We start from the raw sequence: 57,671 nt of genomic DNA, 5'->3' as shown, positions 1-57,671 counted from the left end.
CCGGGAAGACTGCTCCCAGCAGGGACTGCCCTACAACCAGGGGCTCGCACAGGCGATCCGGCTGTGGCTGGACGCCCACCCCTTGCCGCAGCGAGCCCGGATGGCCACCGGACCCCGACGGATCGCCTTCGGCAACCAGAAGGGCGGTGTCGGCAAGACCGCGATGTCGGCCGGCGTCGCACAGGCGCTCGCGGAGATGGGGTACCGGGTCTGCATCGTCGACTTCGACGCCCAAGGCCACCTCACCAAGCAGCTCGGGCACGACCATCTACCGATCAAGAGCGACAGCCTGGTCAAGAACATGGTCGGTGACCGCGCCTCCGACCTGCGGGACCTTCTGATCGAGGTCGACGGGGACAGCTTCGGCAGCCGCCTCCACCTGCTGCCCGCATGCACCGACGGATTCCTCCTCGACGCCAAGCTCGCCACCAGCCGCGAGGTCCGCGTCAAGGAGACCGCCCTGGAAAAGGCCCTTGCCGAACTCGAGCAGGACTTCGACTTCGTCATCATCGACTGCCCGCCCAGCCTCGGCTACGCCATGGACAACGCCCTCTACTACGCGCGCAAGCGCGACGGCGAACCGGACGGCAGCTCCGGCATCATCATCCCGGTGCAGGCCGAGGACTCCTCCGCCGACGCCTACACCCTCCTGCGGGAGCAGATCGACTCCCTCTGCGGAGACCTCGGCATCGTCATCGATGACCTCGGATTCATCGTCAACCTCTTCGACATCCGGAAGGGATACGTCGTCACCTCCTCCCTCGAGGGATGGAAGTCCCTGGGGCACCCCGCAGTGATCGCGGTCGTCAACGAGCTGAAGGACCAGCGGGAGGCGGTCCGCAGCAAGACCCCCCTCCTCATCTACGCACCGGACGGCGAGCAGTCCGAGATCATGCGGAACATCGCACAGAGGATCGCAGCATGAGCAGGGTCGCAGACCGCGTCGGCGCCGGAGCATTCGCCAGCCTCGCCCGGCAGCCCCTCAGCGAACGCGGCCGGGCCAAAGCCCAGGCCGCCGGGCTCATCCCCGACTACGAGGTCCAACGGCTCGACCTCGCCAAGGTCGCCACCTGCCCGATGAACCCCCGCCGCAACTACGGCACGGACGAGGACCGCGCCAGGCTCGGGGAGAGCCTCGCCCGCAAACAGACCACCGCGTGTGTGGCGGTCACCCGGGCCGCCTACCTCAAGCTGTGGCCGAACCACGAAAAACTGATCGAGCCCACAGCCGAGCACGTCCTCCTCAACGGCGAACGCCGCTACCGCTCAGCCCAGCATGTCGGACTCGAAGCCCTCGACTTCGTCGTCCGGGACGACCTGGCCACCAGCCAGGCCGACTTCATGGACTACCTCCTGCTCGAGAACGAAGACCGGGAGAACTTCGACATCATCGAGCGTGCCCGCGGCCTCAAGCAGCTGCTGGACGCCTGCGACGGCAACGCGGCCGAGGTCGCCCGCCGCCGAGGAAAAGACAGGTCCTGGGTCGGCAACCAGATCGCCCTGCTCACCTTGCCCACACTGATCCAAGAGCAACTGGTCAGTGGACAGCTCGCCGAACGGTACGGTCGCCGCCTCGCCCGCGCGTACAAGGACGACCGCTCCCTCACCTCCGCCGATCTGCTCGCCCTCGCCGAGAACATCAAGGAAGAGGAGCGCGCCAAGCGGGAACGCGACAAGCAGCTGAGGGCAGCCGCGAAGACGGACGTGTTGTCCGCGGACAACACGACTGTGCCGACGCCGATGGTGCCGAGCCAGCAGGAGCCCGCCCAGGATCACCCCGAGGCGGTGTTGTCCGCGGACAACACCGTCGCCAACCCAGAAGTCCCGGCCGCTCTGGTGCAGCAGCAGGGCACGGTGCCGGCCGTGACCGTGTTGTCCGCGGACAACATGCACTCCTCCATGCAGGCTCTCGATGACTCCGTGCCGGCTGCAGCTCTCGCAGATCAGAGCCCTGCGACCGTTGGGGTGGTGTTGTCCGCGGACAACACCATGCGCAGTGAGGCTGCGGCCGCTGCGGCTTCGTCCGTGTTTCGGCCGTCCGGTCCGTCGGCGGTCGAGCTGGTCCGGGCTCTCGGAGCGAGCGCGGCGGAGCGAGCCGCGACCCTTCGAGAAGGCCTCGACAAGGCCGAGCTCAGGGCGCTCCTCGAGGAGCTGTACGCCGATCTCTGAAACCGAGAGGACCAGGAGGGGGGGTGTTGTCCGCGGACAACACCCCCCTCTCGTTCGTCCCGCAGGTTGCTACAGCTCCATCAAGATGTTGTCCGCGGACAACGTGACTCTGTAGCTCCTTTGGTGCCCAGCCAGCAGGAGTCCGCCCAGAGGTGGTGTTGTCCGCGGACAACACCATGCGCAGTGAGGCTGCGGCCGCTGCGGCTTCGTCCGTGTTTCGGCCGTCCGGTCCGTCGGCGGTCGAGCTGGTCCGGGCTCTCGGAGCGAGCGTGGCGGAGCGAGCCGTGACCCTTGGAGAAGGCCTCGACAAGGCCGGGCTCAGGGCGCTCCTCGAGGAGCTGTACGCCGATCTCTGAAACCGAGAGGACCAGGAGGAGTGGATGTTGTCCGCGGACAACACCGTCGCCAACCCAGAAGTCCCGGCCGCCCTGGTGCAGCAGCAGGGCACGGTGCCGGCCGTGACCGTGTTGTCCGCGGACAACATGCACTCCTCCATGCAGGCTCTCGATGACTCCGTGCCGGCTGCAGCTCTCGCAGATCAGAGCCCTGCGACCGTTGGGGTGGTGTTGTCCGCGGACAACACCATGCGCAATGAAGCTGCGGCCCCTGCAGCTTTGTCTGCGTTTCAGCTGTCCAGTCCGTTGGCGGCCGACCTGGACCGCACTCTCGGAACGAACGCGGCAGAGCAAGGGATGCGGTCCCACTTCCCCGCCGCGCCAGCGGCGGCCCTTTCCGACTCCTTGGCCTGGTCGGCGTCGTAGATGGTGCCCAGGTAGAACTGCTGGCGTTCGTTCAGCGCCGTCCAGACCGCCGTGAGGTCGTTTCCCACTGGCTCCCTCCTTCCTGGTCCGAGCCCGGTTACTGCCCGTTGGCGAGCCGGTACACGGCGCGGTCCGAGTCGGCCTTGACGATGAGTCCGGTCTCGGCGAGGTGGCGCAGGATGACGTCCGCACCCTTCCAGTCGGTTTCGAGGTCCTGGTTGGTAAGGATCTTGACGGCCAAGGACGCATCCCACCGCGTGTCCGTGCCGTGCCTGGTGATCGCCTTGCTGAGCGCGGCGCGGCGTGCGGTGGGAAGGGCGAGGACGGTGTCGCGGAACAGGTCGTAGATGGCGTGCGGAATCCTGTAGCCGACGACCTTGCCGAATCCGGGACCCTGGGCCTGGACGGGCGCTTCGATGGCGGCGGGCAACCAGCCTTCGCGGACGCCGCGGTCGAGGGCGCGCTTGAGGCCGGCGCTATGGCCCTTGAGGCTGCTGGAGCCGTCCTCGCCGCGCAAGGCATCGGCGGAGACGTAGCCGCCACGGCCAACGGCCTCTTCGAGGATCCGCTGAGCGCGGGGTGGCAGGGAGAGGTAGTAGCGGTCGATCCGGTCGCGGGTCCAGGTGCCGTCCGTTTCGACTGTGACGGCGTCGACGTAGGGGGCGAGGAAGGCGAGGAGCTTCTCGCCGAACTCGGGGGTGGCGTTCTTCACGGACAGGATGAGGTCCAAGGCGAGGCTCCGGTGCAACAGACGTGGATAGAGGTCCGATGAACGAGGTAGAGAGTAGCGCCCTGTTGTCACGTCAGCCCAGCGTCAATCCCCGTCCATATGGACGAGATGGAGTTGAGTGGTGCAGCGAGTAGCCGCCGCTCGATCGGGCGGCGGCTGTGTAGGACATCGCTTTGGCCAGGGGAACGTCGGCCCGGCGGTTGTGGCATGCCGACGCCGCCAGGGCATGCCACGGTTGATGTGTGACTAGCATCGCCGAAGCCATCGCCAAGCTGCCCGGCCCGCTGTTCGTGCCCGCGCGCTACCCGTACGAGTACGCCCTCGACCTCGCCCTTGATCACGACATCGTGCCAGCCGAATACGTCGAAGAAGCCCACCAACAGGCGCGCAGCGAGCTGCGATCGGGCATCAAGCGGGGCCCGGACCGGCGCGCTGTGCTGCGCCGGGCCGTTGTCCGTTGGTGTCGCGCGAACGGCGAACAGCTCGAGGATGTCTATGTGCTGATGGCCAACCGATACCTGGAGCTGCACTCCATCGACCGGCCGATCCCCACACTGCCAGCTGTGTGATGCTCGGCCTGTTCAGCGGGATTGGGAACCTGCTCGCCACAAGCCGGCGCTGGGCGGGGTCAGGACATCAGGTGGGCGCAGCACTGGGGAAGCATCAGGCCGAAGGCCTCCGTCGTGTCCATCACTGCTCCTTTTGGTCGGGTCGGTTCGTCGGGTCGGCCAGGCACTCCGCGCCGCGCTGATGGCCGCCGTCCGGCGGCCATCAGCGCGGCGCGGAGCGCGTCCAGGAGCGCGGTCCGCTCGCTGTGCAGGAAGAAGTGGTCCCCGGGCAGAACGTGGTGGGCGAAGCCGCCGGTCGTCTGCTCGTGCCAGAAGGCCACTTGGCCGGGCGGCACCTCCCGGTCCTCCGTTCCGGCGAAGGTCACGACGGGGCAGTCGAGCGGCGGTTCGGGCTGGTACGCGTACGTCTCGACGACCGAGAAGTCCGCGCGGATCGTCGGCATGAGCAGTTCGAGCAGCTCCGGCTCCGCGAACACGTCGTCCGGGACGGCCCCCAGGTCACGCAGCCGGGCCACCACGGTGTCGTCCGGCTGGTCGTGCACCTGTGGCTTCCGGCGCGGGAGCTGCGGGGCGGGGCCGGCGGAGAGGAAGAGGACGCGCGGCAGGTCGGCGCCGCGCCTGCGCAGCTCCCGGGCCAGTTCGAACGCCAGAAGGGCACCCATGCTGTGTCCGAAGAGCGCGTAGGGGACGTCGAGTTCGTCCGCCAGCGCGGTGGCGAGCGTCTCGACGAGCGGCCGCGCCCGTTCGAAGGCGTTCTCACCCCAGCGGGTCTGCCGGCCGGGCAGTTCGACGGGGCAGACTTCGACGTCGTCCGGGAAGAGCGCGGGCCACGCGGCGTAGGTCGAGGCCCCGCCTCCCGCGTACGGAAGGCAGAAGAGACGGACGGCCGGTGCGGCCGGGCGCCGCGCGCCCACGATCCAGCCGTGGGCGCGCGTCGCGCGGGGTGTTGCGGTTCGGTTCACCTTGAGGTCTCCGTGACAGATCGGCTCAGTCGGCGAGCAACGCCTGGGCTTCTTCCTCGGACAGTTCCTCGATCTCGGCGAGGAGGTGGTCCTCGATGACGAGCGCGGTGTCCGCCAGCGTCTGGCTGTCGAACAGGACACGGATCGGCAGCTCGGTGTCGAGCGCCTTGCGCAGGTGCACCACCGCGCGCATGGCCATGAGCGAATCTCCACCGAGGGCGAAGAAGTTGTCGTGGACACCGACGCGCTCGATCTTGAGCATGTGCGCCCAGACCTCGGCGACGGCCTCCTCTATCGGGGTACGCGGAGCCTCGTAGAGCGGCGTGGCCTCCTCGACCACCTGCTCGGGCACCACGAGCGCCCGTCGGTCGACCTTGCCGTTCGCGGTGAGCGGCAGTTCGTCGATCTCCACGTAGACGTCCGGCACCATGTACCGGGGCAGCTTCGTACCGAGGAAGTCGCGGAGGTCCTGCGGAACGTCGTGCGCGGTCTGCGGGACGACGAAGGCGACCAGACGCTTCGCGCCGCGCGGCTCCCCCTGGACCACGGCCACCGCCGCCCGGACGTCCGGGTGCTGCATGATCGCGGCCTCGATCTCGCCGAGCTCGATGCGGTAGCCCTGCACCTTGACCTGGAAGTCCTCGCGGCCGAGGAACTCGATGTCGCCGCTCGGCAGGAAGCGTCCGAGGTCTCCGGTGCGGTAGAGGCGCCGGCCGGTCTCGGGGTGGACGATGAAGCTGCCCTTGGTCTTGGCCTCGTCGTGCAGGTAGCCCTGGGCCAGACCCACGCCGCCGATGTAGAGCTGGCCGGGCACCCCGGTCGGGCGCGGCCGGAGCGCGTCGTCAAGGACATGGAACGTCTGGTTCCGCATGGGCCTGCCGTACGGGATGCTCGGCCAGTCGGCCGGCACCTCGCCGATCGGGTAGAGGATGGACCAGATCGACGCCTCCGTCGCACCGCCGAGGCTGACGACCTCCGGGGCGCCGAGCACCCGCCGGATGCGGTCCGGCAGCGTGACCGGCAGCCAGTCGCCGCTCAGCATCACCAGCCGCAGCGCCGTGCTGGTCGCCTCCTTCACGCTCATGTGCTCGACGAGCAGCTCCATCAGCGCCGGCACGGAGTTCCAGAGGGTGACCCGGGCCGTCTCCAGCAGGTCGAGCCAGGCCGCCGGGTCGCGGTGCGCGCCGGCGTCGGGCATGACGACCGCACCGCCGACCGCCAGCGGGCCGAAGACGTCGTAGACCGACAGGTCGAAGCTCAGCGACGACAGGGCCAGGACGCGGTCGTCGGCCCCCACGCCGAAGCGGTCGTTGATGTCCACGATCGTATTGAGGGCGCCGCGGTGGTCGATCATCACGCCCTTCGGGAGACCGGTTGAACCCGACGTGAAGATGACGTACGCGAGGTCGTCCGGCGTGGCGGGACCCTCCAGTCGCAGACCGTCGGCCGCGCGCTCCTCCAGGGGGAGTTCGTCGACCCGGAACACGGCCGGGACACCGGCGAAGCGGTCCTCGCCGCCCTGTGCGACGCGGCCCTGGGTGAGGACCGCGCGGGCCTGGCCGTGTGAGAGCAGGAGCCGGATGCGCTCGTCGGGCAGTTCGGGGTCGATGGGCAGGTAGGCGGCGCCCGCGGCGAGGATGCCCAGGACGGCGGCGCACTGCTCCCAGCCCTTTTCCATCACCACCGCGACCAGGTCGCCTGGCCGCACGTCGAGGCCGGTCAGGCGCCGGGCGATGCCGCCGGCCCGCGCCGCCAGTTCCCCGTAGCTGAGGGTGCGGCCCGGGGTGACGACGGCGGTGCGCTCGGGCGTCCGGGCCGCCGTGGCGAAGAACGGTGTGTGCAGCAGCCCCGACGGGAGCGGGCCTTCGGTGCGGTTGTACGCCTCCCGCTCGGCCAGTTCGGCGCCCGGGACGAGCAGGGGCGTGCGCCGGCTCCAGTTGTCCTCGTCCCGCGCGAGCCACTCCAGCAGTTCCAGCGTGGCCGCGTGGATCGCTGCGACGAGACCCTCCGGGAAGAGCTGCTCGACCGCGTCGATGTCGAACGCGAGCGCGCCGTCGACCTCGTAGACCTGTGCGTCGATCCAGACCTGCGGGGTCTGCGAGATGCTGTACGCCACCTCGCCGATCGGGGTGTCCTGGCCGTGGTCGAGGAAGAGGCTGGTGAACACGACCGGCATGGCCGCCGCCGCGTCACCGCGTGCCTTCTTCATCTCCCGTATGACGCGCACACCGCTGAACACACGGTGGTCGATGTCGGTGATGAGCCGGTCCCGTACGGCGCGGGCACGCGCCTCGAACGTGGCCTCGCTCGCCGCGTCGACCTCGAGCAGGGTCACCGAGGTGAAGTCGCCGACGATGGCGTCCACCTCCGGGTGCAGCGGAAGCCGGTTCGCCATAGGGAGGTTGAGCGTGAAGCGGCGGTTCTTCGACCAGGTGGCCAGCGCCTCGCTGTAGGCCGTCAGAAGCAGCGCCGTGGGTGTGATGCCGCGCTGAGACGCCCGGCCCTTGACGCGTTCCCAGGTGTCCCGGGGCAGCAGGCCCTCCACGCGCTTGAAGCGCGGGGAGTCGACGGTGCGGGGGTCGCGGGCCAGCGGGAGTTCCGGGGCGAGAGCCAGGGCCGGGATCCGCTCCCGCCAGTAGGCCTCCGCACGGCGGTACAGCTCGGAGGACTCCAGGCTGTGCTCCGCCAGCACGTAGTCACGGAAGGACAGTTCGAGCGCGGGCAGCTCGACGTCCGGCCGCTCGTAGAGGTGGGCGAGTTCGCGCAGCAGGACGTTCGAGGCCCGGGCGTCGGTGACGAGACCGTCGATGCTGTAGTGCAGTCGGGTGTGGCCGCCGTCGAGGACCGAGGCGCGCAGTTCGAACAGCGGCCATCGGTCGGCCTCGAAGTTCTGGTGGGACATGGCCGCGCGGATGCTCTCGAGAGCCGCGTCCGCCTCGTTCCCGGGCCGTCCGCGCAGGTCCTCCGTCTCGATGACGTAGTCGGGGACGTCCGTCAGGATCTGTTGCTCGCCGTGCGGGAGCACGACGGCGCGGAGCATGCCGTGCCGCTGGATGAGCCGGCGGAAGGCCCGTTCCATCCGGGGCAGGTCCAGGTCCTGGACGTCGAACTCCTCGTACCCGTGCATGCCGACGTTGCCGATCTCGAAGACGCCGGTGCGGCCGATCCAGTACGCCTGCTGGACGTCCGTCAGCGGGAAGGGCACCCCCTCGTTGGCGGGGTCCGGCACCACGGTCGGCAGCGCCTCCAGCAGGGTGTCCCCGGCCTCGGCGCGGGCGGCGCGCACGGCGGCGGCCAGACCGCGGATCGTCGGCTCGCCGACGAAGGTGCGCAGCGGGACCTCGACACCGCAGACCGTACGGACCTGCGCGACGAACTGGGCCGCGAGCAGGGAGTGTCCGCCGAGCTCGAAGAAGTTGGTGTCCGGGGCGATGTCGGGGACGCCGAGGAGGTCCGAGAAGATCGCGGCGACCTGGCGCTCGGTGTCGTCGGTGTGGTCCGCGCGGGCCCCGCAGGTCGCGCCCTGCGGGGCCGGGGCGGTGCCCGGTGCGAGCTCGGCTGACGGTTCCACGACCGCCTGGCAGCTGCCGGGGGCCGCGCCGACCACGCGGGCCGCCCACCGCTCGACGGCGGCGTGGTCCGCGCGCGACCAGACGAAGCCGGTCCACGGGATCTCGGACTCGCGGCCCACCAGGGCGACACGGGTCTCGACGACGGCGGCGACCGGCGAGCGGGACGGCTCGAAGCCGGCGTCACCCACGAGGTGGACCTCGCAGGCGAGCACGGTGCCCGCGGGCGCCTGGGCGACCGCCGTGGTGGCGTGCTCGAGTGCGTCCAGCACGTCGGCCCGCAGGGCGTTCGCGTCGAGCAGCACCAGGAGGGTGGACGGTACGACCGGGGCGGCGGGCAGCGGGGTCACCGTGCCGCCCGCACGGATCAGGGCCCGGGTGAACACGGTCGCGACCGGGTCGTCGCCCGTCGACGTGTAGTGCGCACCGGCGTGTCGGCCGGCGTCGGTGCCGGTCGCCGCGCCCAGAGGGGCCAGCTCGGGCACGAAGCGGTGGCCACCGCGGAGGGCGACGACGGGTTCCACGAGCGTGCCGTCGAGTTCCGCGAGCAGCGCGGTGGTCAGGCGGCGGGCGGCCGCGGCCGTTCCGGGTACGGGCACGTCGAGGAGCGTCCGGGAGCCCGGCCGTCCGGCGTGGGCCCAGGCGGTCAGCGCGCTCTTCCCGGGCACGAGCGGTTCCTCGCCGGTGACGTCGAGCGCGCCGGACACCATGGTGACGAGCCGTGCGCCGTCGTCCCCGCGTGCCGTGACGGCGCGCTCCAGCGCCTCCAGCTCCTCCAGCGCGTGGAAGGCGTCGGGCTCGGCACCGGTGCCGAGCAGCGCCGCGTGGACCACGCCCGCGATCCGCTCGTCCGCGGTGAGCGTGGTCTCCAGGAGCCGGGCGCAGTCGTCCTGGGTGCCGACGGCGCCGGCCGGGACCTCGATCACCCGGGAGCGGGTGTCGTGCAGGCGCTCGGCGAGGCCCTGGAGGGCGCCCACCTGGTCCGTGACGACCAGCCACGCGGCCGGTGCCGTGGCGTCGTGCGCGGCCGCGGGGCTCGCCGGGCCCACCCGGCGGAAGCCGCGCACCGCGAGTCCGTCCGGGTTCGCGCGCGCCGTGCGGGTGCCGCGCGGCGGGTCGACCCAGTACCGCTCGCGTTCGAAGGGGTACGTCGGGAGCACAGTGCGGCGCGGCGTCTCCCCGTCGTGCAGCGCCTCCCAGGCGAGGGGTGCGCCGAGGCGCCACAGTTCGCCGGCGGCGGTAAGCATCTCCTGCTCGGCGTCGGCGTCCGGGCCGGCCGACGGCAGCGAGGCGACCGCCCCGTGCGCGTCCTTCCCGGCGCGGGCGAGGCCCGTCAGGACGTGGCCCGGGCCGACCTCGAGCAGCGTCGCGCCGGGGCGGCTCACCGTGCGCAGGCCGTCACCGAACCGCACGGTGGAGCGCAGATGGCGGGCCCAGTACGCCGGGCTGGTGGCCTCCTCGTCGGTGACCCACGTGCCGGTCACGTTGGACACGAAGGGGATCCGGGGCGCGGCCAGGGCGACGCGTGCGACCTCCGCCTCGAACGCGTCGGCGGCGCCGTCCATCATGCGCGAGTGGAAGGCGTGCGAGGTGCGCAGCCGCTTCGTGGTGACCCCGCGTTCGGCGAGGCGCGACTCGACGGCCTCGACCGCCTCGAAGGGGCCGGAGACCACGCACTCGCGCGGCCCGTTCACGGCGGCCAGGACGGCCTCCGCGCCGAGGAGTGGCGTGACCTCGCTCTCCGGCAGCGGCACCGCCGCCATCGCACCGGCGGGCGCGCCCTGCATCAGCCGCCCGCGTACGGCGACCAGGCGCAGCGCGTCCTCGTACGCCATGACGCCGGCCAGGCATGCGGCGACGAACTCGCCGAGGCTGTGTCCGAGCATGGCCGCCGGGCGGATGCCCCAGGAGGCCCACAGCCGGGCGAGGGCGTACTCGACGACGAAGAGGGCGGGCTGTGCGTACTCGGTCCGCCGGATCTTCTCCTGGGCGGTCTCCCGCTCCGCGTCGGCGGGGTACAGCAGGTGGCGGATGTCCTCCCCGAGCACCGGCAGGAGGATCTCGGCGGCGCGGTCGACCTCCGCGCGGAAGACCGGCTCACGCTCGTACAGGGCGAGACCGGTGCCGATGCGCTGGGCGCCCTGTCCGGGGAAGGTGAGGACGACCTCGCGGTCCCGGTCCGTCTCGGGCCCGGCGGAGTGCGTCGGGGCGGGCCCGCTCAGGGCCTCGGCCGCCTCCTGGATGCTGCCGGCCACGACGAAACGGCGGTACGGCAGGGTCCAGCGGCCGTGCTGCAGGGTGTGCGCCACGTCGTCCAGGCGCTCCTGCGGGTGGGCGCGCAGATGGGCGGCGAGCTCCGCGGCGGCGGTGTCGAGCGCGGTGGGCGTGGCGGCCGAGAGGGGCAGCACGTGCCGGCCGCGGCCCGGCCCGGCGGCGGCGGGGGGCCGCGGCGCCTCCTCCAGGATCAGGTGGGCGTTGGTGCCGCCGATCCCGAAGGAGCTGACACCGGCGCGCAGCACGTCGCCCTGCCACGGGGCGAGTGCGGCGTTGACGTAGAACGGGCCTTCCTCCAGGCCGAGTCGCGGGTTCGGCTGCGTGTAGTGGAGGGACGGCGGGAGTTCCCGCGCCTTCAGCGCCAGCACGGTCTTGATCAGGCCGACCACACCGGCGGCGGTGTCGAGGTGGCCGATGTTGGTCTTCACGGAGCCGAGGGCACAGCGGTGCGCCGCGCCCGCGCCGGCGAAGGCGTTCTTGAGGGCCGCCACCTCGATGGGGTCGCCGAGCTGGGTTCCGGTGCCGTGGGCCTCCACGTACGAGACGGTGGCCGGATCGACCCCGGCGACGTCGAGCGCCTCCGTGATGACGTCGGCCTGTCCCTCGACACTCGGGGCGGTGAAGCCGACCTTGCGGTCGCCGTCGTTGTTGATGGCGGAGCCGCGGATCACGGCGTGGATCACGTCGCCGTCGGCGAGGGCGTCCGCGAGCCGCTTGAGGACCACGACACCGGCACCGCTGCCCGGGACGGTGCCGGAGGCACTCGCGTCGAAGGCCCGGCATCGGCCGTCGGCGGACAGGACGCCGCCCTCCTCGTACCGGTAGCCGCGCCGGTGCGGGACGACGGTCGCGCCGCCCGCGAGCGCGATGTCGCACTCGCCGCCGATCAGGGCCTGCGCGGCGGTGTGCACGGCGACCAGCGAGGTGGAACAGCCGGTCTGCACGCTGACGCTCGGGCCGCGCAGGTTCAGCTTGTACGAGACCCGGGTCGGCACGAAGTCCTTGTCGTTGCCGATGGAGGTCTGGAAGGCGCCGATGCGCTCGACGAGGCCTTCGTGGGCCAGCAGGTTGTGCCGCAGGTAGGCGCTCTCCCCGACGCCGGCGTAGACGCCGGTGACGGCGTCGGTGGCGTCCGAGGGCAGGCCCGCGTGCTCCAGGGCCTCCCAGGCGCACTCCAGGAAGATCCGGGCCTGCGGGTCGAGCATCTGGGCCTCGCGCGGGGAGAACCCGAAGAACCGCGCGTCGAACCGCTCCATGTCGTCGAGGACGCCGAGCGCGGGGCGGTGGTCCGGGTGCGCGAGCTCTTCGGGGGCCGCGCCGTCGGCGAGCAGTTCCTCGTGCGTGAGAGTCGTGACGCTGTCCACGCCCTCGCGCAGGTTGTGCCAGAAGGCGTCCGGCGTTCGGGCACCGGGAACCCGCAGTGCCATGCCGACGACGGCAACAGCGCCGGCGGGCAGGTCGTTTTCGTCGCTCATCGCTTCTGTCTCCAAATGGTCCGTCATCGGTGGCTTCACATCCGTCCGCGGCGTCTGCGCTGTCATCTCGTGTGCCTCCTGGTCCGCGCCGTTCGCGCGCCCTGCAGCTGCCGGCGGGCGGCGGCGCGGCGGCGCCCCTCGGCTCCCGTGGCCGCCGTGGGCCCGTCGCCCGCGGCGAGGTGCCGGGCGAGGGCGCGCACGGTCGGGTACTGGAACAGGTCGACCACCGGCACCGCTCTGCCGAGCGTCTCGGTCAGCCGCGACTGCACCCGCACGACGAGGAGGGAGTGGCCGCCCAGTTCGAAGAAGTTGTCGTCCACGCCGACGCGTTCGGTGGCGAGGACCTCGCGCCAGACGTCCGCGACGACGCGCTCGATGTCGCCCGTGGGTGCGTCCGGTGACGTGGGCGTCCGCTCCGAGCGCAGGGGGAGCGGCAGCGCACGGCGGTCGGTCTTGCCACGCTCATTGCGCGGGAGCCGGTCGAGCGTGACGACCACGGCGGGCACCATGTAGCCCGGCAGACGCTGCTCCAGGTGCGTGCGCAGCTCCGCCTCCGACGTGGCGCCGGCCAGGGCCACGTACCCCACGAGCAGCGGCCGGCCGGGCGTGTCCTCGCGCAGCACCGCCGCCGCGTCCCGTACCCGCGGGTGCGCGGCGAGGGCGGCCTCGATCTCGCCGAGTTCGATGCGGAAGCCGCGCAGCTTGATCTGGTCGTCCGTGCGGCCGAGGAACTCCAGTTCGCCGCCGGGGCCGCGGCGCGCGCGATCCCGGGTCGCGTACATGCGCTCGCCGGGCCGCCCCCAGGGGTCGGGCAGGAAGGACCCGGCGGTCCGCCCGGGGTCGCCGAGGTAGCCGTGCGAGACGCCGGGACCCGCGAGGTACAGGTCGCCCGGGACGCCCTGCGGTACGGGCCGCAGCGCATCGTCGAGCACGTAGGCGCGGACGCCGGGCAGCGGCCTGCCGATGGGGACGGTGCCGCCCGCCGCCCGGCCCGGCGGTGGGGCGACGGGCGGCTCGTGGACGGTCGCCGTGATGGTCGTCTCGGTCGGACCGTAGGCGTTGAGGAGGCGGATGTGCGCAGGCACGGCGGCCTGCCACTCGGCGAGCTTGCCGCCGTCGACGCGTTCGCTGCCGACGACGACGAGGCGCAGCGTCCGGCATGCCGTCGGCGGGTGCCGGTCCAGGGCGGACACCCACTCGTGCCAGTACGACCCGGGCAGGTTCAGCACCGACAGGCGTTCGTGCCGGGCCAGGGACATCAGTTCGTCGATGCCCGGCACGGGCCCCGCCGGCAGCAGGACGACGGTCGCGCCGCGGACGAGGCTCGCGAAGAGCTCCTCCGCCGCCACATCGAAGGTGAGCGACGCGAACTGCAGGACCCGGTCCTCCGCGCCCAGCCCGTACCGCTCGGCGACCGCCTCCAGCGTGTGCACGAGGTTCGCGTGGCTGACGCACACGCCCTTCGGGCGGCCGGTCGTACCGGACGTGTACAGGACGTACGCGGTCGCCGCGGGGCACGCGGCGTGCTCACCGGCGGGCAGGCCGGCCCCGTGCTCAAAGGCGTCCTCGACGGCGACGAAGGGCACCTCCGGGTAGGACGGCGCGCCGTCCGCACGTGATCCGAGGACCAGGGCGGCCCGCGCGTCGCGCAGCACGTGGCCGAGGCGCTCCGGCGGGGTGCCCAGGTCGACCGGGACGTACGCGGCGCCCGCCTTGAGCACACCGAGAAGCGCGACGGGCCACTCCAGGCAGCGGTCCATCCGTACGACGACGGTGTCGCCCGCGCCCACCCCCCGCGCGCGCAGGCGCGCGCACACGGCGTCCGAGCGTTCCCGCAGCTCCGCGTAGTCCATCGACCGGTTGCCGTGGACCAGCGCCGGGTGCTCCGGCGCGCGGGTGGCCGCGGCGTCGACGAGCCCGTGCAGCGTGACGGCCCGACGCGCCGGAGCCTCGGCCACCGGCCCGACCAGGGCGGTGAGTTCCTCGGCGTCGATCATCTCCAGGTCGGTCAGGCGGGCGTCGGGCGTGGCGAGCGCGGAGTCGAGGAGGGTGAGGTAGTGCCGCATCATCCGCTCGACCGTCGCCCGGTCGAAGAGATCGACGTCGTACTCCACCGAGCCGCACAGCTCGCCGGAGTCCAGCGACGCCTCCTCCCACACCACGGTCAGGTCGAACTTGGCGACCCGGCCCGCGCCTTCGCGCAGGGACACCGTCAGGCCGGGCAGCGCGCTGGTGCCCGCCGGCGCGTTCTGCATCGCCAGCATCACCTGGAACAGCGGCGTCCGGCTCGGGTCGCGCGGCGGCCGTGCCGCCTCGACGACCTGCTCGAACGGCAGGTCCTGGTGCTCGTAGGCGCCCAGCGTGGTCTCCCGCACCCGGGCGAGGAACTCCGCGAACGTGAGGCCGTCCTCCCAGCAGGTGCGCAACACCAGCGTGTTCACGAAGAAGCCGACGAGCTCCTCGAACTCCGGCCGGGTACGCCCCGACACCGGTGTGCCGACGCTGACGTCCCGTGCCCCCGCGTACCGGCCCAGGACCAGCTGGAACACGGCGAGGAGCGTCATGAAGCGGGTCACCCCGTGCGCCCGGCTCACCTCGCCCAGGCGCTCGGTGAGCCCGGGAGCGAGCCGCAGCGCGAACGCCTCCCCCGAGTACCGGGGGGCGGGGGGACGCGGGCGGTCGGTCGGCAGTTCCAGGCAGGCGGACGCCCCCGCCAGGCGGTCCTTCCAGTAGGCGGCCTGCTCGTCGCGCGCACCGGCGTCGAGGAACCGGCGCTGCCACGCCGCGTAGTCCGCGTACTGGGCCGGAAGGGGCGGCAGCGACGCGGCCGTGCCGCCCCGCGCCGCCGCGTACAGCGCGCCGAGGTCGCGGACGAGGACGCCCACCGACCATCCGTCGGAGACGGCGTGGTGCAGGGTGAGCAGCAGCAGGTGCCGCTCCTCGGCCAGCCGCAGCAGACGGACCCGGACCAACGGCCCCCGGGCCAGGTCGAAGGGGCGTTCCGCCTCGCTCCGCGCGAGGTCGTCCGCCGCGCGCTCGCGCTCCGCCGCCGGCAGGTGCCCCAGGTCCTCGACGCGCACGGGCACGTCCGCGTCCGCGTCGACAACCTGGAGCGGCTCGTCCCCGTCCGCCACAAGGCGGGTGCGCAGCGAGGCGTGGCGCCGCACGAGCCCCTGGACGCCCTCGCCGAGCGCGGCCACGTCGAGCGGTCCGTCGACGGAGAGCACCAGCGGCACGTTGTAGAGCGGGCTGCCCGGAGCGAGCCGGTCCAGGAACCACAGGCGCTGCTGGGCGAAGGACAGGGCGTGCGGACCGCCGCCGGTGGAGACGACGGCCAGGTGGGCGTCCCCACGGCGGGCCGCGGCGGCTCGCGCGGCGAACCCTTCGACGGTCGGTGCCTCGAAGACGGCGCGGACGCCGAGTTCCACGCCGAGCCGTGCCGCCACGCGTGCCACGGCCTGCGTCGCGAGGAGCGAGTGTCCGCCGAGCGCGAAGAAGTCGTCGTAGGCGGAGAGCTTCGGGACTCCCAGGAGGTCGCCCCAGACCCGCGCGACAAGTTCCTCAGTTGCTCCACGCGGCGCGACGTACGTCTCGGCCAGGACGCCGTCATCGTCCGACGGCGCGGGCAGGGCGCGTCGGTCCAGCTTGCCGTTAGGGGTGATCGGCAGTTCGGGCAGCGTGACGAACCGCGCGGGCACCATCGCCTCGGGCAGCCGAGCCGCGAGGTACGCGCGCAGCTCGCGCGGCGCGGCCCGGCGCTCGCCCGGGGGGACGACGTATGCGACGAGGCGCTCGGAGCCGTCCGCACCCTGCACGTCGACGACGGCCGCCCGCACGTCCGGGTGCGTGGAGAGCACGTTCGCGATCTCGTCGGGCTCGATGCGCACGCCCCGGATCTTCACCTGTGTGTCGGCGCGGCCCAGGTACTCGAGCACGCCGTCCTCGCGCCAGCGCACCACGTCGCCGGTGCGGTACAGGCGCTCACCCACGCCGAACGGGCTCGGCACGAACCGCTCCGCGGTCAGGTCGGGCCGCCCGACGTAGCCGCGCGCGAGGCCCGCGCCGCCCATGTGCAGTTCGCCGGGCACGCCGATGCCGGCCTCCCGGCCGCTCCGGTCGAGCACGTGCAGGCGGGTGTCGGCGATGGGCCGCCCGATGGGGACGCGGGCCGCGTCCGGCGCCGTGTCCACGATGTCGTACGTGCTGGCGATGGTGGTGCCCTCGGTGGGGCCGTACGCGTTCACCAGCCGCAGCCCGGGCACGACCGCGCGCAGGGCCGCCACGCGCCGCGGGTCCGCCGCCTCGCCGCCGAAGAAGAGGGTGCGCAGCGGGGCGAACATGGCTGGGGCGGTGTCCACGCACCGGTGGAAGAGCGCGGTGGTGAGCAGCATGGCGGTGACCCCGTGCTCATCGACACGGGCGCGCAGCAGGTCGGGCGTGAGCGCCTCGTCCTTGCTGATCCCGACCAGCCGGGCACCGTTCACCAGCGCGCCCCAGACCTCCCAGGTGGCCGCGTCGAAAGAGGTGTTGGCCACCTGCGCCACGACGTCGGAGGGCCCGAAGCCGAGGTAGCCCGCGTCGCAGACCAGGCGCACGATCCCGCGATGGGTGATCGCGACGCCTTTGGGACGACCGGTGGACCCGGAGGTGTAGAGCACGCACGCCTGCTGCTCCGGGCGCACCGCGGGCAGCTCCCCCGTGGTCAAGGAGAGTTCCGCAGGCGGCGCGCCCAGCTCGTCGGTCCGCAGGACCGGCACGTCGCCGGCGAGGGTGACGTCCCGGTCGGCCAGCACGAGGTACGCCCCGCTGTCCTCGACCATGTAGGCCAGCCGCGCCTCCGGGTGTCCTGGGTCCAGCGGCAGATAGGCGGCGCCCGCGGTGAGGACGCCCAGCATGGCGACGACGAGCGACGCCGACCGCTCCATGGCGAGGCCGACCACGCTCTCCGGCCCGACGCCTCGCTCGACGAGCCGGTGCGCCACGTGCGTCGCGTGCTCCCGGAGCCGCGCGTAGGTGACGGTTTCGTCGCCGTAGACCAGCGCGACGGCGTCCGGAGCGGCCTCGGCGCGGGCCTGGAAGGCGGCCACGACGCTGTCGGCGCGGGCCGCGCCCCCTTCGATTCCCCACGCGGCCAGCAGGGCGCGCTCCTCCGGGGTGGTGTGCGCCAGGTCCGCGACACGCTCCTCGGGCGAGGCCAGCGCGGATTCCAGCAGGGTCACGTAGTGCGTCGTCATCCGCGCGACCGTGGCGCGGTCGAGCAGGTCGCCGTCGTACCGCGCCGTACCGCGCAGCGCGCCCGGCCCCGAGCCTTCGGCCGGCGCCGCCTCCCAGGCCACGGACAGGTCCTCGGTCCGGAACAGCGGCACCTGGTCCGGGGTGTTTGACGCCTCGAGGGCCTGCGCGCCGTGCTTATGCACGTGTCGCAGGAACTCCGCGAAGCTCTGACCGTCCTCCCAGCGTGCCCTGACCGCCCGAGTGCCCGGGTCCGCGTGGGCGTCCCGTGGCATCCGCGGATCAGCGGCGACGCCGACGTCGATGGCGACGTCCCGCACCCCGGCGTACCGGCCCAGGACGAGCTGGAAGGCGGCCAGGAGCGTCAGGAAGCGGCTCACCCCGTGCTCCCGGCTCAGCTCGTCGAGGCGCCGGGCCGTGGCCGGCCCCAGGGTGAACGTGAGGGACTCGGTGCCGCGACTTTGCGCGGCGGGGGCCACCCGGTCCGCCGGCAGACGGAGTGCGGGCGGCCCGGCGACGTCCTGCTGACGTTCAGTCACGGGTCACCCGCTTCTGGGCCGTGGGCTCCTCGATGGCCCGCCCGACCAGGTCGGCGAGATCGCCGACCGCGGGCGCGCGCATGATGCCGTGGTGGTCCGCGTCGACGGAGGCGAACGCGAGGCCGGGCCCGACCAGGGCACGCCAGCCCCAGGTGCGGTCCTCGTCCCTCGGGGTGCCCGCAGGCTCGGCCCGGACGAGCAGAACGGGGTAGTCGGGAGTCCGGGTGTTCGGGTCCGTGTCCTCGGAAAGGCGTTCCAGAGCGGTCATGTTCGAGGCGTAGACGTCGAACAGCGCGCGCAGCTCGTCCTCTCCCGCGGTCGGCGGCAGATGGCCGTTGCTCCGCATGGCATCCAGCAGCAGCGCGTACGCCGCGGGTCCCGAGGGCAGCTGGGCGGGCAGGTCCAGCTCGTAGTGCCAGGCGAAGCGGCCGACGAGGACCTCCTCGGTCAGCGGCTGTACCTCCTCGCCTGCCTCGTCCTCCTCGTCGTATCCGGGGGCGGGGCAGTCGACGATCACCAGACGGGCCACCTCACGCCCCTTGAGGCGAAGCGCCCGGGCCGTCTGAAGCGCCATCAGTCCGCCGTAGCACCAGCCGATGATCACCGGCGGCTCGGCACAGGCCGCGGCGATCGCGTCGGCGTAGTCCGCGGCCATCTCGTGGAAGTCCTGCTGCGGCGGCCTGCCGTGCAGGCCCCAGGACTCGACGCCGTGCACGGGCCGGTCGGCCGGCAGCAGGCGAGCGAGTTCCCAGTAGCTGAGGGTGCTTCCGCCGCCCGGGTGGATGCAGAAGACCGGGGCGGCGCCCTGGGCGTGCCGCAGGGGCACCAGGTTGGAGTCCTGTCCCGCGCTGCCTCGCACGAGTCCGGCCATGGCGGCGACGGTCCGCGCGCTGAAGATCGAGGACATCGGAAGCCTGCAGCCGAAGGCGGCGTTGGTACGGGAGATCAGCTTGATGGCGCGCAGCGAGTGCCCGCCGAGCTCGAAGAAGTCGTCCTCGGGCGAGATGCCGTCCACGCCCAGGACCTCGGACCACAGGACGAGGAGCCGCTGCTCGACCGAGTCGCGCGGGCGACCGGCCCGGGTGCGCTGCGCCTCCACGGGCGTCAGGGCTTTGCGGTCGAGTTTGCCGTTGCTGGTCAGCGGCAGGCGTTCCAGGACCTGCCAGCCGGTCGGGACCAGGGCCGCGGGGAGCTCGCCGCCGAGCGCCGTCCGCAGATCGCCGGGCGACGGGGCGCTCTCGTCACCGGTTGCCACCACATAGGCGTCGAGGTGGGACACCAGGCCGTTCTCGTCGGTGCGCGCGACCACGGCCGCGGCGCGCACGCCGGGCTGCCGGTGCAGAAGCGCCTCGACCTCGCCGAGCTGCAGCCGGTACCCGCGCAGCTTGACCTGGTCGTCGAGGCGGCCGACGATCTCGACGCCCGCACCAGGCACCAGTCGGCCGACATCGCCCGAACGGTACGTTCCCCCGTCGACCGGCCAGCCGAAGCCCTCGCGTCCTTCGTCCAGTTCGGACAGGTAGCCGAGGGCGACGCCGGGGCCGCTGATCAGCACCTCACCGGGACACCACGGCGGCAGCGGCCGGCCCTCGGGGTCGGCGACGGTCAGGATGTTCCGCCCGAGGCCGGTACCCACCGGCACCGAGGAGCACCGCTCGTCGACCGGCGCCTCCAGCGGCAGGCAGGAAGCGCCGATGGTGGTCTCGGTGGGCCCGTAGTGGTTGAACACCCGCAGTTCCGGGGCGAGTTCACGTAGCCGGTCGTGCAGCCCGCGCGGCAGCGGCTCGCCGCCGAGCACCAGCACCTCCTTCGGGAGCAGTTCCCGCGGGTCGTCGGCCTCGGCCAGCAGCACCGAGAGGTGCGAGGGCACGAGCTTCATCGCGGTCACCGGGTCGGTCCGCAGCCGCTCGGCGAGCACCCGCGGGCTGGTGGCGACGTCGGTGTCGAAGAGGTGGACGCAGCCGCCGGCGGCGAGCGTGGGGAACAGGGCCGTGTAGGAGAGGTCCGCGGCCAGGGTGGACACGGCCGCGAACCCGGCGCCGTCCGGCAGCCCGAACCGGTGCAGAGCCGCCTCGGCGTAGTGGGCCAGCTGGCGGTGGCCGACGACGACGCCCTTCGGCCGCCCCGAGGTCCCCGAGGTGAAGATCACGTACGCGGCGCCCCCGGCGTCGGCGGGGCCGGACGTGAGGTCGGCGGGCAGGCCGTCCGGGTCCGGCAGGGGCAGCGACGGGACGGAGAGCGTGACACCCGCGGCGGCCCGGGGGACGAGGACCGGTGCGGAGCCGAGCTGGCCCACCACCGTCTCGACGCGCTCCGTGGGCCACCCGGGATCGACGGGCGCGAACGCGGCCCCGGCGAGCCAGGTGCCGATCATGGCGGCCAGCGTGTCCGCCGAGGCCGGGGCCAGCAGGGGCACCCGGTCGCCGGGCCGCACGCCCCGGGTCCGCAGCAGGGCGCCGACGGCCTCGGCCCGATGGGCCAGTTCACGGTAGGTCAGCGTCTCGTCGCCGCTGCGGACGGCGGCCCGGTCGGGCGTGCGCCGGGCCTGCCGGAGGAAGCGCTCCAGCACCGTCTCCCCCTCGCCGGGGAGTTCGGCCGGGGGCGCGGCCGGTGCGGCGGCGACCAGACGCAGCGTGCCCGCGGCCCGCTCGGGGTCGGCCAGGGCGTCGGCGAGAAGCTGCTCGTACGCCTCGGCAAGCGGTGCCAGGTCGTCGGCCGCGATCCGCGCGCCGGTGCCCGCGAAGGTCAGGAACAGGCGCTCCGGGCCCTCGGTGCAGTCCAGATGGAGCGTGCCGGGCGTCTCCGGCCTGTCGAGGCGTCCCGGTTCGGTGGCCGCGGCCCAGGGGTCCCGATGATGGCGGAAGGAGAGCACGGGGCTGGCGGCGCCGTCCCCGGCGCCCCGGGCGGCGCTCCGCGGGTCGCACCGGTACTGCCTCGCAGCGGCGTCCCGCAGGGCGTCGGCCGCGGCGCGCGCGGCGCGGGCGAACGACTCCTCCGGATCGAGCGTCGGCCGCGTGACCACCGGGCGCTCGAGCAGACCGGGCATGCCGCTCAGCCCGTCCGCGGAACGCCCGTCCGTGACCACCACGACCCGGTCGTCGCTGTGGTGGGTGTAGCGCGCGTACAGGGAGCACCACGCGGCGAGCAGCAGTGCGGCCTCGTCGACGTCCAGGTCACGGGCGGCGGTCCGCAGCCGCCGGAGCGCGGGGCCCTCGACCGTCAGGGACAGCGTCTCGGGCTCGGCGTCGGGGTTCCACAGGCGGGCCGGCGCGAGGAACGGGAGCGCGGTCCGCGTCCCGGCCGTCTCCTCCGTCTCCTCTGCGGTGCCCGACGGGTCGATCTCGTCGGCGAGCCAGCCGGTGACGTCGGTGTACTGGAGCCGCTCCTCGCCGGCCTGCGCGTCGGCGTCCTGGGGGGACTCGCCGAGCAGGAGACCGGTGATCACGCTCCAGGTCGTACGGTCCACGCTCAGCCGCGGCAGACCGAGGCGGAGCAGGCTGCCGTCCGGGCTGTCGGTGTGTTCCACCGTGAGCTCGCCGGCCCGCAGCAGCGTGCTGCCGAACGGACCCGGCGCCACGTCGACCGGTCCCGCCGCGTCGACCACCTGGACGGGCATACGCAGCCCGGGCAGGGTGACGTACCGGGTGCGCAGGATCTCGTACTGCGCGACCAGTGCTTCCATCCGCCCGGCCAGCAGGCTCGGGGCGATCGTCGACGCACAGCGCACGCCGTGCTCGGCCCGGTGGTCGGCGCCCTGCCGCAGGTACACCGCCTGCTGCTGGGGCGAGAGCTCGTAACCCTCGATCTGCTCGGGTTCGACCGCGGTCATTCTCATTCCCCCGCACATTCGTCGTGACGGCCGTTGTGCTCGTCGGTCATCGCCACGAGGACCCGGCGCGGGCCCTCGTACGGGTCCCGCCCGTGCGAGACGAGCATGTTGTCGATGAGCAGGACGTCGCCCTCCTGCCAGGGCTCGCGCACCGTCTCGGCGGCGAAGGCCGCGCGTACCTCGTCGAGAACGGCGTCCTCGATGGACTCACCGTCGCCGTAGTAGACCTGCCGCGGGATGTCCGCGGGGTCGCCTTCCAGCAGTTCGGCGCTCACCTCCGCGGGCAGGGCGGAGGTGTGGAAGAGGTGCGCCTGGTTGAACCAGATCTCCGCCCCGGTCACCGGGTGCCCGATCACGGCCTGGCAGATCTGTGAGGTGCGGAGCCGGTCGTCCCCGTACCAGGTGAACTCGATGCCCTGGGCCCGGCAGAGAGCCTCGACCTCGGCACGGTCCTCGGTCTCGAATGCCTGCTGCCAGCTCAGGTCGAACCCGGTCCCGTAGTTGCGTACGTAGCGCACGCCCCGCCGGGCGAACTCGTCCAGCAGCGACCGGTCCAGGCGGGCCGCGACCCGGCGGCTGTCCGCCAGCGGGGTCGCACCGCCCGCGGCGGCGGCCTGGTCGCAGTAGAACCACAGGTACGTCGGCCAGATCCGTGCGTAGGCCATCTCGTTGTGCTGCGGAATGGTCTGGTCGGCGGGGTACTCGGTGGACGTGTACACACCGGACACGTCCGAGCGGCTGCGCGGCGTGGATCCGTAGGTGTAGTTGAGCAGTTGGGGGGACCACTCCTTGACGACGGCGTGGAAGTCCGCGGCCCCTGACACGGGGAAGCCCCGGAAGAGCACCGCGCCGCGCTCGCCCAGCAGTTCCTCCACGCGGGAGCGGTTGCCGCGCACCCAGTGGGCGAGGTCGACCGAGGGCGCGGTGGGCTCGATCACGGAGATGACGGAGTGCGGGTCGTGGCTGACGGACACGAGTTCCTGCGTTCCGGACACGGCGACCCGACGGCGGATGCCCCGGACACTCGTGGGAGACGTTGTGGTCATGATGGTCCTCACAGGTTGAGGGGGAGGGACGGCTCGGGGGCCTTCGGCTCGGCCGCGGCCTGTGCGGCCTCGTCCAGCCGGCGCACGCGGCGAGCCGGGGAGAGGAAGAGGATCAGGGACGGCACGAGCAGGCCGATCGCCGACACCAGGACGGCCTGTCGGAGGCCCAGGGCCGTGCCGAGCGCGCCTCCGAGCAGCGAGCCGATCGAGAGGGCGCCCCAGGCGAAGGTGCGCACCGTGGCGTTGACCCGCCCCAGCAGGTGGTCGGGGGTCACCGCCTGCCGGTAGCTGATGACCGTCACGTCGAAGACAGGGATGCCGAAGAGGGCGATGAAGCTTGCGACCGCCGCGGTCGCGACCGCCCAGAAGGAGCTCCCGTGCACGCCCGCGAGGACGAGGTAGCCCAGCGCCGGGAAGACCAGGGACAGGACCAGCGTCGGGCCGACACCCCAGCGGAGGGTCAACCGGTCGGCGACCAGCGCACCGCACAGGGCACCGGCGCTGCCGACGGCCGTGATCACGCCGATCGCGGCCGCTCCGACCTCGGCCTCCCTGATGAGGAAGAGGAAGTACACCGCCATCACGGCACTGAAGGAGAGGCTCGTAAAGACGGCTGCCACGGTGCACCAGCGCAGTACGGCGTGCTGCTTGATGACGCTGAAGCCCTCACGCACCGACGTCCACACCGAGGGCGCCTTCCGGTCGGTGTCCTCGGCGGTGCGGGGAGCCGCGTCCGCGGGCAGCTTGGCGAGGGCCAGGGCGGAGACGGCGTAGCTCACGGCGTCCAGGACGATCACCACCGGCGCGCTCAGCGCGCTGATCAGCACACCCGCGGTGCCGGGTCCGGCGACCTCCGCGACCGACTCCGAGACCTGGAGCTTGCTGTTCGCCTCCATCAGCCGTTCGCGGCCGACCAGGCCGGGGACGTAGGACGGATAGGCGATCTCGAAGAAGACGGTCATCGTGCCGACGACGAAGACGACCAGGAACAACTGCCCCATGGTCAGCATGTCCAGCAGATAGGCGACCGGGATCCAGGTCAGCGCGGCGAACCGGACGGCGTTGGTCCAGACGAGGATCGGCCGTCGGGCCCGGCGGTCCACGAATACGCCGACGAAGAGCCCGAACAGGAGGAAGGGAAGCTTCTCGAGCGCCCCCATCAGGCCGGATTCCATGGGCGTCGCGTTCAGGACCAGCACCGCGGTCAGGGGAAGCGCCACATAGGTGATCTGCGTCCCGAGGAACGACACGGACTGGCTGGACCACAGCAGGAAGAAACCTCGGTGCCGGAACAGGGAGCCCGGCTCGGCGGTCACGGACACGGACACGGGGGAACCTCCAGATCGGAAGCGGGGGGTGCGATCTCGGAAAGCCGCCGGTCCGGATCCGCCGCGGCGGTCGTGAGCCAAGCGCTGAACTCCTCAACCAGGCCGCGCACCGTCACCTCGTCGAAGAGCGAGCTGTCGTACTCGACGCGGAGTTCGAGCCGGTCCGCCGCCGGGAGGAGATGGAAGGTGAGGTCGAACTTCGTCGCCTCGACGACGTCGGGCGTCTCCTCGACCTCGAGGCCGGCCATCTCCAGCGGCGCGTCGGGCACGTTCTGCAGGGCCAGCCAGGCCTGGAACAAGGCCTTGCGGCCGTCGGTCCGCCTGCCCACGTGTTCGATGACCTGCTGGAACGGCACGTCCTGGTTCTCGTAGGCATGGAGCGTTCGCTCCCGTACGCAGGAGAGCAGCCCGGCGACGGTGGGGTCGCCGGACAGGTCCGTCCGCATCGCGAGCGTGTTGATGAAGCATCCGATCAACGGATCGACCGCGGGATCGGGTCGGCCCGCCACCGGTGTGCCGACCACCACGTCCTGGCGGCCCGCGCGGCGGCCGAGGACCGCCGAGTACGCCGCGAGCAGCACCATGAACAGGGTGGTCCCGGTGCTCCGGGTCAGCTGGACGGCCGGCTCTGCCGGGATCGCGGCGGTGAAGCAGCGGCCCGGGACCAGGGGCCGGTGCTCCGGCGGCCTGGGTCGGTCGGTGGGTAACCCCAGGTCCCGCGGCGCGCCGTCGAGCGTTTCCTGCCAGTACGCCAGCTGCCGGGCGAACCGCTCGGCCTGGGCGCGCTGCCAGTGTGCGTGGTCGCGGTACTGGACGGTGAGTTCGGGAAGCGTGGGCCGCTCGCCGCGGGCGTGCGCGGTGTACGCGGTCGTCAGCTCCTGCAGCAGGATGTTGGTCGCCCAGGCGTCCGTGGCGATGTGGTGCAGCGTGATGTGCAGGTAGTGCTCGTCATCGGAGAGCCGCAGCAGCAGGGGACGGATCGGCGCGTCCAGCTCCAGGTCAAACGGCGCGGTGGTGGCACGGTCGAGCAGTTCCCACGGGTGGCCCGCCACGTCCCGGAGCGGCAGCTCGACGGGCTCGGGGTCGCCGACCACGGCGGTCGGTTCGCCTTCGGGGCCGATCGGATAGCGGGTGCGCAGGATGCTGTGCCGGGCGGTCAGGGTCCGCAGTGCCTCCGTGAGGGCGGGCACGGACAGCTCTCCCTTGAGGTGTAGGGTGACCGGCACGTGATATGCGGACGACTGTTCCTCGAAGGTGTACGCGATCCAGAAGCGCTCTTCGGGGAAGCTGAGCGGCCCGCGCCGCTGAGCGGCGGAGAGCGCGGGGGAAGTCGCCCCGGCCGTGGGCGCCGCGGCGGCGCCGGAGCCTGCTCCGCGGCCTGCCAGGCGCTTCGCCAGAAGCGCGCGCTTCGCCGGCGACACGGAGTCCAGGCGCGTCTGCGCGGCGGTCCTTCGTCCGGCCGCGTCCGGGAGGGAGGGACCGGCCTGCCCGGCAGCGGTGGTCAACAGTCCGCCGCCATCTGCGTCACGAGACTGAGCGGCCGCATGTCCGTCCAGTGCCCGTTGACGTAGTCGAGGCACGAAGACCGGTCCGACGGCCCGTGCACGAGGGCCCATCCGGCGGGTACGACGGAGAACTCCGGCCAGAGCGCATGGTGACCGTCATCGTTCGTCACCACGACGAACCGACCCTGGGGATCGTCGAGCGGATTCAGCATCAAGCCTCACTCCTCGGGGTTACCGGGACGCCAGAACGGCGGTCCTTCCAGAAATGCGTGCACTGCGCACGCATCCCTGTCACCGTAGCAGCAATGCGTGCGATGCGCACGCTTTTCGGAAGAGAGAGACCGCGCCCGCCCGACCGAAGCCGGCCAGGGTCGGTCGGCGTGCAGCCGCCGAGGCACTGAAGGAGGCGGTCGCCGCCGGCCGGGCCACCAGAATCTGATGTGGCACCAGGGCCTGGCCGGAGCCGGGAGAACAGGGCAGTGACCAGCTCCCAGCCGCGGCCGCACTCCCTGATCCCCACCCGCCCACCCGGCCACCACCCCGGACGAGCGCCGCCGCCCGGATGCTCCACCTGCGCACCGCCACCATCCCGGCGCCGGTGCCGACCGCGGCCGCCGAACTGATCGCCGCCCACCTGGACGACCCCGACCCGGTCACCCGCGAAGCCGCCACCGACGTCCACACCCGCCTGACCACCGCCCCGGAGGACGCCGCACCCGGCCGGTGATCACCCGTCTCACCGAAATTTGACCGACGCTGGCGATCTCCGAGGTCAAACGTCGTTGGTTGCGGCTCTTGCAGGGGTGGTGATTCGAGGACGCGCGGCGCTCACGAGCCACGCCGCACCCACTGCGGTCATGTTTCTTCATGCCCGGCTCGTGGGGCGGCCTGCCTGGACACTCCACCGTCGCACACCCGAGCGCGCCGACCGGCTACGTGCTCCGGCTGGCTCGCAAGCGGCGCCACACCCCGCTCCGTGCGGGACCGCTGGAGCCGACCGCGCCCCGCCGGACGCCTGTCCGTGGCGCCCAGGATCCGGATACGGCGGCTGGTGTGCTCGATGACCGCGAGCACGTGCAGCCGGGCTCCGGACAGGGTGACCGTTTCGAAGAAGTCGCACGCGAGGAGTGCGTCCGCTTGCGACGGGTACCAGGGGGGTCTCGGCACCACCAACGACCTGCGCGCCTCCATAGTCACGGTGCGGTCGCGGGGCGTTCCTGTACACGGCCTTCGTGGGCCCCGTAGCGCCCGGGTGCCGGTCGATGAAACGCGTCACGGCTCCTTGCAGAGGCGTTCCGGACTCGGCTGCGGCCTCCTTGGACGCCTGGATATGGCGGCCCACTGCCAAGATCAGGCCAGCGAGCTCGAAGAGCTGCGAGGTCTGCTTCTCGTCCACCGCACCAGCGCTGGACGATGCTCGTCCGGTCAGCCCAGCGATGCGCTCGCCGCACGCAGTTCGTCGAGGGCCGCCAGGGTGTACCCGGCGAGCTCGTCCTCGGCGCCACGGTCGTCCTCGGCCCATTCGGCGTACCCCCGTTTGAAAGCGAGGACGCCCAGCTCGCCCGCGAGAGCCGCAGTCGGATCGGGTACGCCGCGGGCGACCAGGGCGGTTGTCATCGCGGCCGCGAGACTGACGGTCTTGAGGGCGTCACGCTCTTGAAGCTCGGCGCTGGCGGCGACGGCCGCCTTCAGGCGGGGGGCGAGCTCGCGACTCCTGGGGCCCATCGCGGTCGAGGCGCGCTCGAGACCGGCAGCGACTGCCTCAAGCGGGCTGGCGTTACCGGGCGCGTCGGCGATCCCCTCGGTCAGCAGCCGGCTCAGCGTCTCCTGCCCGGCGACCAGCAGCTCGCGCTTGTCGGGGAAGTGCCGGAAGAAGGTGCTCTTGGTGACCCCGGCACGCTCGGCGATCTGCGCGACCGTCGTGGCGTCATACCCCTGCTCCGTGAACAGGTCGACCGCAGCCACGACGAGGCGTTCACGCGCACCTGGTTCCCATCGACCCATGGGTTCAGCATATGCGATGGGACTCTTGTCCCGTCACCCTGCTAGGGTGATGGGACAAGAGTCCCATCACTTCTGGGAGGGTTTCCATGCGCATCTTTGTCACCGGCGGCACCGGTCTGATCGGTTCCGCCGTCGTCGCCGAACTCCTCGGCAACGGCCACACCGTCCTCGCGCTCGCCCGCTCCGACGCCTCCGCACAGGCCGCCGAGGCAGCCGGCGCCGAGCCGCTGCGGGGAGGCCTCGCCGATCTGGACGTCCTGCGCTCCGGCGCCGCCCAGGCCGACGGGGTGATCCACCTGGCCTTCGGCAACGACTTCAGCAGCCCCGAAGCCCTCGCCCAGAACGTCGCCGAGGAGACCGCCGCCCTCACCACCCTCGGCGAGGAGCTCGTCGGCAGCGACCGCCCCTTGGTCACCGTCTCGGGTACGCCCTGGGTGCCGGGCCGTGCCTCCACCGAGGCCGACCCGGTGCCGACCGACGGGCCGGTCGGCGGCCGCAGTCGCACGGTCACGGCGGTCCTGGGCCTGGCCTCCCGCGGGGTCCGGAGCACGTCCGTACGCATGCCGCGCACGGTTCACAACGAGGGCGCGGGCGGGTTCGCCGGTCTGCTGACCAACATCGCACGCCAGAGCAGGATCTCCGGCTACCCCGGTGACGGCACACAGCGCTGGCCCGCCGTCCACGCGCTCGACGCGGCCGTTCTCTTCCGGCTCGCCCTGGAGCAGGCGGAGGCCGGTACCGTCTGGCACGCCGTGGCCGACGAGGGGGACAAGGTACGGGACATCGCGGCCGTCATCGGCCGACGGCTGGGCCTGCCGGTCGAGTCGGTGCCGGAGGAGACCTACGGCCCGCTCGGCCCGATCTTCAAGGCCGACCAGCCCTCGTCCAGCACCCGCACCCGGCAGGCGCTCGGCTGGGAGCCGAAGCACCCCAGCCTTCTGGAGGACCTGGAGAACATCCAGCCCTGATCGGCGACCGACGATCGGGGCGGACCCGCTGGCGGCGCTCACGTTGACAGCAGAAAACCCTCACCTACGTCACTCGCGACCGACCGTCTCGCCGCAGCGGCATCTCGTACCCGCACATCCCGCGGTCAACGCCCTTCCGCTGCTCCGGCTGCCGCACGCTGCCTGTCGTCAAACGTTCGAATGACGACAGATACGACGGGCGTCCAATGAACCCGGAGTTTTCGGGGCGCGCATCCAATCGGATCCGATGGCGGATGACGACAGGGTTTGGTGACAGCTACGGCCGGATGCGATGCGACCACCGACACGGGGAGCGGCATGGCCAATCTGGTCTACAAAAAGCTTCTGACCACGGGTCAGGGGTCGGTTCCGGGCCGCCTTGTAGCTGGTGATCACCGCCGGGTCGGCATCGGGAGCGCCATCGTCGAGTCCGGCGAAGCCCAGGTCGGCGATGGTACCGAGACCGTCCCATGTCCGGGCGGTGCTCGGCGTATGCGGCCGCCGCGCCGCGAATGGCGAGACGTGAAGTGACTGTTCGTCATCATCATCCGTACGATCACGCTACCATGTTGGTTCATGAGTAAGGTAGGTAACCAGTAGAGCAATGGAGGCATGATGTCACTGTCTGATGGCGACGGCCCGATCTTTGCCCAGATTGCCGCCGAGCTGGCGAACCAGATCGCCGACGGAACGGTGGGTGAGGGAGAGCGGGTCGCATCCACTAACGAGATCGCGGCGTTCTACCGGGTCAACCCGGCCACGGCGGCGCGCAGCCTCACCGTGCTCGCGGAGCAGGGCCTGGTGGAGAAGCGGCGGGGCGTCGGCATGTTCGTCGCGAAAGGCGCGCGGGAGCGGCTGGTGCACGAGCGGCGACGCCGCTTCGCCGACCGCTACCTGCGGCCGCTGGTGGTCGAGGCGGCACGGCTCGGGATCGGTCTTGACGAACTGCTCGGGCTGGTGCGCGAGGAACTGACCTCGACCGAGGTGACGACGGGGGTGAAGGCGTGACCCCGGCGATATCGGTGGCCGGCCTCAAGCGCCGCTACCGCGACCACCAGGCGCTGACCGATGTCACCTTCGAGATCGACACACCGTCCATCACCGGACTGCTGGGCCGCAACGGTGCCGGGAAGAGCACGCTGCTGCGCATCCTGGCAGGTCAGGAGTTCGCCACCGCCGGCCGCGTGCGCGTGTTCGGGGCCGAGCCGCTGGAGAACGACGCGGTCCTGCGCCGGCTGATCCTCATACGGGAGGACCAGACCTACCCCGATCTGCGGGTTCGGCACGCGGTCACAGCGGCGTCGCTGATGTACCCGAACTGGGACGCCGACCTGGCCGGCACGCTGCTGGACGCCTACGAGCTGCCGCCGGCCCGGCCGATCAAGAAGCTGTCGCGCGGCATGCGGACCGCCCTCGGCATCACCATCGGGCTGGCCGCCCGCGCCGAATTCACCCTGTTCGACGAGCCGTACGCGGGCCTGGACGGGGTCGCCCGCACGCTCTTCTACGACCAGCTGCTCGCCGACTACACCGCCCACCCGCGGTGCATCGTGCTCTCGACCCACCTCATCGACGAGGCCGCCGACCTCCTGGACCGGGTCCTGGTCCTCGACCACGGCCGGCTCGTCCTCGACGCGCCCGCCGACGACCTGCGCGGCACCGCCACGACCGTCACCGGCCAGGCCGGCAGCGTGGAGCGGCTCGTCGCCGGCCGCACGACGCTCAACCGGCGCACGATGGGCGCGCAGACCACGGCGGTGATGGTCGGCCGGCTCGACGACCGCGACCGCGAACTCGCCGACCACCTGTGTCTTCGCCTGGATCAGGTCACCCTCCAGCAGCTCGCGGCCTATGCGGCCGAGCACCACGACCGAGCCGAGCTCATGGCAACGAGGACACCCTGATGCGTTCCACCCCGATTGTCACCGTCGTCCGCTACCTGCTCCTCGACCGCGTCACCTACCTCGTACTGCCCTGGGCATGGGCGGCCTTCGGCTTCGTCCTCGACGTGGTGATCCTGCGGCTCATCCCGGCCGGTCACAGTGACCACCGCTGGGTCGGCGGCCTGGTCGCGGTCCCGCTCGTCATGCTCGTCGTGGGCGCGCAGTCGGTTGCCCGCGCGCTGCCGTTCGCCCTCACCCTCGGGGTGAGCCGACGCACCTACTTCCTCGGCGCCACCGCACTGGCCCTCGCCCTGTCCGTGGGCTTCGGACTCGTCGTCGTGATCGGCCAGATCCTCGAACGCGCGACCGGCGGATGGGGCATCAACATGGCCTACTTCCGCGTCCCCCACCTCCTCGACGGCCCCTGGTACCTGTCGTGGCTCACGGCGACGACAATGTTCGTCCTCATGTTCGTCTACGGGATGTGGTACGGCCTGGTCTACCGCCGCGCCGGACTGCCCGGCACCACGGCGTTCGGCGCGGCACAACTCGGCGCGCTGGCCCTCGCTACGCTCGTCGCGACGTGGGCACACGGCTGGACGGGCATCGGCCACTACCTCGGCACCGTCACCGCCACCGGCCTCACCGGCGTCCTCGCCGTCGCCGTCGCTGTCCTGCTCGCCGGCGGCTTCGCCACGATCCGACGGATGACCATATGAGCGCGGCAGAGATGGTGGACGTGGGGCGCGCGGCGCAGGACGGGCAGGACGGCGAGCGGATAGCACCGCTGGCCCGGCGGGTGTTCGCCGTCGCGGGGGTGGTATTCGCCGTGCTGATGGCGCTGTCCCAGCGTTACGGATTCCACCGTGACGAGCTGTACTTCCTCGACTGCGCCCGGCACCTCCAGGCGAGTTACGTGGACCAGCCGGTGCTCGCGCCGCTGATGGCCCGGGTCTCGCTGTCGCTCTTCGGGGTTTCGGCGGTGGGCCTGCGGCTGTGGCCGGCGCTGGCCGCCGCGGGCACAGTGGTCGTGGGCGCCCTGACCGCGCGGGAGTTCGGCGGCGCGCGGCGGGCGCAGCTGCTCGCGGCGATCGCGACGGGCACCATGCCCGTGCTGCTTGGCAGTGCGCACGTTGCCAACACGACGTCTTACGAACTGCTGGCGTGGGCGGCGATCGCGTTCGTGGTCGTGCGGATCGGCCGCACCGGCGACACCCGGTGGTGGCTCGCCGCAGGGGTGCTGGTCGGCCTCGGCGCGGAGTTCAACCACCTTGCGGCGATCTTCGCAGCCGTCCTGCTGGCTGCGGTGCTGCTCGGCCCTGCCCGCCGGACCGTGTCCGACCGCCGACTGCTCGCGGGTGCGGTGATCGCCTCGCTGCTCGTGCTGCCCGACCTGTGGTGGCAGGCGCACCACGGCTGGGCCATGTTCGAGATGACGCGGGCGCTGAACGGCGAGCACGGCGGCCCGGGCAACATCCTCACCTGGCTCATGGGGCAGCTCGGCATGTCCTGCCTGGCGATGACCCTGCTGTGGATGGCGGGCCTGCGGTTCCTGTGGCGGTCCGGTCAGCCGCTGTGGCGTGCTCTGGTGATCGCGTACGCGGCGTTGTTCGTCCTGTTCGCCGTGACGACCGGAGCGCAGGTGTACTACCTGGCCGGGCTGTACGTGTGCCTGCTGGCGGCCGGCGCGGTCGACCTCGACAGGTGGCTGTACGCCCGACCGGAGCGGTTGTGCGGCCTGGTGATCGCAACCGCCGTCTCGGCCGCGCTGTCCGCCGTGGTCGTGCTGCCGGTGCTGCCGGCCTCCGGCGTGGCCTGGACGTACGGCACCAGCCCGATCTCGGGGGAGACCCAGGGCTGGCCCCAACTGGTCGGCACCGTGCGGCAGGTGTGGACCGGGCTGCCCGCCGAGCAGCGCGCGAACGCGGTGATCTTCGCAGCGGACTACAGCGAGGCCGGCGCCATCAACGAACTGGGCCGCACCGCCGGGCTGCCCACCGCAGTGAGCTCCCAGAACACCGACTGGTGGTGGGGCCCCGGCAACCCGAACGCCACCACCGTGATGGCCATTGCCCCCGGCCCCGACTACGCCCCCGGGTATGAAGCCCACCTGCGCCAGTACTTCCGGAACGTCCGCGTAGCTGCCACCCTCACCAACCCCGACGGCGTGCACAACATCGAATCGGGCGGTCACGTCTATATCTGCACCGACCCCGTCCGCCCCTGGGGCACGACCTGGCCCGAACTGCGCAACTACGCGTGATGCCCACCGGGCCGCGCCGGTGTCGCGGCACGCGAGACGCTGGCGCGGCCGGGCCCCGTCCTGTACCGGCGCAGGTCCATGCGTTCTCCACGGTGGATCGAGCGGCCTGAGGCCCGCGCGGTCACGAGGTCGGAACCAGCCATGATTTCCAGGCGGCTCATGCACCTCTCGTAAATGAGCAGTTGCGAGAGATGCCCCTTCCCCCTGGCACAGCGATCCCCTGCCGACGTGCTGACACTCTCAACCCGCCAGCTTGACAGGGAACCTCTACGACCCCGCCACCATCCGCCCCATCCCGCAGCCCTCGGACGCCGCCGCATCGGCAGGCCTCACCGCGACAGGGGCCCGGTTCGAGGGCGCGCCATGACCACCGCCCCCCGCCAAACCCACCCTCGCCGAACTCCTCGAACAGACCTCACCGGCAACCCGCGCCCGCCAGGCCGCCGCCACCGTCGCCGTCCACCCACCCCTCGCGCCGCTGCTTCCCCATGGCGGGCTGGCTCGCGGCACCGTCTGCGAATCCGCTGATCTGTCGCTGCTCCTGGCGCTCGCGGTGGGGCCGGCGGATGCGACGCCCGCGACCTGGTCCGCGGCCGGACCTCGGGCTGGCGGCGGCGATCGGCCACGGCATCCCGATGCACCGCCTCCTGCTGGTCGACGAGCCCGGCGAGCACCTGGCCGAGGTCGTCTCAGCTCTCGCTGCTCCTGGTTCGGCCGCCGGACCGGACGGAGCCGCGCACAGCAGCCCGCCTGGCCGCCCACCTGCGCCGTACCGGCTCGGTCCTCTTCTTCCTACGGGCCCTGGCCGGGCGGTGAAGCAGCTGCGCCTGGAGGTCACCGCCGCCGCCTGGTCCAGGCTCGGCGATGGGCATGGGCAGCTGCTTCACCGCCGGGTGACAGTGCAATCGAGCGGGCGGGGGAGTGCGGCCCGTCTGTGGACCGCTGAGCTGTTGCTGCCAGACGACCAGGGTCAGGTGAGTGTGCCGGCGGCGGAGCCCGGGGCGGTGCCGGTTGTCGACGGTGTTGCGGTGTGATGCCGACAGTTGCTGGGGGCCTTGTCATCTGGTCCCTGGGCAGCTGTGGCCGGCCCCCGCCCAGGACTACGACGGGACATTCGGCGACGTGGCCGCGTTCATCGGCGAGCGGAACGACACTGCCCGCGCCCGGCCAGGCCGCCTCGCGTGCGGCCGTCACCGGTGCCCCATCCGGTGCTGGGAACCGGCAGCCGACCCGTCCGCGCTGACCGAAGGTGTCCAGTCGGACCGGCGGGTCCGCGTTCGCGCGGGGCCGGGCCAGTCCGGATGGCTTCACCGCCTTGCCGCGCGCCGGCGTCCTCGGCCCGTCCGAGGCCACGACGCCGCACAGCTGCCGGACGCCCTCGCGGAGAGCGTCCGGCAGCGCTGACGGCGTGGCCCGGGGTGCGGCTGCGGCCCGCAAGGGGTGCCGCAGCCGCGAGCGGTCACAGGTGTCAGGCGCCCGTGCCGTTCCACTCCGTCGGCCGGACCGCGGCGCCCGTGCCGTTCCACTCCGTCGGCCGGACCGCGGCGCCCGTGCCGTTCCACTCCGTCGGCGAGCCCACCGATCCCGTGTTGTTCCACACTGACGGCGCCGGTGCCGCGCCGCTCTGCGCGAAGGTGGTCCCGGCCGCCACCGTGCCTGCGGCGCCGGCCAGCAGGGCCGCTAGGCCCAGCCTGGCCGCCGTCGGGCGCAGCCGTCCGGCGCGGCCCGGCGCTCCGGGCTTCGTCACTCGTGCGATCTTCATCTCGATCCCCCCGCTTCCGTGGTCACGCGATTGGCGTGAGCACGGCCGATCATCGGCCGTGCGAACGGGATTGTTCCAGTCGATGATCACGACCAACAGCGATTTACGACATCGGTTCCACAGCGAGCTATCAAAGGTCGTACAGGCATGACAGGGCGACGACGCACCCCTGGGTCCAGATGCGTAGCGCCGTTGCTCGTTCCCGGTGGCCGTCGCACGCCGGGTAGCCGAAGGCGCCTGTGGGGTGCTGCTGGCCGAGCAGGAAGTCGACCCCGTCGCGGGTGATCCGGTGGTCGGCCCAGCCGAGCAGACCCAGTCCTTGGAGGAGCGCGGCGACTTCTTCGAGCCGGTAACTCCGGCAGGCGGCCGGTACCGCGGCTGCGAACCGCTCTGCGACGAGGTGCCAGGTGGAGAGGTCGTTGCCGAGGCGATGCGGTTCGCCATCGGCATACTGCGCAAGGGCTGCGGCGGTGACTGCAGGCGCGCGGTTCCCAGCCAGCAGGCTCGTGGGGTTCGTGGAAGCGAGAAGAAGAGCCGCATGCTCCGGGGTGAGTCGGCCAAGGTCCCGCAGCCGGCTGACTCCCCCGGCCGCGGTCGCAGGAATGACGGTGAGTTCGGTGAGCGCTGTTGCCGTTTCCGTCAGGAACCGGTCGAGGGAGTCGCAGGTCAGCCCGGCGGCCGAAAGGCCTCGCGCGCACTCGGCGACGGAGTCGACGCCCTGCCGGCCCCAAGCCACCGGCTGGTCGAGGATGTTCCTGGCATGTTGCGCCAGACTGCTGAGAGCCCGGGCGGCGAGTTGTGGTTCCCCCACCGAGCGTGCGCCTCGCGCGGCAGCGCCCGCTGCCGGGACTGCGTCGTCGAAGGGCACCTCGAGAGCGGCCTCGGCCAGCCAGGCGGTGGCACGCCGGATCGCGTGCCCAAGTCCTCCCTTGCCGATGGACCGGGCCGGCGAGGGGCTCGCCTGCCGGAGGACGGCCGGGTCGCGGGCGAGGTGCCCGGCCAGCGCCGCGACGATCGTGGTGTGATAGCCGGTGGCCCAGTCGCGGTATTCCGCGTCGCCGTTCTGGAGTTCCGGCGGAAGGACCCCGTCCGGCCCGGCGACCCGCCCGCTGGGCTCCTGCACGTCGGCGAGAAACGCCCAGGCCCGTGCCACCTCGGGCGAGTCGTGGATCCTCAGGCACAGCAGGCAGCAGAGCAGCTCGGCGACGAGGTCGGCGTTCTCCTTGCGGCGACACAGGAGGCTGAGCGACTCCAGCATTTCCACGGCCCGGGACAGATCGAATCCAGTGGGCCACCGCGGAACACGCCGACCGAAATCGGTGGCGTAGAACACGGTGTGCGTGATCGCGTAGATATCGCCGTCGCTCAGCTTCAGCACGGATGGATCCGCACAGAACAGGGAGAAGGGCAGTACAGCGCCGACCGCTGGCATCCCGTGATCGATTCCGGACAACTCCAGTGTGTGCAGCAGGTCCAGCTGCCGAAATGGAACGCGCTCGAAGCAGGCCGCATAACGCCCGGCGACCGCTTGCTCGATGAGGCGCTCGAATTCACTGTCGCGCTGCCCGCACAGCCGCCGTGACGCGTAAGTGCCCGCGTACAGGAGCAGGGCCCGCTCGTCGCGTGCGACGAGCTCACGATACGAGGCGCGGGACGTCACCTCGGTGACCTGGTCGAGCAGCGTCCGATAGTCGGCGTCGTCGCCGAAGGACCCGGACTCTGCCCGGGCACGGAGTCCGACCAGCAACGCGACCTCGACAAGCGCCTTGCGGACGAACAGCACGCGCCCCTTCTCGGCTGCGTCGGGGTCGAAGCGGGAGCGGTGCGCGGCCAGCCAGGAGACCGCTGCGCGTTCCACCGTGCGCCACATGTCCGTCACAGTCGCCCCCTGATCCGATGTCACAGACCCCTTGACTATGTTTCTGGGGTGGGAGCCCCTGCGCGACGCGGTCTCCGGCTAGGCCTGCGAAACGTCCTCGGCCACGGACGGGACAACGAGCACGTACTTGTCCCAGGCCAGCACATAGCCGGCGATTTCTCCGAGCGTGGTGGTCGCACTGACCAGCTGCTCCAGAGTAGTGTTCATGTTGATCAGCCCGCTGTTCTTCAGGAAGGCGAGAGCGGCCCGGGCGTCGACATTCGAGCAGTTGGTCATGGCGAACCTCCACTGAGGTCGTTCTTTCCGCGGAATTATCACGCGGAGCGCTTGTTCCCGATTGTGTCGACGGTTTGCGCGAGTGTCATCGGCAGATACTCGGATTCACCCGAATGGTGCAATCTGAACATGATATTTTGTTTTGCCTGTGAGTGGATTTCGTACTGCCCCTGCTGTGGCCGGACACGGGTGACACGGGCCCAGCAGCGCAAAGCGCGGCCAGCGGGGAAGGCGCCCCCTTGGCATGGGTGACGAGGGGGCGGACTAGGCAGGAGACCTGCCAAGCGAAGATCACCTATCTGCACGGCGCCGGGTCGACCTCACCCGTCGCTGCACACCCCCAAGCCCCGTCGAGACCAGCCCCGCTGCTCCTGGGAGTGCTGATCGCGCTGGTCCTCTTGCTCGCCGCGATCCTCCCGATCACCACCTACCGCCGTCGACGCGGCGACCCGGCACACGACTCGAAGGCCGTCATCGCGTGCTGTCTTCCGGGTCGTCAGGTGCGAAGAGGCCGTGGCGGGTTTCGGGGGCGCGGGGGTGCCGCCGCCGTGGGGCCAGGGTGTGGGCCTGCTCGGCGCGCTCGGCCAGACATGCGCCTGCGGCGTCGGCGGCGTCCATCCCAGTCGAAACCGGCGCCGCCGGCCGTCCGAGCCTTGCAGGCCCGTGCTGTCGCTGATGTGCTGCGCCCGGTCGAGGACGTCGCACTGGCGGCGGCGTCGGCGTAGTCGGGGGTGTGGCCGACAGCCGCCAAGAGCCGGGTCAGCAGCGTACGGCCGTAGCCGTGCATCCACTCCTGCGAGTGCGAGCGGCCCGCCACCGCGTCGGTGGCCCGGGCACCGTCTGCCGCCCGGTCCCGGTTCGTCTTCGGCAGCGACGACGCAAACCCACGCACCCAACGACACGTCACCGGGCGCGCGAGGGACGCGTTCGAGATCGCCCGGCACCACCAGGGCGACATTCGTGGCGAGGACGCCCGCGCGGAGGCCCCCGCAACGCATTGCCGCCGGACCGGCATTGCAGCCGCCGCGCTCCCGCCGGTGCCGGACGACGCCGTGCTCAGCCTGGACGGCGACCAGCGGAAGCACCTGCACGCCGTCACCGCTCACCTCGACGCCAGGCATCATCGTCCGCCGGTAGCGCTCCGAGAAGGAGCCCGCGTTGGTGGTCCGACCGCGCCATGGGACCCGGGAGATGAGGTGCCAGCGGTCGGTCCAGCGCCGCGCGCTCGGCCGATCGGGTGACTTGGCAACGGGATTCTTGTAATCGTTTCACTCCTCTGGATTACATTTTTGTATCCAAACCGGCGGGCCGCCCATCCCTCTCCGGGGGAACGCAGCAGGTGGCGTGTCCGCTTCCTCTCCCGAACGGGGAGTCGTCCGCGCTCAGGCCGACCTGCCGCGATGGGCAGCCCCTGAGAGGACTTGGATCCACCGGCCGACGTCGATCCCTGCGTCGGCCGGTGTGGCCCATATGCGCCAGGAGGCGTCATGGGGGCGACCAAGGCACTCCGGAACGTGCTGGCCGCGTTGAAGGCCAGAGGTCGCTCCACGCCGACGCGAAGGGGCTTTGGTGCGCGGTCATGCTGTTGGCGACGCTGGCTGTGGCCGATGCTTCTGTACACGGCTTGTCGCTGGCGACCCGATAGCGGGGCTGTGACGTCGCTTGTGCTTCCTTGGCTGGGACGGATCCGTCCGGACCGGTTACTTCTGTCACTCCGGTCGGCTCTGTCCCGCAGGACGGCGCCGCCGATGAGGGCGGTGAAGGTGTCTCCCGCAGCGCCGACGCGGCGGCTGCAGTTCGGAAGCCATGGGCGGCACCGGAAACCGAATGCCCGGCGCCGCAGCGCTCTCCGTTGGAGATTCGATTCCGCGGCCACGTCTTCCGATTCCTGCAGCAGCCGGACAACGGCGGCGCCGACGGAGGACCCTCCGCTGCGGTCGGCGGGAGGATTTTGGAACCGTCGGCGGGACGTCCGAGGTGATGAGCGGTCCAGTCGAGCGGCTTCGCGTCCTGCCGCCAAGGCATGCGGACCGGTCTTGCGAGGCAGCCCTGTCGAAAGCGCACGGAAAACTGATTCGTACATGCGCTGAGCCGTCTCCGGCTTTTCGGCTGCCGTATCGGGCCCGGTTCGGTACGCGGTGCTGGCTTTCCCTCGGCATCTTCCGACACGACGTGGAGTGTAGGGCGGTCTCGGACTTCGGCAGTGATGCAGATCGGTGTGGCAAGCGGCATGGTCGGAAGCTTCGCGAATCCGTCACCGCCGGATCGGATGACGTCCCCCCGGCTACGCGCCCGGCTTGATCGAGGCGCCGCCAGCAGTGGCCGGGACGGTCCTATCGCTTGATTTCCGTCGGCGGCGGATCCGGCGAACACCGGGTCAACGCCCAGTTCGACGACACATCATCTCATTCTGCGCTGTCATCCCGGCGGCGCGCCGGCTGCGAACCCGAGGATTGCGGCTCGATCACGCAGGCGGGTATCGGCGTGCTCGGGATCGGTTCGGCGGAGGCCGGCACATCGTCGCCAGCATCCTCGGGTATCCGGATGATGAAGATCGGACGAAGGATCACAGAGCTCATAATTCGCATACCGAGATCACCGCCACTGATCCTGGCACGCAGACCGCTCTCGCCGATCCGGCGTTCCGCCGGCAGTGAAGTGGAATCTCGTGCTGCCGGGCTCGGAGGCGTTTTTGCCTTTCAACGCCGTTGAGCTCCGGCAGGTGCTGTGGACCTGCCGGAGCTCACGACGAGTGCTCCTGCCTCGGTTCCGGCGCGAAGTGGGCGGGCTGCCGCTGCACCTGCGCCCGGCCGTCCTACAGGTAGGTGTAGCTGGCGCCGTTACTGGTGCCGGCTCCCGTGGTCACGGTGACCTGGACCGTTCCGCTTCCGGGGGGAGAGATCGCCAGCACGGCGCCATCACCGAGAACGGTGAAGTTCGCAGCCGGGACGGCTCCGAAGGTCACCGCGGTGGTGCCGGACAGGTGGGTGCCCACGATCAGGACAGGGAGGCCACCCATGGCCAGGCCGACCGGAGGAACCAGCGCCATGATGACCGGCGCGGCCGGCTCCTGGTAGGTGTAGTTCACCGGGTTGCTGGTGCCCGAGGGCGTGGTCACGGTCACCGGGACCGTGCCGCTTCCGGCCGGCGCGGTGGCCGTGATCGCCCCGTCGAACAGCACGGTGAACGTCGCCGGGGTGCTGCCGAACGTGACCGCCGTGGCACCGGTCAGGCCGCTGCCGACCAGCGTCACGGTGTTGCCCCCGGTGGCCGGACCCTGCGAGGGCACGATAGCCAAGAGAATCGGTGACATTTTCTTTCCCCTTCCCCGTACTGACGCCGGCGGGCCATCTCGGCCCGGCCGTCTGGGCGTCTCCATTTCAGGCTAGGAGTCACCTGATGGAGCATCAATGGCAGAAAGTTCTCTGACGAAGCATCAGCTGACGAGGGGAGTGACTTTTTCTCGATGCGCCGTCAAGTTGCCTTGACGATCAAATGCGAAGCCGTTCGGCGAATATCTACGGCGGCCCACCGGAGCGGTAGACCGCGACTGATCCGCCCGGAGATGTGCCGGATTGTGGCTTATGGTCCGGGTTGAGGCATGGCGTCATGTGTGCGGCTTGCTGGGCTTTCGGCAAAAGGTGGTCGCGATTCGTGCGAGGTGTCAGCTGGAGCGGCGGCTGGCCCTCCCGTGAAAAGATCTTCGGCGACCGATTTGATCCGTGCGGCTGGGGAATTGGCTTCGGCTCGTTCTGTTGATCGAGGAGCCGACCCGAAGGGGCGGTAATAAAATCTGAACTATGCGCCTCGTTTGATTTGCAAGACGGCCGGGCGACGGGATGGGGGCGCACTTCCCCTAAAGCGCTCCGCCGGTCTCCTTGTCAGGCGTTTCGCGATCTTTCGTGCGGGAATTCACGGCGTGCTGCGAATTCTTGATTGATCGCGGCATACTCTTCCGCCTCCGAGGGGGTGAGTATCATGCCTCGCTCACTGTCCGTCCTTCTCGAAGGGGGGCCGGATGGCATGCCGAGGATTCTTAACGTGCTTGTCGACCGGTTCGAGGACCACATCAAGGTTGCATATCGAAACGGCTATGAGCACTTTGAATTCGCCAACGAATTTGCTGCTATCAGCGATGAGCGCCTTCCGGTCTACAGGTGGGTGTATCGAACCGCGATCGCAGAGTAGCCGATCACTTCGGGCGGATAGCGCTCGAATCCAGAAATCCGCCGGAAGGCGCTTTGAGACCCGGGCTCCGGCACCGACGTGTGCAGCCCGGGGCAGCTGCAGCCCCCGGCCGGCCCCGGGCCGGCGGCAGCGCGAAGCCCCGTCCGGACGAAGCATCAGAGACCGAGGTAAGGCATGAGCGGCTTGGCCTTCAAAGGGCTTGTGGAGGGCGGTCTCCACCTGGCACGGGGAGGAACGCGGTGAGCAGGAAACCCGCTCCGAGGAGCAACAGTGTGAGCGCACGCGACACCGTGGTCACCGGCATGGGTTTCTGCCTGCCCGGCACCGACGGTCCCGTGCTTACGGCCGCCGACCTGTGGGAAGTCGCCTCGCACGGCCGTTCATGCCTCAAGCACCACGGCGTGTACTACGGGTCGGTCGACCTGCCGGCCGCTGTCTTCGACAAGCGCCTGCCTGACCTTCCCGGGATCTTCTCCCGGCACTACACCAACGCCCACCGGTTCGGGCTGACGTCATTGGTGGAAGCCAGCGCGGACGCCGGCCTGGACATCCGCGCCGGCCACCTCGCCGAGGCCGCAGTCCTGGCCGGACGCGGGGGAATCGACGCGAACGTCCCCAGTTACCTCGCCGTGGCCCAGGCCGACGCCGGCACGACATTGCCGCACGAGGCCATGGAACTGTTCGTCCGGGGCCAACAGGCACTCACCCCGTCGGACGTCGCCCTGGTCCAGGGGGCGTACACCCGCACGACCGGCCCGTGTTTCACGGTGTCCTGCGGCTGCGCGTCCTCGGCCGTGCAGATCGGAAACGCCCGCCGGATGATCGCTGACGGTGCCGTCGACCTCGCCGTCGTCACCGGCGTCGACGTCTTCGGCCTGGAAGTGATCCAGAACGTCCAGCGCCTGCTGTACGGGGCCCAGCACAGCTATGACGCGATCCGAGTCGACGGCATGCCCGAACTCCTGCCGTCCTTCGACCGCATCATGCGCCCATACGACCGGCGCGCCGACTGCGTGAACCACGGCGAAGGCTCGGCGACGCTGATCCTGGAGAGCCGCGAGCACGCGGACCGGCGTGGAGCACACGTCTACGGGCAGGTCCTCGCACACGCCATGACCCGCGACGGCCTCTCCAACCCGCTGGCGAGCGACCAGAGCGGCGCCTCGCTCGTCGCAGCCATCCGCGCCTGCCTGGGCGAACGCTGGAGCATCGAGCAGGTCCCCTACATCCATGGAGGCAGCGACGGCGACGTGGTGGTGACCGCCTTCGAGTCGAACGCGGTCGGACAGCTCTACGGATCCGCCGCAGCCGACCTGCTGATGACCTCGCAGGAGGCGTGCTTCGGCCACAACGGCGCGCCTGCAGGTGCCGTGGGCGTCGCCTTGACCCTCCTCATGCTCGAGCGCGGAGAGGTCTGCCCCACCGCGAACTGCGAGGAGCCGGACGAACGCCTCACCTTCGACCCCGTTCCCGGCGTCCAGACCCGCCGTCTCGACTTCGACTACGCCGTGAGCTGCAACTACCAGATCGGTGGCGTCAAGAACGCGATCCTGCTCGGCAGCCCCAACGCCACCTAGCGCTAGCGCCGCAGAACCCGCCCACCGCCGTATCCGGCCGATTCAGGCAGGAAGAGGGACCCGCATGAACGCAACCGCCCAGCGCGCCGACTCGATCGCCGTCGTCGGCATGGGATGCCGGCTTCCCAGAGACGTGGACTCGCCCAACGCGATGTGGCGACTGCTCGTGGAAGCACACGACGCGGTCACGGAGCCTCCGCCCGGCCGGACGGAGGGAACCGAGGAGCCAGCCGACACCGGCGAGCCGACGCCCCGCTGGGGAGGCTACCTCCGGGACGTCTCCGGTTTCGACGCGGACTTCTTCGGAGTCTCCGGCAGGGAGGCCGACGTACTGGACCCCCAGCACAGGCTGCTGCTGGAGGTCGCCTGGGAAGCGCTCGAACACGCCGGAATTCCACCGGACCGGCTGGCGGGAACCCCCACTGGCCTGTTCTGCGGACTGAGCTACTCCGACTACATGGAGTCCCTGGCCGGGCAACCACGCGAACTGGAAGGATCCATCCTGACGAACGGTCACTGCGTCGCCGCCGGCCGCATATCGTACCTCCTGGGGCTGCACGGGCCCTGCGTCGCACTGGACACGGCGTGCTCCTCCTCTCTGGTCGCAACCCATCTGGCCTGCCAGGCCCTTCGCGACCAGGAGTGCGACCTCGCTCTGGCGGGCGGTGTCAGCCTCATCCTGGGAGCCAGGACGACCCGGTCCTTCACCCGGATGGGCATGCTCTCGCCCACCGGTCGCTGCCGCACCTTCGACGCCGCGGCAGACGGATTCGTCCGCAGCGAAGGCTGCGGCATGGTGGTCCTCAAACGACTGCCTGACGCACTGCGCGACGGCGACCGTGTCCTGGCAGTGCTCCGCGGCTCGGCGGTCAACCAGGACGGCCGCTCCGACGGGTTGGCCGCCCCTTCGCCCGCCGCACAGCAAGCTCTCTTCCGCCAGGCCCTGGAACGGGCCGGAACCGACCCGCGCGAAGTCGGGCTGATCGAGACCCACGGCACAGGCACACCGGTCGGGGACCCGATCGAATTCTCCAGCCTCGCCGCCGTCTACGGCGTGGGCCAAGGACGCTGCGCCCTCGGATCGGTCAAGACGAACGTGGGACATCTCGAACCCGCCGCCGGAGTAATCGGCCTGATCAAGGCGGTGCAGTGCGTCCGGCACGGACTGATACCGCCGAACCTGCACTTCAGCCGCTGGAACCCGGCCATCACCGCCGACGGCACCCGCCTGTTCGTCCCGACCGAACTGAACCCCTGGCCCGTCCGAACGGCCCCACGGCTGGCCGCCGTCTCCTCCTTCGGCTTCTCCGGGACCAACGCCCACATGATCCTGGAGCAACCGCCGGCCACCGTCCGCCGCCCACCCGCCGTCACCGCCCTCAAGGTCCCCGCACAGGCCACCGCCGGCCACCGCTCACGCGTACCGGTCCAGCGCACCCCACCGCCCGAGGTCTTCCTCGTTTCGGCAGGCTCCGCGAACGCCCTGCCCGCCGCAGCCGAGCGCCTGGCGCTATGGCTGGAACACGACGGTGCCGACGTTCCGCTGCACGACATCGCCCACACCCTCGCCCTCAGACACTCCCTCGGACGCGGCCGACTCGGCGTCGTGGCACCCACACACCACGATCTCGTCCGCGCTCTGCGCTCCTTCAAGGCCGGCCGCGCCCACCCGGGCCTGACCCAAGGCGAGGTGGGAGCAGGCATCAGCCGACGCCCCGTCTGGGTCTTCTCCGGCCAAGGCTCCCAGCGGCAAGGCATGGGACGCGGTCTGTACCAGCACGAACCGGCCTTCGCCGAAGCCCTCGCCGAGGTCGACACCCTGATCACCGCCGAAGCCGGATTCTCGGTCCTCGAGGCGATACACAACCGAGAACAGGTCACCGGCTGCGGCTGGGTCCAACCCGCCCTGTTCGCACTCCAGATCGCCCTGGCCGCCACCTGGCGCGCCCACGGCGTCGAACCCGCCGCCGTCATCGGCCACTCCATGGGCGAAGTCGCAGCCGCCGTCACAGCCGGAGCACTCACCCTCGCCGACGGCGTCCGCGTCATCTGCCGACGCTCCGCCCTCCTCGCCCGCATCGCAGGCTCAGGCGCGATGGCAACCGTCGCTCTCAGCCCCGCCACCGTGGAGAGGGAACTCACCGCGGCCAGCGCCGCAGGCACCGTCTCGGTAGCCGTCCTGGCCGCCCCCGACTCGACCGTCATCGCCGGCAACGCCAAGACGGTCCGGCGGCTCGTCACCACCTGGCAGGCCCGCGGCATCACCGCACACCTGATCGCCGTCGACGTCGCCTCACACTGCGCCCAGGTCGACCCGCTGCTCGCCGACCTCGGCACCGCGCTCGCCAACCTGAGCCCGCGCCAGCCCGCCATCCCCTTCTACTCCACGGTCCTGGACGACCCTCACGAGACCCCGCTCTTCGACGCCGCATACTGGTGCGCCAACCTGCGCAATCCCGTCCGCTTCACCGCCGCAGTCGCCGCCGCAGCCGCAGCCCGCCACCAGGTCTACATCGAACTCTCCCCCCAACCCGTCGTCACCCACAGCCTTGCGAAGAGCCTGGCCAACCGGCTCCACAGCCCCGTCATCGTGCCGACTCTGCGCCGCGACGAGGACGAGCCGACCACCTTCCGCACCCAGCTGGCCGCCCTCCACTGCGCCGGCGTCGGCGTCGACTGGTCGCGCCTCTACGCCGACGGCCACCTCGCCGACGTGCCGCCGCTGACCTTCGACCGCCGCCCGCACTGGACACAGACGGCCCCGGCCCTCCGCGCCACCCGGCGCCCGGGCGCCCAGGAGAGCGCCCTTCCCGGAACGCACACGGAGATCCCCGGCTCCGAGTCCCGCCACTACTGGCGCGCCGACACAGGAACCGACGCCGTGCCCTGGCTGGCCGACCACTGCGTCCACGGCGGTCCCGTCCTCCCCGGTGCCGCCTACTGCGCCCTCGCGCTGACCACCGCCCGCGACACCTTCCGCGCCGCCCCCCACGAAGTGGAGGCAACCGACATCCACTTCCGTGAACTCATGCACCTCGCCGCCAACACGCACATCGGCACCACCGTCACCCAGACCGCTCCCGACCGCGCCGACTGCGAGATCTTCTCCCGTGGCCAGGACGGCACCTGGGCGAGGCACGCCACCGCGGTACTGCGCCGCACCTCCACCACCCCCCAGCCAACCGCCGCATCCGTGCCCGAGCTGGAAGCCCGCCACCCCGTCATCCTCAACTCCGACGCCCTCTACACGAGTCTGCGCACCCGGGGCCTGGAACACGGGCCAGCCTTCCAGGGCATCATCGACCTGCGCGGCTCGTCCCAGGGCGACAGCTTCTGGGCCCGTGTCACCCTCCCCGCCGCCACGCGCACAGGCCACCACGCCCTGATCATCCACCCGGTACTTCTGGACCTGTGCGCCCAACTCGTGGTGGCCGGCCTGATCCTGGAACCGGGCCACGGCCTGATCCTGCCCGTCCACGTGGGACGCATCCGGATCGCCGGCAATCCGGAGACCGCCGCCTACGCCCACGCCCAAATCGACCACACCGCCGCGGACGGAGTGGTCGGAAACGTCCTGCTGCTGGACCAGGCGGGCAACCCTGTCGCCACCGTCGAAGGCCTGCGCTTCATCCGCCACGGCACAAGTCGCAAAACCGTCGACCGGTGGTTCCTCGAGACCAGCTGGCGGCCCCGGCCGCCGACGGCCGCCCGCCCCGCCGACCCGGGAACCTGGATCGTCCTCGGCGAGAGCGACGGTTCCGCCGAGGTACTGGCAGACACGCTGAGCGCGGCGGGTGCCACGACCAGGGCCCTCAACATCCCCGTCGGCGACGACTCCCTCGACCAGCTCAAGGACTCCCTCACCACCTCCTGGGCCCTCCCCGCCCCACCCCCGCGAGCCGTGGTCCTGCTGTGCGAACCGCCCACACCCGGACAGGACACCCGCACGACCGCGCTGCGCCGCACGCGGCGCCTGCTCGCCGTCGCCCAGACCGCGACAGCCCATGCGGAGCCGCCCCGCGTGTATGCGGTGACCCGGGCCGCCCACAGCCCCGAGCCCGGCCGCGGTACCGACCCGGCGCAGGGCGCGCTGCGCGGCCTCGTCAGGGTTCTGACACACGAGCACCCGGAACTTCGCGCGACCCTCATCGACACCGACCCCGGTGACGCCGACCTGCACGGCGTGGCGCGGGAACTGCTCGCCGACGCGCCGGAGGACGAGGTGGCCCTGCGCGGCACAGCCCGCCACATCGCCCTCCTGTCCTACACCCCGCTGTCCGACGGCGAACGTACGACGGCCATGACCCGTACCGTCCGCTACGGTTCCGAGGACCGCTTCCAGCTTCGCGTCGGCCGGATGGGCGACCTCAACACGCTGGAGTTCGCGTTGTCCCACAGACGCCCCCCAGGCCCGGGAGAAGTCGAACTCCGTGTGCGGGCCGCGGGCGTGAACTTCCGCGACGTACTCACCGCGATGGGCATGCTGTCCACCGACGAGGACGCCGGGTACCGCATCGGATTCGAGTGCACCGGGGAGGTCACGGCCGTCGGTCCCGGTGTCGAGCACGTCCGTGTCGGCGACGCCGTGCTTGCCGCGGACCTGCGCGGCGGCGCCTTCGCCTCGTTCGCCACGGTCCCTGCGGACGCAGTGGCGCCCATCCCCGCAGGAGTCGACCCCGACGCGGCCGCCGGACTGCCCGTCGCGTTCCTCACGGCCTGGTACGCACTGCACCACATCGCCCGCCTCTCCGCCGGAGAGCGTGTCCTGATCCACAGTGCCACCGGCGGAACCGGCCTGGCCGCGGTCGCGGTCGCGGCCAGACTGGGGGCCGAGGTGTTCGCCACCGCCGGCACCGAGGAGAAGCGCCGATATCTACGCGGGATGGGCATCGCGCACGTCATGGACTCGCGATCACTGGACTTCGCCGAGCAGACCCGCGCCGCCACCGCCGGAGAAGGCGTCGACGTCGTCCTGAACTCCCTGTCCGGACAGGCCATCAGGGCCGGCCTGGAGACCCTGCGCCCCTTCGGCCGATTCGTCGAACTGGGCGTACGCGACATCATCTCCGACGCACGTCTTGGGCTGGCGCCGCTGCGGCACAACATCACGATGAGCACGGTCGACCTCATCGAGCTCCAGACCAGCCGCCCGCAGACCTTCGCCACGGTGATGCGGGAGGTTCTCGAAGAGCTCGGCAGAGGAACCTTCGCGCCCCTGCCGTGCCGGGTCTACCCGATCTCCCAGAGCGCCGACGCGCTGCGGCAGATGGCCGGCGCCCGCCACACCGGCAAACTGGTTCTCACCGTCCCGAACACCGGCAACACCACCGCGGTGCTCCAGCGGCCGCCATCGCCGGTCCGGGCGGACGGCGCCTACCTCATCACCGGCGGTCTGCGCGGCGTTGGCCTCGCCACCGCGTCCTGGCTGGCCCGGCAAGGCGCATCCCATCTGGTCCTCAACGGCCGTACGGCCCCGTCGCCCACCACCGAGCAGGTCCTCGCACACCTGCGCCAGGCCGGCATCCGGGTCAGCGTGGTGCTCGGCGACATCGCTGAGCCCGGCACCGCCGACCGCCTGGTGGCTGCTGCCACGGCCGACGGCCTTCCGCTGCGCGGAGTGATCCACGCAGCCATGGTGCTGCACGACGCGGCCATCACCAACATCACCGACGCGCAGTTGGAACGGGTGTGGCACCCCAAGGTCACCGGTGCGTGGCGGCTGCACGAGGCCACGAGCCATCTGGCCCTGGACTGGTTCGTCCTGTACTCGTCCATGGCCTCGCTACTCGGCAACCCAGGCCAGGGCGCCTACGCCGCCGCGAACGCGTGGCTCGACGCGTTCGCGACCTGGCGCACCGGCTGCGGCCTGCGCACACTTGCCGTCAACTGGGGGCCCTGGGGTGAAACCGGCGTCGCCACGGGCTTTGCCGCCCGCGGCTACCAGACCATCCCCACCGCGGAGGGCCTCCAGGCCCTGGCGACGCTGCTGACGCACGACCGGGTACACACCGGTGTCATCCCCGGACCACCCGCTACCTGGATCCCGCCAGCCGGCCGGCACTCGTCACTGTTCGGTCTCCTCTCCCCAGACGGGCAGAACCGAGAGGATCAGAGCGCCGTGGGACGGGACGTCCTGACCGAGCTCAGGTCCGCCGAACCGGGGCTCGCCCGCCGAACGGCTCTGGAGGACTACCTGGCCGAGCACATCCGCACCGTTCTCCGGCTGGGAAGCACCACGCTCGACCCCCAGACCCCTCTGAAGGCGCTCGGATTCGACTCCCTTCTGAGAATCGAACTCCGCACCCGCCTCGAGTCCGGTCTCGCCACGCGGCTCTCCAACGACTTCGTGTGGCAGCACCCCACCTTGGCGGCCCTCGCCACCGGGCTCGCCGAGCACCTGGGCCTGGACCTGGACCTGGACGGCGATGGTTCCAAGCCATCGAGCGCGCCGGCACGGCCGACCCGTACCGGCCGCCCGAGCCGACGCGACGGGACCCCGAGGAAGCAGCCAGACTGAGCGGACGACAGCTGGGGGCAAGGACATGGACACTCATCAGCAACCTTCTGGCTCGGTCGCCATCAGCCTGGCAGATCAGCATCCGACCGTCCCCGCGCGCCGGCACGCGACGCCCGTCGCTCCCCCGGCGCCACAGGGCAGGGTGTCGGCGTGCGACCGCGGACTGCGCCGCTTCACAGCGTTCGTGCCGCCGCTTCCCGAGCGGGTCAGCGAGGCACGCCGCACGGTCACAGCGGCCTTGAGGCACTGGTGCCTGGAGCATCTCATCGAGGACGCCCAACTCGTGACAAGTGAACTGGTGACCAACGCGATCCGCCACGCACCGGACCCACGCCCGATCGAGGTCGCGGTCGAGTACGACGATCAATGGCTGTCTCTCGCCGTACGGGACCGGTCCACCGGTATGCCACGGGACGTCAGAGCCACCGTGTCCCACGAGAACGGCCGTGGGCTGCTGCTGGTGGGACACGTAGCCGAGTCGTGGCTCTGCGAGACCCACGGAGACGGCACCAAGACCGTGTCCTGCCGGCTTCCTCTGGAGAATCCCCCGCAGATGGAGCCTTCGAGCCCGACGCCCGACAGCAGGTGGTGAGGTCGCTCCGCTTCGACGGACACCGTCGGCAACAACCCCGGCGAGGGCGCCGAACGCCCTGTCTGGCGCTGCCGCCCGCAACTGCCCACAGCCGCCGGGTCCTGCCGACCCCAGCTCGCCCGCCACACTCCCCCGCCGAGGTGGGCGATAAAGCACGCCGTGACCTGAACCGGCATTTCGGAGACAGGCTTCGAGTATGCATACGATTGTTCTGATGGGGCGGCATCAATAGGTGCCGGGAAGCAGTTGTACGGACCCGAAGGATGTCTGCAGTGTGCGGTAATCCCTCGAATGGTCGATTCATTCTTGAATTATTACCGGCTTCCTCCGATGGTCATGGTGCAGGATATCGCAAAGTCGAAGTGGTGGCCTCGATGCTCTCTAAAATTACCCACATCTCGGACTTCAGGAGGATGCTTCTTTGATGATATGCTGCGCGTGTGGCATATTTATCGATCAGTTCATCGAATTCTGCAAATTGAGCATTTTTTTCCGACCTGGGGATTGTATGATCGTTGAGGGGGGATTCGGGCTTTCCCTGCAGTGCCAGGTGTGCCCCGTTTCCGCAAGCCGCGTGGAACGCACCCGGAAAATGGCCGGGCCCTGCCGGGCGGATCTGCCGACTCGCGGCTTTCCCGGCGCCTCCCGGGGCATCGGTGAACGGCCGGTTCGCCGAGGGGACCGCCATCGGCTGCCGCAGGCACCGGGGCCAGACGGCTGCCCGTCCCGACCACGAGGAAGTACCCGAGCGGGAAACGTGAACCGGCGTTCCCGACAGGGGGCCGAGGCCGGTGCGGTTGGGAGACTCCTCGCAGACGCCGATCCCACCGTCGCCTTGCGCGGCTATCACCCGACCGGCCGACAGGTGCCGCAATCCCGCGAAAACGCGGAAGTGGCCGGGCACCGCGAGCCGGCCGCCGGCACCGTGAACGGTGTCGTTCCGAATGACGCCATCCCAGCCGCCGACTGGATCTCGCTGCCAGCGACGGCGCTCCTCCTGAAAGGCGGTGCCTTCTTGCCCCAGGCCACCACTTGGCGGATCGGCCACGCGCTCAACCCCTTCCGCCCCGTAGCTCTAGGCAGCGTCATCCGGCGATCCGGCCCGGCACGTCAGCCGGCCCGCGTCCGCCGCCCCCGAGCCCGGCAGGATCCGTCCGCAGGCCGCTTCCGCTGAGGGTGATCAGCACTTCCGTGGCCGTCGAAGGGCAGCACCCGCCACATCGCATCCGGGTGAGCCCGTGCACTCGTCGGACCTTCGGCTACACATCCGTACAACCGCGTCCACGTACCCCGCCTGCCGTCCAGGAGGGTCGCTCCTGACGCCCGTCGCCGGCTCGGAGATGACTGAGTGAGGAAGCGCGTAACCCGACCTCCCCGGTTCGCCGCGATCGACAACAAGGCGATCGACTCGCTGCCGTCGATTCTGGGAATCGGTCTGTTGACCAGGTTGATCAGGGCGAGGGATGGCGACCATGTGACAGTTGAAAGCCTGGCCAGGGACTACTCGGAAGGCGAGGCCGCGTTGTCCCGGGCCATGCGGGAACTGGTCCAGGCCGGCAACGTCGTGAAGCTGAAGGTCCAGCGAGCCAGGTCGGAGACGGTGGTGGGGCCGAACGGCTCGCCGGTGCTAAAGCGCGGTGGCAGCTGGTGGACAACCTTCAGCGTCGACAGCATCCCGTTCACACCCGAGGACGTTGCAGACATGCTTGCCGAGCTCATGGCCGACGGCAACGTCAAGAAGATCACGGTTGAGCCGGAGCACCTCGACCCGAGGAAGGCGGGTCGAGCGGCCCCCGGCAGTGTCGGGCCCACATCCTGCGATCAGGGCCGTCAGCGACCGGCCCCCCGGAAACCGGGGGCCGGTCAACCGGCCCCCGGTGAGGCGGGGACTCTCTCTAATACTGTTCCTGAGACTTCCTCTTCTGCCTCGCCCGCCTTGCCGGCGCAGTCCCGACCCCAGAAGACGATCGACAGCCGGTGGGACGATCCGCAGACGGCCGCGGCTGACCGGGCCCGTGACACGACCTTCTGGGAACTGCCGGGACAGCCACCAGCCGTGCCGGCGCCGCGGAGGGAGCAGCCGGTCATGGGCACCCCGAAGGATCCTCCCCCGGCTGCTGTCGGACAGCCACCAGCCGTGCCGGCGCCGCGGAGGGAGCAGCCGGTCATGGGCACCCCGATGCCGGAGGATCCTCTCTCGGCTGCTGTCGGGCGGATCGTGGCCGCCTGGGCGGCGTCGCGCCGATCGGCTGGAGTCGGGCCCCACCGCAAGCCGTCGGCGCTGGCGGAGTTCACCGAGTCGGCACGCGCTCTGGTGGCAAGCGGTGAGTCGGCGGAGTGGCTGGTGTCGGTCGCCGCGTGGATGGGCGCGGAGAAACCTGCCTGGTGGCAGCTGGGCCTGGCGGCCAAGGCGCAGTGCGCCGGTGCTCCTACCCGATCCGGCGGCAGCACCCGCGAGGTCAGGCGTCTCGCTGCAGACAAGTGTCCGCGTCACCCGGTCCTGCCGCTGGACTGCCCGACCTGCCGACGTGAGGAAGAGCAGTTGCGTGGAGGTGGAGCAGCCGGGCTGAGCCTTGCCGAGATCCTGGCTACCGAGGGCGTGTCATGGCAGCCGAAGGCCACTGTTTGACCGACAGAACACAACGGTGGCCGGGGTATCCCGGGCCACCCAAACGCATTATCGAATTGGAAGTTCGCCATGAATGAACTGCGGGACGGCCAGGAGTCCCAGGACCTGACCGGTGATCACGTCCTCGAATTTCGCAGCCTGCCGTACGACCCGTACGACAACCCCTGCGTCAAGGCACCGCCGACCTCGGGCCGGGGCCTGCCCGTGGACCACCGCAGGCGGGAGGACAGGGACGCGGGGGCCGCTTTGAGCTTCGAGCGGCTGCCGCCGCAGGACCTGGCGGCCGAGCAGTCGGTCCTGGGCGGCATGCTGCTGTCCAAAGAGGTGATCTCGGAGGTTGTCGAGATCCTCAAGCCTGCGGACTACTACCGGCCCGCGCACGAGCTGATCCACTCCGCGATCGTCGCCCTGTACAACGCGGGGGAGCCCGCCGATCCGATCACCGTGGTCAGCGAGCTGGCCAAACGCGGTGCGTTGGCACGCGTCGGCGGCCCCGACTATCTGCACACCCTGGTCAGCTCAGTACCGACCGCCGCGAACGCCGGGTACTACGCCGCGATCGTCCACGAACTCGCTGTGCTCAGACGCCTGGTGGAGGCCGGGCAGCGGATCGCCGGGATGGGCTACGCCGCCGAAGGCGACGTCGACGACATCATTCAGGCCGCGCAGCGCGCCGTCTACGAGGCGGTCGGGCAATGGAGCGTCAGCACTCCTTATGCGCTGGTCCGCGACGATGTCGCCGGGTTCTTCGACGACCTGGACGCCGCCAAGACCCGCATGGAGTTGGCCGGTGTCTCCACCGGCTTCGCGGATCTGGATGCCCTGACCAGCGGACTACTGCCCGGTCAGCTGATCGTGATCGGCGCGCGCCCGGCAGTCGGGAAGTCCACCCTGGCGCTTGACCTCTCCCGGGCCTGCGCCATCCACCAGGGCAGAACGGTGGCGTTCTTCTCGCTGGAGATGAGCCGTAAGGAACTCGTCCAGCGTACGTTCTCCGCTGAGGCCAGGGTGGCACTGCACCACATCCGTTCCGGAAGCGTCGATGACGACGACGTTGCCCGCCTCGCCCGCCGGACGACCGACATCATGTCCGCCCCGTTGGTGATCGACGACTCGCAGGAGCTGACGATCATGGAGATCCGGTCCCGGGCCCGGCGCATCGCGCAGCAGTACAACGGGCTCGGCCTGGTCGTTGTCGACTACCTGCAGCTCATGCAGTCCGGCAGTGCCAAGCGGTACGGCAACAGACAGGAGGAGGTGAGCGACATGTCGCGCAACCTCAAACTGATGGCGAAGGAGCTGGAGTGTCCGGTCGTCGCGCTCTCTCAGCTCAACCGCGCCTCCGAACAGCGTGACGACAGGCGCCCGCACGTCTCCGACCTGCGAGAGAGCGGAAGTATCGAACAGGATGCGGACATCGTGATCCTGCTGCACCGTGAGGACGCCTACAACAAGGACTCCCCGCGGGTCGGCGAGATGGAGCTCAACGTCGCCAAGCACCGCGGCGGACCTACCGCGGTGATCACCGCGTCCTTCCAAGGCCCCTACTGCCGCATCGTCAACCGGGTGTGACCTGTTCTGCTGCTGCACGACGGTGGTGTGAGGTAGAGCGGGGAGATCAGCACCACGCGACGGGGAGCGGGCATGAAGGAGGACCAGGAGCACGAGACCGAGCAGGTCTCCACCACGGACGATCCGTGGTGGGAGACGCGGGTGCTCCACGCGAAGCTCTACCCTGCGAAGGACCGGAAGGCGTGACCTGTTGCGCTCTGAGGGCGTGAAATGGGCTCTCTTGCTGTCCGGTCTCGACGTGGCAGTACGCGTCATCACCCGTCCAGGACGCCGTTCGACGCCGACCGCAGGCGGCCCCGAAGCACCCGATTGCCGAGCCGTCGAGTCATGCGTTCCGTGACGGCCCGGCATATACCAGTGGCCAGGCACAACATGAGGACCTGGACGCCCGCCGGCCCCAGGACCATCGGTGGTGCTGTCAGCGATCCGACGATCGGCTTCGTGGGTGATGCGTATGGGAACTGTCGTGAGCAGGGCTGCTGCGAGCAAGTTGCCGATGGTCGGCGCGTTGTTCTGGGCGATCAAGATCGTGGCGACCACTCTGGGTGAGTCGGTGTCGAACTTCGTGTCGATGACACCGCTGCACCTCGGCTACGCCGCTGCCGCGGTTGTCTTCCTGGTGGCGTTCGGGCTCACTCTGACGGTGCAGCTGAGGATCGACCGGTTCCAGCCGGTGGTGTTCTGGTCGGTGATCCTGACCACCAGCATCGCGGGCACCGCGATGTCCGACTTCATGAACCGCACCGCCGGTCTGGGCTACGCCGGCGGTGCGGCCGTGCTGACCGGCCTCCTGATTGCTGTGCTCGTCGGGTGGCGGTTGACCGGGCAGACCATGGACGTGGAACGGATCGACACCACCCAAGGCGAGATCCTGTACTGGACCGCGACCCTGGTGTCCAACACGCTGGGCACCTCCAGCGGTGACTTCCTGTCGAACGGTCTGGGCCTCGGCTTCCGCGACAGTGCTCTGCTGCTTTCCGGGGCGATGCTGCTGATCCTTGCCGCACACTATCTGACCGCGGTCTCGGGCACCGTACTGTTCTGGGCGGCCTACGTGCTGACCCGCCCACTCGGGGCGGTCGCGGAGAACGCGGTGGAGAAGCCCGTTGTGCAGGGTGGACTCGGGGTGGGGACCACCATTACCTCCGGTGCCCTGCTCGCCGTTCTGATGGTCCTGGTTGGCTACCAACTCCTCAGCAACGACGGGCAAACCCGTACGGTAGAGGACACTGTTCTCTGACGACCTTGGGAGCGATTGAGTTCGGGGCATGGCGGGCGAACCGCTGCACCCGGTGATCGCTTACGAGGTACCCGCCGTGGCCATCTCGACCGGTCCACGATGGCGCCGGAGCGGGTGGCGGCGAAGTTCACTGCCTACCGCGAGCTGTTCCGTACCAAGGTCCGCGACAACGATCCGGCCCTCGCCGACGAGGAGAGCGCCGACCGTACGGTGCACTGGTGGCGCTGCGCCTGGCCCGGGCACACCCGAGCCGGGTACCCGCCCGTGGCCCTGGTCGTCACCGACGCCGGACCGGTCGGCCTGGCAGCCGCCAGAAGGCGGTGGCCGACCTGTCGGCCGAGGTCTGGAGCGGCAGCTGGTGGACCGTCACACACCTCGACAACGACGGGGACGGCTGGCGGGCCTACGACGACGCCGTGCCCATCGTCGCCACCACCCTTCAGCTGCTGGCCGAGCACGGCCCGCTCGGCCCCATCTGGTGGCGCTTCGGCCGCCCCGGCCGGCACTCCCTGACCGACGCGCTGGACAACCCGAACAACCGCGCCGCCTACGACCAGCGCCAGCAGGCCCGCGAGAAGAAGGCCAAGCAGGCCCACCACGAGCTGATGCAGACCCTGACCTGCGCCGACTGCGGCCAGGTCCCCAAGCAGGAGAGCACCTACGAGTACGGGCTCCAGGGCCAGTGGACCCGACGCCCCCAAGGCCGCTGCTAGGTTCGGGTAGTCGCGGGCGTGCTGCCGCCGGATCTCCCACCACGGATCGTCCGGGGCGGAGACCAGCGCGGCCACCAGCTCCCGCTTGGTCGGGGCGGGCAGCACCAGCGGGCCCAGCTCCTCCACCTTCCGGTCGCTCACGCACTGCGGGCACTCCAGCCGGTCCGGGCCGACCTTCTCACCCCTGCCACCACAAGCACGAGGAACGCCAGGAGAAAGCCGCCGCCAAGGCCCTCAAGCGCCTGGAGACGGCTAGGCGTACGCCCGTTCGCAGCTGCTTGGTACGCGAGCGGTCCTCACCCGTTCGGGCGATAGGCCGTGGAGTGGGCGATTCCTACCTTGTCAGAGGCATAACCCATCGCCTTCGTTCGGGAGGAACCATGTCAACGCTGCGTACCGGCCTCATCGGCATCGCGGCACTGCTGCTCGTGGGCGCCACGACTGCGGCAGCTGTGCAGAGCAACGCGAAGGCGGCCCCGGCCGCACCGGTTGCGGTCAGCGGGATCGCGAAGCTGCACACGATCGTTGACCTGCCGCCCGGCAGGTGGACCGATACGCCGTTGGAGGTCACGCTTCCCCAGGCCGGCACGTATGAGCTCGACGCGGATGTCCGCGGACGCCTCGCGGGCAATCCGTCGCTCAACGTCTACATGAGCGCGCGGCTGTGGAACGTCACGGCCGTTGCCGAGGTACCGGAGAGCGAGCGGCTCGTCTACCAGATCATCGACGGGAACCCGGGCACCGCCCAGGCGGGCGGCAACCAGACCGCGCCGATCAGCGAGCTGATCAGGGTCAGTGGGCCGACAACGATCCGGCTGCAGGCACAGGAGATCAACGCCGTCGGGGCGGCCACCGTCGCACAGGTCTACTCCGACGGCGTTGGCTTCACCGCGCTCCGCTACGACCGGGTCGGCCCCTGACACCGGGCTGCATTGTCAACCGCTACGGCGGGGTCCGGCACCTGTTCGCCGCCCTGGACCTGGCCAAGGACAAGCTCTACGGCCACATCAAGCCCATCAAGCGGCGCACCCAGTTCCTGGAGTTCTGCCGATACCTGCGCACCCTCTACCCGTCCGAAGTCCGTATCGCGATCGTCTGCGACAACTTCTCCCCGCACCTCACCACGAAGAAGTGCCAACGGGTCGGTACCTGGGCTGCGGCGAACAACGTCGAGATCGCCTACACCCCCACGAACAGCTCCTGGCTCAACCGCATCGAGGCCCAGTTCACCGCACTGCGCTACTTCACCCTCGACGGCACCGACCACGCCGACCACAAGGAGCAGGGCAGCATGATCCGCCGCTACATCATCTGGCGAAACCGCCATGCCGACGACCGGCGCCTACGCGCCATCGTCGACAGGGCGAACGTTGCCTGATGCGGCACTAGGCAGTGTCCTGGCGATCAGTTGAGTCGTTGATACGACTATGGAGTGTAGGAGTGATCTGACGGATGCCCAGTGGGAGCGCCTGGCGCCGCTTCTACCGGTGAGCAATGGGCGTTGTGGCAGGTGGCGGGATCACCGCCAGGTCGTGAACGGGGTGCTGTACCGGATACGCACGGGCGTGCAGTGGCGTGATCTGCCGGAGCGGTACGGGCCGTGGAAGACCGTGCATGAAC

The 57,671-nt window shown here is 70.8% G+C and carries 38 protein-coding genes and 2 pseudogenes (1 of these 40 running past the window's edge); 22 read left to right on the top strand and 18 right to left on the bottom strand.

What is annotated here, in order from left to right; genetic code table 11:
• From ABD369_RS32860 to ABD369_RS32850, 3 genes are all read left to right on the top strand, one after another.
• A protein-coding gene (locus tag ABD369_RS32860; RefSeq protein ID WP_344640268.1) for a ParA family protein crosses the window boundary here: on the top strand, positions 1-925 show its 3' portion. The gene continues 230 nt to the left of window position 1, outside the view; only the last 925 of its 1,155 coding nucleotides appear in the window; its start codon lies off the left edge, out of view; the stop codon is at positions 923-925.
• Complete coding sequence (locus tag ABD369_RS32855) at positions 922-2,169, top strand: ParB/RepB/Spo0J family partition protein (RefSeq protein WP_344640267.1); 1,248 nt, start codon at positions 922-924, stop codon at positions 2,167-2,169. Before ABD369_RS32860 ends, ABD369_RS32855 begins: the two co-directional genes overlap by 4 nt.
• Before the next feature lie 152 nt (positions 2,170-2,321).
• Positions 2,322-2,525, top strand: coding sequence for a hypothetical protein (locus tag ABD369_RS32850; protein WP_344640266.1), 204 nt, complete (start codon positions 2,322-2,324; stop codon positions 2,523-2,525).
• A 269-nt stretch (positions 2,526-2,794) separates the two neighbouring features.
• Here ABD369_RS32850 and ABD369_RS32845 read toward each other — a convergent pair whose 3' ends face one another.
• Positions 2,795-2,998 carry a hypothetical protein gene (locus tag ABD369_RS32845; RefSeq protein ID WP_344640265.1) on the bottom strand — a complete coding sequence of 68 codons (204 nt, stop codon included), beginning with the start codon at positions 2,996-2,998 and terminating at the stop codon, positions 2,795-2,797.
• Positions 2,999-3,027: 29 nt separating this feature from the next.
• On the bottom strand, positions 3,028-3,660 hold the full coding sequence (locus tag ABD369_RS32840) for a hypothetical protein (protein ID WP_344640264.1): 633 nt from the start codon (positions 3,658-3,660) through the stop codon (positions 3,028-3,030).
• A 242-nt stretch (positions 3,661-3,902) separates the two neighbouring features.
• Here ABD369_RS32840 and ABD369_RS32835 point away from each other — a divergent pair, with 242 nt between their 5' ends.
• Positions 3,903-4,229, top strand: coding sequence for a hypothetical protein (locus tag ABD369_RS32835; RefSeq protein ID WP_344640263.1), 327 nt, complete (start codon positions 3,903-3,905; stop codon positions 4,227-4,229).
• 59 nt (positions 4,230-4,288) lie between these two features.
• Here the strand turns inward: ABD369_RS32835 and ABD369_RS32830 are convergent, their stop codons facing one another.
• The 8 genes from ABD369_RS32830 to ABD369_RS32795 all read right to left on the bottom strand — a co-directional run bounded on the left by ABD369_RS32830 (position 4,289) and on the right by ABD369_RS32795 (position 26,200).
• On the bottom strand, positions 4,289-5,191 hold the full coding sequence (locus tag ABD369_RS32830) for a thioesterase II family protein (RefSeq protein ID WP_344640262.1): 903 nt from the start codon (positions 5,189-5,191) through the stop codon (positions 4,289-4,291).
• A gap of 25 nt (positions 5,192-5,216) precedes the next feature.
• Positions 5,217-12,509, bottom strand: coding sequence for a hybrid non-ribosomal peptide synthetase/type I polyketide synthase (locus ABD369_RS32825; protein WP_344640261.1), 7,293 nt, complete (start codon positions 12,507-12,509; stop codon positions 5,217-5,219).
• A gap of 62 nt (positions 12,510-12,571) precedes the next feature.
• Entirely contained in the window at positions 12,572-18,280 is a 5,709-nt protein-coding gene (locus tag ABD369_RS32820; protein WP_344640260.1) for an amino acid adenylation domain-containing protein, read from the bottom strand.
• A complete protein-coding gene (locus ABD369_RS32815; protein ID WP_344640259.1) occupies positions 18,273-22,109 on the bottom strand; it encodes an amino acid adenylation domain-containing protein in 3,837 nt (1,278 codons plus the stop codon). The genes ABD369_RS32820 and ABD369_RS32815 overlap by 8 nt, the downstream gene beginning before the upstream one ends.
• Before the next feature lie 2 nt (positions 22,110-22,111).
• A complete protein-coding gene (locus ABD369_RS32810) occupies positions 22,112-23,155 on the bottom strand; it encodes a TauD/TfdA family dioxygenase (protein WP_344640258.1) in 1,044 nt (347 codons plus the stop codon).
• A gap of 8 nt (positions 23,156-23,163) precedes the next feature.
• A complete protein-coding gene (locus ABD369_RS32805) occupies positions 23,164-24,483 on the bottom strand; it encodes an MFS transporter (RefSeq protein WP_344640257.1) in 1,320 nt (439 codons plus the stop codon).
• Positions 24,468-25,988, bottom strand: coding sequence for a condensation domain-containing protein (locus ABD369_RS32800; RefSeq protein WP_344640256.1), 1,521 nt, complete (start codon positions 25,986-25,988; stop codon positions 24,468-24,470). The genes ABD369_RS32805 and ABD369_RS32800 overlap by 16 nt, the downstream gene beginning before the upstream one ends.
• Positions 25,985-26,200, bottom strand: a complete 216-nt coding sequence (locus ABD369_RS32795; RefSeq protein WP_344640255.1) for an MbtH family protein — start codon at positions 26,198-26,200, stop codon at positions 25,985-25,987. The genes ABD369_RS32800 and ABD369_RS32795 overlap by 4 nt, the downstream gene beginning before the upstream one ends.
• Before the next feature lie 350 nt (positions 26,201-26,550).
• Here ABD369_RS32795 and ABD369_RS32790 point away from each other — a divergent pair, with 350 nt between their 5' ends.
• Positions 26,551-26,715 (top strand): hypothetical protein, encoded by a 165-nt coding sequence (locus ABD369_RS32790; RefSeq protein WP_344640254.1) that lies wholly within the window; start codon positions 26,551-26,553, stop codon positions 26,713-26,715.
• Positions 26,716-27,008: 293 nt separating this feature from the next.
• Here the strand turns inward: ABD369_RS32790 and ABD369_RS32785 are convergent.
• A pseudogene (locus ABD369_RS32785) lies at positions 27,009-27,131 on the bottom strand (integrase); the annotation flags it as partial.
• A gap of 282 nt (positions 27,132-27,413) precedes the next feature.
• The gene (locus ABD369_RS32780) at positions 27,414-27,992 is read right to left on the bottom strand and encodes a TetR/AcrR family transcriptional regulator (RefSeq protein WP_344640253.1); all 579 of its coding nucleotides are present in this window, start codon (positions 27,990-27,992) and stop codon (positions 27,414-27,416) included.
• Between the two features lie 86 nt (positions 27,993-28,078).
• Here ABD369_RS32780 and ABD369_RS32775 point away from each other — a divergent pair, with 86 nt between their 5' ends.
• The 6 genes from ABD369_RS32775 to ABD369_RS32750 all read left to right on the top strand — a co-directional run bounded on the left by ABD369_RS32775 (position 28,079) and on the right by ABD369_RS32750 (position 33,106).
• Positions 28,079-28,960 (top strand): SDR family oxidoreductase, encoded by an 882-nt coding sequence (locus tag ABD369_RS32775; RefSeq protein WP_344640252.1) that lies wholly within the window; start codon positions 28,079-28,081, stop codon positions 28,958-28,960.
• 318 nt (positions 28,961-29,278) lie between these two features.
• The gene (locus tag ABD369_RS32770; protein ID WP_344640251.1) at positions 29,279-29,491 is read left to right on the top strand and encodes a hypothetical protein; all 213 of its coding nucleotides are present in this window, start codon (positions 29,279-29,281) and stop codon (positions 29,489-29,491) included.
• An 84-nt stretch (positions 29,492-29,575) separates the two neighbouring features.
• On the top strand, positions 29,576-29,968 hold the full coding sequence (locus ABD369_RS32765; protein ID WP_344640250.1) for a GntR family transcriptional regulator: 393 nt from the start codon (positions 29,576-29,578) through the stop codon (positions 29,966-29,968).
• A complete protein-coding gene (locus ABD369_RS32760) occupies positions 29,965-30,864 on the top strand; it encodes an ABC transporter ATP-binding protein (RefSeq protein ID WP_344640249.1) in 900 nt (299 codons plus the stop codon). The genes ABD369_RS32765 and ABD369_RS32760 overlap by 4 nt, the downstream gene beginning before the upstream one ends.
• Entirely contained in the window at positions 30,864-31,562 is a 699-nt protein-coding gene (locus ABD369_RS32755; RefSeq protein WP_344640248.1) for a hypothetical protein, read from the top strand. Before ABD369_RS32760 ends, ABD369_RS32755 begins: the two co-directional genes overlap by 1 nt.
• Positions 31,559-33,106: an ArnT family glycosyltransferase gene (locus ABD369_RS32750; RefSeq protein ID WP_344640247.1), complete on the top strand. Its 1,548-nt coding sequence runs from the start codon at positions 31,559-31,561 to the stop codon at positions 33,104-33,106. The genes ABD369_RS32755 and ABD369_RS32750 overlap by 4 nt, the downstream gene beginning before the upstream one ends.
• A 1,468-nt stretch (positions 33,107-34,574) precedes the next feature.
• Here the strand turns inward: ABD369_RS32750 and ABD369_RS32745 are convergent.
• The 5 genes from ABD369_RS32745 to ABD369_RS32725 form a co-directional block, all read right to left on the bottom strand.
• Positions 34,575-34,853: a hypothetical protein gene (locus ABD369_RS32745; RefSeq protein ID WP_344640246.1), complete on the bottom strand. Its 279-nt coding sequence runs from the start codon at positions 34,851-34,853 to the stop codon at positions 34,575-34,577.
• A 145-nt stretch (positions 34,854-34,998) separates the two neighbouring features.
• Positions 34,999-36,738 carry a DUF6895 family protein gene (locus ABD369_RS32740; protein WP_344640245.1) on the bottom strand — a complete coding sequence of 580 codons (1,740 nt, stop codon included), beginning with the start codon at positions 36,736-36,738 and terminating at the stop codon, positions 34,999-35,001.
• Between the two features lie 87 nt (positions 36,739-36,825).
• A complete protein-coding gene (locus ABD369_RS32735) occupies positions 36,826-37,023 on the bottom strand; it encodes a hypothetical protein (protein ID WP_344640244.1) in 198 nt (65 codons plus the stop codon).
• Positions 37,024-39,428: 2,405 nt separating this feature from the next.
• A complete protein-coding gene (locus ABD369_RS32730; RefSeq protein ID WP_344640243.1) occupies positions 39,429-39,593 on the bottom strand; it encodes a hypothetical protein in 165 nt (54 codons plus the stop codon).
• Between the two features lie 245 nt (positions 39,594-39,838).
• Complete coding sequence (locus ABD369_RS32725; protein WP_344640242.1) at positions 39,839-40,336, bottom strand: IPT/TIG domain-containing protein; 498 nt, start codon at positions 40,334-40,336, stop codon at positions 39,839-39,841.
• A 665-nt stretch (positions 40,337-41,001) separates the two neighbouring features.
• On the opposite strand from ABD369_RS32725, the gene ABD369_RS32720 reads away from it, so the two are divergent.
• The 4 genes from ABD369_RS32720 to ABD369_RS32705 all read left to right on the top strand — a co-directional run bounded on the left by ABD369_RS32720 (position 41,002) and on the right by ABD369_RS32705 (position 49,897).
• Positions 41,002-41,211, top strand: coding sequence for a DUF5988 family protein (locus ABD369_RS32720; RefSeq protein ID WP_344640241.1), 210 nt, complete (start codon positions 41,002-41,004; stop codon positions 41,209-41,211).
• A gap of 272 nt (positions 41,212-41,483) precedes the next feature.
• The gene (locus ABD369_RS32715) at positions 41,484-42,788 is read left to right on the top strand and encodes a beta-ketoacyl synthase N-terminal-like domain-containing protein (RefSeq protein WP_344640240.1); all 1,305 of its coding nucleotides are present in this window, start codon (positions 41,484-41,486) and stop codon (positions 42,786-42,788) included.
• Positions 42,789-42,852: 64 nt separating this feature from the next.
• On the top strand, positions 42,853-49,305 hold the full coding sequence (locus ABD369_RS32710) for an SDR family NAD(P)-dependent oxidoreductase (RefSeq protein ID WP_344640239.1): 6,453 nt from the start codon (positions 42,853-42,855) through the stop codon (positions 49,303-49,305).
• Positions 49,214-49,897, top strand: a complete 684-nt coding sequence (locus tag ABD369_RS32705) for an ATP-binding protein (protein ID WP_344640238.1) — start codon at positions 49,214-49,216, stop codon at positions 49,895-49,897. Before ABD369_RS32710 ends, ABD369_RS32705 begins: the two co-directional genes overlap by 92 nt.
• 334 nt (positions 49,898-50,231) lie before the next feature.
• On the opposite strand, the gene ABD369_RS32700 is transcribed toward ABD369_RS32705, so the two are convergent.
• On the bottom strand, positions 50,232-50,945 hold the full coding sequence (locus ABD369_RS32700; protein ID WP_344640237.1) for a hypothetical protein: 714 nt from the start codon (positions 50,943-50,945) through the stop codon (positions 50,232-50,234).
• 300 nt (positions 50,946-51,245) lie between these two features.
• Here ABD369_RS32700 and ABD369_RS32695 point away from each other — a divergent pair, with 300 nt between their 5' ends.
• The 7 genes and pseudogenes from ABD369_RS32695 to ABD369_RS32665 form a co-directional block, all read left to right on the top strand.
• A complete protein-coding gene (locus ABD369_RS32695) occupies positions 51,246-52,526 on the top strand; it encodes a hypothetical protein (RefSeq protein WP_344640236.1) in 1,281 nt (426 codons plus the stop codon).
• A 69-nt stretch (positions 52,527-52,595) separates the two neighbouring features.
• Positions 52,596-54,098, top strand: coding sequence for a replicative DNA helicase (gene dnaB / locus ABD369_RS32690; protein WP_344640235.1), 1,503 nt, complete (start codon positions 52,596-52,598; stop codon positions 54,096-54,098).
• A gap of 409 nt (positions 54,099-54,507) precedes the next feature.
• Positions 54,508-55,338 carry a COG4705 family protein gene (locus ABD369_RS32685; RefSeq protein ID WP_344640234.1) on the top strand — a complete coding sequence of 277 codons (831 nt, stop codon included), beginning with the start codon at positions 54,508-54,510 and terminating at the stop codon, positions 55,336-55,338.
• A gap of 320 nt (positions 55,339-55,658) precedes the next feature.
• The gene (locus ABD369_RS32680; RefSeq protein WP_344640233.1) at positions 55,659-56,051 is read left to right on the top strand and encodes a hypothetical protein; all 393 of its coding nucleotides are present in this window, start codon (positions 55,659-55,661) and stop codon (positions 56,049-56,051) included.
• Between the two features lie 380 nt (positions 56,052-56,431).
• A complete protein-coding gene (locus ABD369_RS32675) occupies positions 56,432-56,971 on the top strand; it encodes a hypothetical protein (protein WP_344640232.1) in 540 nt (179 codons plus the stop codon).
• Between the two features lie 17 nt (positions 56,972-56,988).
• Positions 56,989-57,429: pseudogene (locus ABD369_RS32670) on the top strand (transposase); the annotation flags it as partial.
• A gap of 49 nt (positions 57,430-57,478) precedes the next feature.
• The coding region (locus ABD369_RS32665; protein WP_344640231.1) for a transposase at positions 57,479-57,671 on the top strand (193 nt) is incomplete at its 3' end.

The sequence above is a fragment of the Kitasatospora cystarginea genome, from assembly GCF_039533515.1.
GTDB lineage: Bacteria > Actinomycetota > Actinomycetes > Streptomycetales > Streptomycetaceae > Kitasatospora > Kitasatospora cystarginea.
This window is presented reverse-complemented; position numbering and strand designations above follow the sequence as displayed.

Bases quoted from the DNA above. Each gene is read 5' to 3' on its own strand.
- ABD369_RS32855 (WP_344640267.1), top strand. From the start codon at position 922: ATGAGCAGGGTCGCAGACCGCGTCGGCGCCGGAGCATTCGCCAGCCTC.
- ABD369_RS32810 (WP_344640258.1), bottom strand. From the start codon at position 23,155: ATGACCACAACGTCTCCCACGAGTGTCCGGGGCATCCGCCGTCGGGTC.
- ABD369_RS32675 (WP_344640232.1), top strand. From the start codon at position 56,432: ATGTCAACGCTGCGTACCGGCCTCATCGGCATCGCGGCACTGCTGCTC.
- ABD369_RS32720 (WP_344640241.1), top strand. From the start codon at position 41,002: ATGCCTCGCTCACTGTCCGTCCTTCTCGAAGGGGGGCCGGATGGCATG.
- ABD369_RS32755 (WP_344640248.1), top strand. From the start codon at position 30,864: ATGCGTTCCACCCCGATTGTCACCGTCGTCCGCTACCTGCTCCTCGAC.
- ABD369_RS32795 (WP_344640255.1), bottom strand. From the start codon at position 26,200: ATGCTGAATCCGCTCGACGATCCCCAGGGTCGGTTCGTCGTGGTGACG.
- ABD369_RS32770 (WP_344640251.1), top strand. From the start codon at position 29,279: ATGGCCAATCTGGTCTACAAAAAGCTTCTGACCACGGGTCAGGGGTCG.
- ABD369_RS32790 (WP_344640254.1), top strand. From the start codon at position 26,551: ATGCTCCACCTGCGCACCGCCACCATCCCGGCGCCGGTGCCGACCGCG.
- ABD369_RS32780 (WP_344640253.1), bottom strand. From the start codon at position 27,992: ATGGGTCGATGGGAACCAGGTGCGCGTGAACGCCTCGTCGTGGCTGCG.
- dnaB (WP_344640235.1), top strand. From the start codon at position 52,596: ATGAATGAACTGCGGGACGGCCAGGAGTCCCAGGACCTGACCGGTGAT.
- ABD369_RS32815 (WP_344640259.1), bottom strand. From the start codon at position 22,109: ATGACCGCGGTCGAACCCGAGCAGATCGAGGGTTACGAGCTCTCGCCC.
- ABD369_RS32775 (WP_344640252.1), top strand. From the start codon at position 28,079: ATGCGCATCTTTGTCACCGGCGGCACCGGTCTGATCGGTTCCGCCGTC.
- ABD369_RS32825 (WP_344640261.1), bottom strand. From the start codon at position 12,509: ATGAGCGACGAAAACGACCTGCCCGCCGGCGCTGTTGCCGTCGTCGGC.
- ABD369_RS32725 (WP_344640242.1), bottom strand. From the start codon at position 40,336: ATGTCACCGATTCTCTTGGCTATCGTGCCCTCGCAGGGTCCGGCCACC.
- ABD369_RS32710 (WP_344640239.1), top strand. From the start codon at position 42,853: ATGAACGCAACCGCCCAGCGCGCCGACTCGATCGCCGTCGTCGGCATG.
- ABD369_RS32735 (WP_344640244.1), bottom strand. From the start codon at position 37,023: ATGACCAACTGCTCGAATGTCGACGCCCGGGCCGCTCTCGCCTTCCTG.
- ABD369_RS32705 (WP_344640238.1), top strand. From the start codon at position 49,214: ATGGTTCCAAGCCATCGAGCGCGCCGGCACGGCCGACCCGTACCGGCC.
- ABD369_RS32750 (WP_344640247.1), top strand. From the start codon at position 31,559: ATGAGCGCGGCAGAGATGGTGGACGTGGGGCGCGCGGCGCAGGACGGG.
- ABD369_RS32765 (WP_344640250.1), top strand. From the start codon at position 29,576: ATGTCACTGTCTGATGGCGACGGCCCGATCTTTGCCCAGATTGCCGCC.
- ABD369_RS32740 (WP_344640245.1), bottom strand. From the start codon at position 36,738: ATGTGGCGCACGGTGGAACGCGCAGCGGTCTCCTGGCTGGCCGCGCAC.